The sequence below is a fragment of the Aneurinibacillus danicus genome, from assembly GCF_007991215.1.
Lineage (GTDB): Bacteria > Bacillota > Bacilli > Aneurinibacillales > Aneurinibacillaceae > Aneurinibacillus > Aneurinibacillus danicus.
The window spans coordinates 1-57,209 of the sequence record NZ_BJXX01000084.1; the positions used below are offsets into that span (position 1 = coordinate 1).

The 57,209-nt window shown below is 47.6% G+C and carries 57 protein-coding genes and 1 other annotated feature; of the genes, 2 read left to right on the forward strand and 55 right to left on the reverse strand.

What is annotated here, in order from left to right; translation table 11 throughout:
- Window positions 1–506: 506 nt before the first annotated feature.
- The 45 genes from lysS to metG form a co-directional block, all read right to left on the reverse strand.
- Window positions 507–2,048 (reverse strand): lysine--tRNA ligase, encoded by a 1,542-nt coding sequence (lysS, locus tag ADA01nite_RS09960; protein ID WP_146809812.1) that lies wholly within the window; start codon window positions 2,046–2,048, stop codon window positions 507–509.
- 90 nt (window positions 2,049–2,138) lie between these two features.
- Window positions 2,139–2,618, reverse strand: coding sequence for a transcription elongation factor GreA (greA, locus tag ADA01nite_RS09965; RefSeq protein ID WP_146809864.1), 480 nt, complete (start codon window positions 2,616–2,618; stop codon window positions 2,139–2,141).
- Window positions 2,619–2,805: 187 nt separating this feature from the next.
- The gene (gene dusB / locus ADA01nite_RS09970) at window positions 2,806–3,831 is read right to left on the reverse strand and encodes a tRNA dihydrouridine synthase DusB (RefSeq protein WP_146809865.1); all 1,026 of its coding nucleotides are present in this window, start codon (window positions 3,829–3,831) and stop codon (window positions 2,806–2,808) included.
- An 81-nt stretch (window positions 3,832–3,912) separates the two neighbouring features.
- Window positions 3,913–4,467, reverse strand: a complete 555-nt coding sequence (gene folK, locus ADA01nite_RS09975) for a 2-amino-4-hydroxy-6-hydroxymethyldihydropteridine diphosphokinase (protein ID WP_146809813.1) — start codon at window positions 4,465–4,467, stop codon at window positions 3,913–3,915.
- Window positions 4,460–4,834, reverse strand: coding sequence for a dihydroneopterin aldolase (folB, locus tag ADA01nite_RS09980; protein WP_146809814.1), 375 nt, complete (start codon window positions 4,832–4,834; stop codon window positions 4,460–4,462). The genes folK and folB overlap by 8 nt, the downstream gene beginning before the upstream one ends.
- A gap of 7 nt (window positions 4,835–4,841) precedes the next feature.
- Complete coding sequence (folP, locus tag ADA01nite_RS09985) at window positions 4,842–5,681, reverse strand: dihydropteroate synthase (protein WP_146809815.1); 840 nt, start codon at window positions 5,679–5,681, stop codon at window positions 4,842–4,844.
- A gap of 37 nt (window positions 5,682–5,718) precedes the next feature.
- Window positions 5,719–6,564, reverse strand: a complete 846-nt coding sequence (gene pabC / locus ADA01nite_RS09990; protein ID WP_246147288.1) for an aminodeoxychorismate lyase — start codon at window positions 6,562–6,564, stop codon at window positions 5,719–5,721.
- A 19-nt stretch (window positions 6,565–6,583) separates the two neighbouring features.
- Window positions 6,584–7,168 carry an aminodeoxychorismate/anthranilate synthase component II gene (pabA, locus tag ADA01nite_RS09995; protein WP_146809817.1) on the reverse strand — a complete coding sequence of 195 codons (585 nt, stop codon included), beginning with the start codon at window positions 7,166–7,168 and terminating at the stop codon, window positions 6,584–6,586.
- Window positions 7,165–8,685, reverse strand: a complete 1,521-nt coding sequence (locus ADA01nite_RS10000; RefSeq protein WP_246147289.1) for an anthranilate synthase component I family protein — start codon at window positions 8,683–8,685, stop codon at window positions 7,165–7,167. The genes pabA and ADA01nite_RS10000 overlap by 4 nt, the downstream gene beginning before the upstream one ends.
- 83 nt (window positions 8,686–8,768) lie before the next feature.
- A complete protein-coding gene (gene cysK / locus ADA01nite_RS10005; RefSeq protein ID WP_146809818.1) occupies window positions 8,769–9,704 on the reverse strand; it encodes a cysteine synthase A in 936 nt (311 codons plus the stop codon).
- A gap of 85 nt (window positions 9,705–9,789) precedes the next feature.
- A complete protein-coding gene (hslO, locus tag ADA01nite_RS10010) occupies window positions 9,790–10,665 on the reverse strand; it encodes an Hsp33 family molecular chaperone HslO (protein WP_146809819.1) in 876 nt (291 codons plus the stop codon).
- A gap of 115 nt (window positions 10,666–10,780) precedes the next feature.
- Window positions 10,781–11,548, reverse strand: a complete 768-nt coding sequence (locus ADA01nite_RS10015) for a type III pantothenate kinase (protein WP_146809820.1) — start codon at window positions 11,546–11,548, stop codon at window positions 10,781–10,783.
- Between the two features lie 11 nt (window positions 11,549–11,559).
- Complete coding sequence (nadC, locus tag ADA01nite_RS10020; protein WP_146809821.1) at window positions 11,560–12,414, reverse strand: carboxylating nicotinate-nucleotide diphosphorylase; 855 nt, start codon at window positions 12,412–12,414, stop codon at window positions 11,560–11,562.
- Window positions 12,401–14,026 (reverse strand): L-aspartate oxidase, encoded by a 1,626-nt coding sequence (gene nadB, locus ADA01nite_RS10025; RefSeq protein ID WP_146809822.1) that lies wholly within the window; start codon window positions 14,024–14,026, stop codon window positions 12,401–12,403. The genes nadC and nadB overlap by 14 nt, the downstream gene beginning before the upstream one ends.
- Window positions 14,027–14,061: 35 nt before the next feature.
- Window positions 14,062–15,009 (reverse strand): quinolinate synthase NadA, encoded by a 948-nt coding sequence (gene nadA / locus ADA01nite_RS10030; protein ID WP_146809823.1) that lies wholly within the window; start codon window positions 15,007–15,009, stop codon window positions 14,062–14,064.
- Window positions 15,010–15,286: 277 nt separating this feature from the next.
- Entirely contained in the window at window positions 15,287–17,227 is a 1,941-nt protein-coding gene (gene ftsH / locus ADA01nite_RS10035; protein ID WP_146809824.1) for an ATP-dependent zinc metalloprotease FtsH, read from the reverse strand.
- 75 nt (window positions 17,228–17,302) lie between these two features.
- Window positions 17,303–17,839 (reverse strand): hypoxanthine phosphoribosyltransferase, encoded by a 537-nt coding sequence (gene hpt / locus ADA01nite_RS10040; RefSeq protein ID WP_146809825.1) that lies wholly within the window; start codon window positions 17,837–17,839, stop codon window positions 17,303–17,305.
- A gap of 106 nt (window positions 17,840–17,945) precedes the next feature.
- On the reverse strand, window positions 17,946–19,349 hold the full coding sequence (gene tilS, locus ADA01nite_RS10045; RefSeq protein ID WP_146809826.1) for a tRNA lysidine(34) synthetase TilS: 1,404 nt from the start codon (window positions 19,347–19,349) through the stop codon (window positions 17,946–17,948).
- A 161-nt stretch (window positions 19,350–19,510) separates the two neighbouring features.
- Window positions 19,511–21,985, reverse strand: coding sequence for a stage II sporulation protein E (gene spoIIE, locus ADA01nite_RS10050; protein ID WP_146809827.1), 2,475 nt, complete (start codon window positions 21,983–21,985; stop codon window positions 19,511–19,513).
- 205 nt (window positions 21,986–22,190) lie between these two features.
- Window positions 22,191–22,514 (reverse strand): FtsB family cell division protein, encoded by a 324-nt coding sequence (locus ADA01nite_RS10055; RefSeq protein WP_146809828.1) that lies wholly within the window; start codon window positions 22,512–22,514, stop codon window positions 22,191–22,193.
- 27 nt (window positions 22,515–22,541) lie between these two features.
- Window positions 22,542–23,123, reverse strand: coding sequence for a spore cortex biosynthesis protein YabQ (yabQ, locus tag ADA01nite_RS10060; RefSeq protein ID WP_146809829.1), 582 nt, complete (start codon window positions 23,121–23,123; stop codon window positions 22,542–22,544).
- On the reverse strand, window positions 23,120–23,410 hold the full coding sequence (gene yabP, locus ADA01nite_RS10065; protein ID WP_371863551.1) for a sporulation protein YabP: 291 nt from the start codon (window positions 23,408–23,410) through the stop codon (window positions 23,120–23,122). The genes yabQ and yabP overlap by 4 nt, the downstream gene beginning before the upstream one ends.
- A gap of 238 nt (window positions 23,411–23,648) precedes the next feature.
- Window positions 23,649–23,942 carry an RNA-binding S4 domain-containing protein gene (locus tag ADA01nite_RS10070; protein WP_146809830.1) on the reverse strand — a complete coding sequence of 98 codons (294 nt, stop codon included), beginning with the start codon at window positions 23,940–23,942 and terminating at the stop codon, window positions 23,649–23,651.
- A 2-nt stretch (window positions 23,943–23,944) separates the two neighbouring features.
- Window positions 23,945–25,432, reverse strand: a complete 1,488-nt coding sequence (gene yabN, locus ADA01nite_RS10075; protein WP_146809831.1) for a bifunctional methyltransferase/pyrophosphohydrolase YabN — start codon at window positions 25,430–25,432, stop codon at window positions 23,945–23,947.
- Window positions 25,433–25,445: 13 nt separating this feature from the next.
- Complete coding sequence (locus tag ADA01nite_RS10080; RefSeq protein ID WP_146809832.1) at window positions 25,446–27,080, reverse strand: putative polysaccharide biosynthesis protein; 1,635 nt, start codon at window positions 27,078–27,080, stop codon at window positions 25,446–25,448.
- A gap of 176 nt (window positions 27,081–27,256) precedes the next feature.
- Complete coding sequence (gene spoVT / locus ADA01nite_RS10085) at window positions 27,257–27,799, reverse strand: stage V sporulation protein T (RefSeq protein WP_146809833.1); 543 nt, start codon at window positions 27,797–27,799, stop codon at window positions 27,257–27,259.
- A gap of 498 nt (window positions 27,800–28,297) precedes the next feature.
- The gene (locus ADA01nite_RS10090; protein ID WP_146809834.1) at window positions 28,298–29,344 is read right to left on the reverse strand and encodes a peptidylprolyl isomerase; all 1,047 of its coding nucleotides are present in this window, start codon (window positions 29,342–29,344) and stop codon (window positions 28,298–28,300) included.
- Entirely contained in the window at window positions 29,331–32,888 is a 3,558-nt protein-coding gene (mfd, locus tag ADA01nite_RS10095) for a transcription-repair coupling factor (RefSeq protein WP_146809835.1), read from the reverse strand. The genes ADA01nite_RS10090 and mfd overlap by 14 nt, the downstream gene beginning before the upstream one ends.
- 80 nt (window positions 32,889–32,968) lie before the next feature.
- A complete protein-coding gene (locus tag ADA01nite_RS10100; protein ID WP_146809836.1) occupies window positions 32,969–33,190 on the reverse strand; it encodes an anti-sigma-F factor Fin in 222 nt (73 codons plus the stop codon).
- Window positions 33,191–33,261: 71 nt separating this feature from the next.
- On the reverse strand, window positions 33,262–33,822 hold the full coding sequence (gene pth, locus ADA01nite_RS10105; protein ID WP_146809837.1) for an aminoacyl-tRNA hydrolase: 561 nt from the start codon (window positions 33,820–33,822) through the stop codon (window positions 33,262–33,264).
- Between the two features lie 80 nt (window positions 33,823–33,902).
- Window positions 33,903–34,562, reverse strand: a complete 660-nt coding sequence (locus ADA01nite_RS10110; RefSeq protein ID WP_146809838.1) for a 50S ribosomal protein L25/general stress protein Ctc — start codon at window positions 34,560–34,562, stop codon at window positions 33,903–33,905.
- 92 nt (window positions 34,563–34,654) lie between these two features.
- On the reverse strand, window positions 34,655–35,605 hold the full coding sequence (locus ADA01nite_RS10115) for a ribose-phosphate diphosphokinase (RefSeq protein WP_146809839.1): 951 nt from the start codon (window positions 35,603–35,605) through the stop codon (window positions 34,655–34,657).
- 35 nt (window positions 35,606–35,640) lie between these two features.
- A complete protein-coding gene (glmU, locus tag ADA01nite_RS10120) occupies window positions 35,641–37,005 on the reverse strand; it encodes a bifunctional UDP-N-acetylglucosamine diphosphorylase/glucosamine-1-phosphate N-acetyltransferase GlmU (RefSeq protein WP_146809840.1) in 1,365 nt (454 codons plus the stop codon).
- A 239-nt stretch (window positions 37,006–37,244) separates the two neighbouring features.
- Entirely contained in the window at window positions 37,245–37,541 is a 297-nt protein-coding gene (gene spoVG, locus ADA01nite_RS10125; RefSeq protein ID WP_146809841.1) for a septation regulator SpoVG, read from the reverse strand.
- A gap of 142 nt (window positions 37,542–37,683) precedes the next feature.
- Complete coding sequence (locus ADA01nite_RS10130) at window positions 37,684–38,055, reverse strand: RidA family protein (RefSeq protein ID WP_146809842.1); 372 nt, start codon at window positions 38,053–38,055, stop codon at window positions 37,684–37,686.
- Window positions 38,056–38,071: 16 nt separating this feature from the next.
- The gene (purR, locus tag ADA01nite_RS10135) at window positions 38,072–38,899 is read right to left on the reverse strand and encodes a pur operon repressor (protein ID WP_146809843.1); all 828 of its coding nucleotides are present in this window, start codon (window positions 38,897–38,899) and stop codon (window positions 38,072–38,074) included.
- A 74-nt stretch (window positions 38,900–38,973) separates the two neighbouring features.
- The gene (gene ispE / locus ADA01nite_RS10140) at window positions 38,974–39,849 is read right to left on the reverse strand and encodes a 4-(cytidine 5'-diphospho)-2-C-methyl-D-erythritol kinase (RefSeq protein WP_443092715.1); all 876 of its coding nucleotides are present in this window, start codon (window positions 39,847–39,849) and stop codon (window positions 38,974–38,976) included.
- A 165-nt stretch (window positions 39,850–40,014) separates the two neighbouring features.
- On the reverse strand, window positions 40,015–40,200 hold the full coding sequence (locus ADA01nite_RS10145) for a small, acid-soluble spore protein, alpha/beta type (protein WP_146809845.1): 186 nt from the start codon (window positions 40,198–40,200) through the stop codon (window positions 40,015–40,017).
- Window positions 40,201–40,284: 84 nt separating this feature from the next.
- Window positions 40,285–40,554 carry a biofilm formation stimulator Veg gene (gene veg, locus ADA01nite_RS10150; protein WP_146809846.1) on the reverse strand — a complete coding sequence of 90 codons (270 nt, stop codon included), beginning with the start codon at window positions 40,552–40,554 and terminating at the stop codon, window positions 40,285–40,287.
- A 260-nt stretch (window positions 40,555–40,814) separates the two neighbouring features.
- On the reverse strand, window positions 40,815–41,684 hold the full coding sequence (yabG, locus tag ADA01nite_RS10155) for a sporulation peptidase YabG (RefSeq protein WP_246147290.1): 870 nt from the start codon (window positions 41,682–41,684) through the stop codon (window positions 40,815–40,817).
- A 145-nt stretch (window positions 41,685–41,829) separates the two neighbouring features.
- Window positions 41,830–42,708, reverse strand: coding sequence for a 16S rRNA (adenine(1518)-N(6)/adenine(1519)-N(6))-dimethyltransferase RsmA (gene rsmA / locus ADA01nite_RS10160; protein WP_146809848.1), 879 nt, complete (start codon window positions 42,706–42,708; stop codon window positions 41,830–41,832).
- On the reverse strand, window positions 42,705–43,256 hold the full coding sequence (rnmV, locus tag ADA01nite_RS10165) for a ribonuclease M5 (RefSeq protein WP_174760603.1): 552 nt from the start codon (window positions 43,254–43,256) through the stop codon (window positions 42,705–42,707). The genes rsmA and rnmV overlap by 4 nt, the downstream gene beginning before the upstream one ends.
- Before the next feature lie 65 nt (window positions 43,257–43,321).
- Window positions 43,322–44,410, reverse strand: a complete 1,089-nt coding sequence (locus ADA01nite_RS10170) for a resuscitation-promoting factor (RefSeq protein WP_146809850.1) — start codon at window positions 44,408–44,410, stop codon at window positions 43,322–43,324.
- Window positions 44,411–44,588: 178 nt separating this feature from the next.
- Window positions 44,589–45,362 carry a TatD family hydrolase gene (locus tag ADA01nite_RS10175; protein WP_146809851.1) on the reverse strand — a complete coding sequence of 258 codons (774 nt, stop codon included), beginning with the start codon at window positions 45,360–45,362 and terminating at the stop codon, window positions 44,589–44,591.
- Between the two features lie 32 nt (window positions 45,363–45,394).
- Window positions 45,395–47,383 (reverse strand): methionine--tRNA ligase, encoded by a 1,989-nt coding sequence (metG, locus tag ADA01nite_RS10180; RefSeq protein WP_146809868.1) that lies wholly within the window; start codon window positions 47,381–47,383, stop codon window positions 45,395–45,397.
- 53 nt (window positions 47,384–47,436) lie between these two features.
- Window positions 47,437–47,682: a binding site (T-box leader), on the reverse strand.
- A gap of 452 nt (window positions 47,683–48,134) precedes the next feature.
- Here metG and ADA01nite_RS10185 point away from each other — a divergent pair.
- Complete coding sequence (locus ADA01nite_RS10185; protein ID WP_146809852.1) at window positions 48,135–48,386, forward strand: AbrB/MazE/SpoVT family DNA-binding domain-containing protein; 252 nt, start codon at window positions 48,135–48,137, stop codon at window positions 48,384–48,386.
- A gap of 47 nt (window positions 48,387–48,433) precedes the next feature.
- Here the strand turns inward: ADA01nite_RS10185 and rsmI are convergent, their stop codons facing one another.
- The 10 genes from rsmI to ADA01nite_RS10235 all read right to left on the reverse strand — a co-directional run bounded on the left by rsmI (window position 48,434) and on the right by ADA01nite_RS10235 (window position 56,526).
- Window positions 48,434–49,315, reverse strand: coding sequence for a 16S rRNA (cytidine(1402)-2'-O)-methyltransferase (gene rsmI / locus ADA01nite_RS10190; RefSeq protein ID WP_146809853.1), 882 nt, complete (start codon window positions 49,313–49,315; stop codon window positions 48,434–48,436).
- Window position 49,316: 1 nt separating this feature from the next.
- Window positions 49,317–50,072, reverse strand: coding sequence for a tRNA1(Val) (adenine(37)-N6)-methyltransferase (locus ADA01nite_RS10195; protein WP_146809854.1), 756 nt, complete (start codon window positions 50,070–50,072; stop codon window positions 49,317–49,319).
- Window positions 50,073–50,129: 57 nt separating this feature from the next.
- The gene (yabA, locus tag ADA01nite_RS10200; RefSeq protein WP_146809855.1) at window positions 50,130–50,504 is read right to left on the reverse strand and encodes a DNA replication initiation control protein YabA; all 375 of its coding nucleotides are present in this window, start codon (window positions 50,502–50,504) and stop codon (window positions 50,130–50,132) included.
- 24 nt (window positions 50,505–50,528) lie between these two features.
- Window positions 50,529–51,338 carry a PSP1 domain-containing protein gene (locus ADA01nite_RS10205; protein WP_146809856.1) on the reverse strand — a complete coding sequence of 270 codons (810 nt, stop codon included), beginning with the start codon at window positions 51,336–51,338 and terminating at the stop codon, window positions 50,529–50,531.
- Between the two features lie 4 nt (window positions 51,339–51,342).
- Window positions 51,343–52,320, reverse strand: a complete 978-nt coding sequence (gene holB, locus ADA01nite_RS10210; RefSeq protein WP_146809857.1) for a DNA polymerase III subunit delta' — start codon at window positions 52,318–52,320, stop codon at window positions 51,343–51,345.
- A gap of 33 nt (window positions 52,321–52,353) precedes the next feature.
- On the reverse strand, window positions 52,354–52,797 hold the full coding sequence (locus ADA01nite_RS10215) for a YaaR family protein (RefSeq protein WP_146809858.1): 444 nt from the start codon (window positions 52,795–52,797) through the stop codon (window positions 52,354–52,356).
- A 104-nt stretch (window positions 52,798–52,901) separates the two neighbouring features.
- Window positions 52,902–53,540 carry a dTMP kinase gene (tmk, locus tag ADA01nite_RS10220; RefSeq protein ID WP_146809859.1) on the reverse strand — a complete coding sequence of 213 codons (639 nt, stop codon included), beginning with the start codon at window positions 53,538–53,540 and terminating at the stop codon, window positions 52,902–52,904.
- A 234-nt stretch (window positions 53,541–53,774) separates the two neighbouring features.
- On the reverse strand, window positions 53,775–55,265 hold the full coding sequence (locus tag ADA01nite_RS10225) for an aminotransferase class I/II-fold pyridoxal phosphate-dependent enzyme (RefSeq protein WP_246147291.1): 1,491 nt from the start codon (window positions 55,263–55,265) through the stop codon (window positions 53,775–53,777).
- A 237-nt stretch (window positions 55,266–55,502) separates the two neighbouring features.
- Complete coding sequence (locus ADA01nite_RS10230; protein ID WP_146809861.1) at window positions 55,503–55,691, reverse strand: sigma factor G inhibitor Gin; 189 nt, start codon at window positions 55,689–55,691, stop codon at window positions 55,503–55,505.
- A gap of 70 nt (window positions 55,692–55,761) precedes the next feature.
- On the reverse strand, window positions 55,762–56,526 hold the full coding sequence (locus ADA01nite_RS10235; protein WP_146809862.1) for a hypothetical protein: 765 nt from the start codon (window positions 56,524–56,526) through the stop codon (window positions 55,762–55,764).
- 100 nt (window positions 56,527–56,626) lie between these two features.
- On the opposite strand from ADA01nite_RS10235, the gene ADA01nite_RS10240 reads away from it, so the two are divergent.
- Complete coding sequence (locus ADA01nite_RS10240; protein WP_146809863.1) at window positions 56,627–57,190, forward strand: hypothetical protein; 564 nt, start codon at window positions 56,627–56,629, stop codon at window positions 57,188–57,190.
- Window positions 57,191–57,209 lie beyond the last annotated feature (19 nt).

The window sequence follows — 57,209 nt, forward strand, 5'->3', positions numbered from 1 at the left end:
GGCGACTTTTATATTTTATTATAAACAATATATCTTGTCAATAACTTTTTTCGTTTTTTATTTGATGATAAAATTTCTTGCCCTTCTCTCAAAAGCGACTTAGTTAATATATCATGTAAACAACTTAGAAAGCAAGCATAAATTTTTATGTTTTAATTTTCCAATTCCTTTCCGGCTTTTAATTTATTCATAATAAGAAAAACTCGCGGGCGGTGCCGCTCGTCCTTTTTCCACACAAAAGACAAACGGCCGCTTTGTGGCCCTTCGGTCGGACCGGCAAAACATCCGGGTACCTCGAGGGGGGAAACCATTGCCGGTCTTTCTCTCCCTTAAGGGCCACACGCTCCACACGGAAAAAGCAATGGTCGGCACACGCCTCGCGAGTTTTTTTTCGCTTGCGAATGGAAGGAAAATACATTTTGCTTTATCACTGTAAAGCGGAATATACTTTCCTATACATAAATAAAAAAGGTGAGCACTACACTCACCTCTCTATGCTTCGCTCCTTATGCTTCTTCCATAATTCCCTCATCGGCTTCTTCGTCCGACTGTTCTGATACAGTACGCTCGCGCATCAGCGGGAACAGCAGGACATCACGGATAGACGGGGAATCCGTCAACAGCATCACCAAACGGTCAATACCGATACCCAGTCCGCCCGTCGGAGGCATGCCGTATTCAAGCGACTCCAGGAAGTCTTCATCCATCATATGCGCTTCGTCGTTACCGGCTTCCCGCTCTAACAATTGTGATTCAAAGCGTTGGCGCTGGTCAATCGGATCATTAAGCTCGGTAAATGCATTGGCATGTTCACGCCCCACAATAAACAGTTCAAAACGATCCGTAAAACGCGGATCTTCTTCATTCTTCTTCGCAAGCGGCGACACCTCAACCGGATGTCCGTAAATAAAGGTAGGTTGAATCAACGTCTCTTCCACAAAATGTTCGAAGAATTCATTGACAATATGCCCGTATTTCGCGCCCGGGGGTACCGGAATGTTATGCTTCTTCGCCAGTTCAACCGCTTCTTCGTCGCTCATCTGCGGCCAGAAATCAACCCCGGTCACTTCTTTAATAGCATCCACCATATGGATTCTCTTCCATTGCGGCTTTAATTCAACCTGATGACCCTGATAGTCAAATAAAGTCGTACCAAATACATCCTGAGCGATATGTGCAATTAACTCTTCCGTTAAGCGCATAATATCTTTATAGTCCGCATATGCCTCATATAGCTCAATCGATGTAAATTCAGGATTGTGACGTGTAGAAATTCCCTCATTACGGAAGATACGGCCAATCTCATATACTTTCTCAAGACCACCGACAATCAACCGCTTCAAGTGCAGCTCCGTTGCGATACGCATATATAAACGCATATCCAATGCATTATGATGCGTAATAAAAGGACGTGCAGCAGCACCACCCGGAATGCTGTGCATGGTCGGAGTCTCTACTTCAAGATAGCCACGCTCATCCAAATAACGGCGCATCGACTGTAGAATCAAGCTACGAGCGATAAACGTATCCTTCACATTCGGATTCATAATTAAATCCAGATAGCGTTTGCGGTATCTGGTCTCCACATCTTTTAAGCCATGAAATTTCTCCGGCAGAGGACGCAGGGATTTGCTCAACAGCGTTATTTCTTTCGCTTTCACGCTTGTCTCCCCTGTTTTCGTCTTGAAAATTACGCCGGTTACACCAAGAATATCGCCGATATCGCAAAGTTTAAACATATCATACGCCTGTTCACCGACCTGATCTTGGCGCACATAAATTTGAATACGGCCGCTTTGGTCCTGCAGATGCGCAAAGCCGGCTTTGCCCTGTCCGCGCTTGGCCATCATCCGACCCGCAATAGATACTTCAATCCCCTGCTCGTCCAACTGTTCCTTTTCTATCTCATCATACTGATCCAGAATTTCTTTAGCTGTGTGAGAGCGCTCAAACCTCTTACCAAACGGATCGATTCCGTTCTCACGCAGCGTATGTAGCTTTTCACGCCGAATTTGTTCCAATTCACTTAACTCTTCTTGTCGAGACATGCTTGCTTTCAACTCCTCAAAATCTTTTACCATAATTGTAGCCTAAAACCGGCTAAAAGCTCCCACGTAACCGAAGGAGCTTAGCCAAAATTAGTCCACTTTAATATCCAAAATTTCGTAACGTACTACACCAGCGGGAACGTTTACATCTACAATAGATCCTTTCGATTTGCCAAGAAGCGCCAATCCTACTGGCGATTCATTCGAGATCTTATTCTGTGTTGGATCAGATTCCGCTGAACCTACAATTTTGAACTCCATTTCTTCGTCAAACTCAAGGTCCTTTACTTTAACAGTAGAGCCAACGCTTACAATACCGGTATTCAGTTCATCGCCCGAAATCACACGCGCGTTACGCAACATTTTTTCGAGTGTAATGATACGACCTTCAATAAAAGCCTGTTCGTTTTTCGCTTCTTCATATTCTGAGTTCTCGGATAAGTCGCCGTAGCTAATCGCTTCTTTAATGCGCTGAGCCACTTCACGGCGTTTGACCGTCTTCAACTGTTCCAGTTCTTCTTCGAGCTTCTGCAAACCTGCAGCGGTCAGAATTACTTCTTTTTCCGTCATTTTCACATTCCCCCATCCTAATACAGTCTTTTCTTTTCCTGCGCCTGATGTATCGTAGAGTGTATGATAAAATTGTATTTATTATGCGAATAGTAGACATATATGAAACTGCCAGTGAAAGCACTGGCAGTTTCCCATGCAGATATGAAGGTATTATATGGTAGCCCTCGACTAATGTCAAATCGCGTTAATGAACCGCTTCTACCTTTTTGGCCTCATGCTTCGCCGCATACTCTGCAGCTTTCGCCTCTATCCGTTCAAGATAGGACAACAGAAGATTCGCCATACCTTCACGCGTTTCCTGCACATTAATTTCGTCACGGATTTGTGCTGATGCTGGCAGACCCTTCAGATACCAGGCAGCATGTTTGCGCATCTCCAGCACACCCACTTTCTCGCCCTTTACCTTGATGAGACGGTCAAGATGAAGCAATGCGATTTGAATCTTCTCACGCGGAGTCGGATCCGCTGGAAGCTCACCTTTGGTCAAATACTCAACCGTACGGTACAGCATCCAGGGGTTACCGAGCGCGGCACGGCCAATCATGACACCGTCGCAGCCCGTTTCCTCAATCATTCGCTTCGCGTCTTCCGGCGTAGCGACGTCTCCGTTGCCGATAACCGGAATGCTGACAGCTTCCTTCGCCTGACGAATGTAATCCCAGTTGGCTTTGCCCTGGTACATCTGCACACGTGTTCTGCCGTGTACCGCAATCGCCTGGCCGCCTGCTCTCTCTACCGCTTTGGCGTTATCGACGACATAAATATGATCGTCATCCCAGCCAATGCGCATCTTTACTGTAACCGGCTTCGATACGTTCTCGACCACCGCGGACACTATCTCTTCGATCTTGTTGGGCTCTAAAAGCAAGCGTGCGCCCGCATCGCAGCTAACGATCTTAGGCACCGGACAGCCCATATTGATATCGATAATATCGGCATTTGTATGCTGATCCACATATTTCGCCGCCTGCACCAGCGTTTCTTTATCCCCGCCGAAAATCTGCAGGCTTAACGGCTTCTCACGCTCATCGACATACAACATCTCGATCGTTTTCTTGTTCCCGTGAACAATGCCTTTATCGCTAACCATCTCCGCACAAACAAGCCCCGCCCCAAACTCCTTGGCAATCAAACGAAACGCCGGATTACATACACCGGCCATCGGAGCAAGCACTACGTTATTTTTCAACTCGATGTTTCCTATTTTCAGGTTAGCCATGCTTCCACCTTCCACATATACTTTGTGTAAAAAGTACGGGCCATTCCTTGTATGTTCAAAAAAAGCCGCTAATTATTTCCCTATTTTATCATAGGATTGCTCCCAGTCAAGCGTATTCCATTTCCTTACACCTTCCTTCCCGTCCACTTTCGCAAGCGCATCCGATATGTGCAAAAACTCCACTTCTCCTCCTGCCTTATAAGGAATCTGAACTTCAGGTGCAATTTCTGCAAGTGGTACGAGGACAAAAGCCCGCTCTGTCATTCTGGGGTGCGGAATTTGCAAATCGCCATCATCCAACCATTCATTCCCATATAAAAGAATATCGATGTCCAGCGTTCGCGGTCCCCAGCGAATTGTGCGTACTCTTCCTAATTCGGCTTCAACTTCCTGGGTACGGGAAAGCAGCTCTGCAGCGCAAAGGCTGGTTTCGATTTTAATAACAATATTGAGAAATGCGTCTTGCTCCGTATAACCGACTGGATCGGTTTCATAGATAAAAGAGCTTTGCAGCACGCGGATTCCAGGTGTTTGATTGATCAAATTCACTGCCTGCACCAATAATTTTTCCCGCTCTCCCATGTTTGAACCCAATCCGAGGAAGGCCTTTGTGCGTTGTTTATCCATTAGCTCTTTCCCGACTGCGCTTAATCTCTACCGCCACAGATTGGTAATGCCCGGGAATTGGTGGATCCGGCTTGGTCACACGAACAAGAATCTCGTCAATAAGCAGGTAACTATCCAGAATTTTAGCTGCCAGACGTTCCGCGATCGCTTCTACGAGTTCATACTTTTCATTTTCTACAACCTGCTGAGTCGTTTTATAAATGTCGGCGTAGTTTACGGTATCTTTCAAATTATCACTGTGCCCCGCTTTTGAAAGATCAAAATAAATCTCCAGATCGACATAGAAACGCTGCCCTAGCGTATTCTCCTCTTTAAATGCGCCATGATAGCCCCAAAATTCCATTTTATTAAACAGAATTTTATCCATCGCTATATCACTCCTTCTCTTGCCGCCAGCCGTACAGCATTGCATCCATCATACGACAGATGCGCACCATCGGCTGTACATCATGCACCCGCACAATTCGGCAGCCCCGCTCTATGCCGAACGCCACTGTCGCCGCCGTTCCTTCCATCCGTTCCGTTACCGGTACATTACCTAATGCTTTGCCGATGAACGACTTACGAGACGTGCCCAACAACACCGGAAACCCCAGCGCGACCAGTTTATCCATATGGTACATCATTTCGAGATTATGCTCATACGTTTTGGCAAATCCAATTCCCGGATCCAGAATAATGTGATTGTCCTTTACCCCGGCTTCCCGCACCAGGTTAATACACTCCCTCATATCCTGTAGCACGTCATCCACGAAAGACGTATAATTTTTGTTATGACGATTATGCGTTAATACGACCGGCACATTCGCTTCAGCCATAACCTTTGGCATCAGCGGGTCGGCTTTGGCTCCCCAGACATCGTTGATAATATGCGCACCCGCCGCCACTGCCTGTCTGGCCACTTCTGCTTTGTATGTATCAATGGACAGCGGAACGTCAATTTCACGGGACAATCTCTCAATTACCGGAATGACCCGTTCCAATTCTTCCTCCATGCTGACCGGTTCATGCCCCGGACGCGTTGATTCGCCTCCGATATCGATAATGTCCGCCCCTTCTTCCACCATCTGACGCGCATGCATCAGAGCTTGCTCTACACTCTGATAATGTCCGCCATCAGAAAAAGAGTCCGGTGTTACATTAAGTATTCCCATGACCAGCGTACGCCGGTGAACGGGTAATTCATATGGACCTGCCTGTATTCCTTGCCGCATGCTCTTCTTCCTCCCTGTTAGTATGTCCGGCCTGGATTTAGACAATATGCTTCCGGTATAGCTCAAGCAATTGTCTGGTGATCGTTCCTATTGTACCCTCGCCGATTCTTTTTTCATTCACCGTATGAATCGGCACGATTTCCTGGATGGCATTCGTTATAAACACCTCATCGGCCACCATGAGACGCTCAATATAATACCAGCCTTCCCGTACGGTGTATCCGTGCGCTTCAGCCAATTCCATCACAAATTCCCGTCTTGTGCCAGGCAGAATTCCCGTTTTTATGTCTGGTGTATAGATTACACCTTCCGAGATAAAGAACAGATTCGATACAATTCCTTCCGCCAGGCACCCGTTCTCGGTCAAAAATAACCCCTCTACGTCCGGATTCGCTCCGATTTCCATTTTACCGAAACGGTTGTTCATATAATGGTGCGACTTAAACCGCCATTCTCCCTCTGGCGAGTTGCGCGGCCGCTTCAGTACCTGCAGTTTCTTTCCGGTTTCATACAATGCGGGCGGAAATTCCGGTACAGGCTTGGCGAAGATTAGCCAGCTCGGTTCATCATATACACCGGCATAGGGTCCCAGCCCTTTATCTCCCGCCGTCAGGTCAACCCGGACATATGCATCGTGCAGTTGATTGGCGCTCAGCGTTTCAAGAATCGCAAATCGCAGTTCTTCCCGCGTCATTGTAACGTCGATGCCAAGCTCTTCCGCCGCCTGACGAAGGCGGTTGTAATGCCGCTCCAGAAGCGCGATATGTCCGCTGTATACCCGCATTGTCTCAAATAGCCCCAAACCATAAAGAAAGCCGTGATCAAACGGCGAGATCACAGCTTGTTGACTATCCATAATACGTCCATCGAGAAAAACTTTCACGATTTTCTCGCTCCTTTATTTATATATTCGTAAGTGGAGCGTAGCGCACGAGGAAGTTTTGGAGCAATTGTTTGCCGTGTTCCGTCATAATCGACTCCGGATGAAATTGCACGCCCTCTACCGGAAATTCGCGGTGGCGCAGCGCCATAATTTCCCCCTCCGCCGTCTCCGCGGTAATCTCCAGACAATCCGGCAATGTTTCCCGCTCTACGATAAGCGAATGATACCGCGTTGCTCGAAACGGTACAGGCAATCCGGCAAAAATACCTTCTCCATTGTGGAATACTTCCGATGTCTTTCCGTGCATTAAGCGCTCTGCCCGGATCACCCGGCCACCAAATACTTGGGCAATCGACTGATGGCCCAAACATACGCCAAAAATCGGAATCTTGCCCGCAAACCTCTCAATCGCCTCCAGACTGATACCCGCTTCGTTCGGGGTACACGGTCCCGGTGAAATCATCAGATAAGAAGGGGCCAGTTCTGCAATCTCGTCGCATGTAATCTGGTCGTTGCGCACAACGCGCAATTCTTCTCCCAATTCTCCCAGGTACTGGACCAAGTTGTACGTAAATGAATCATAGTTGTCAATCATCAGAATCATACTCGACTCTCCTCTCTCGAACTCTTCTCAACTCTTCGCTTAGCTTCCGTTAAAGAAAGCGCCCTCCATAGAGCTTCTGCCTTCTTTAATGATTCATAATACTCTGCTTTGGGCACAGAGTCAATCACAATTCCTGCACCGGCCTGCACATGGGCTTCTCCGTCTTTCAAAACAATCGTCCGGATGATAATGTTGCAGACAGCGTTTCCGTCGAATCCCAGAATGCACATTCCTCCGGTATACGGCCCTCTCGTTACCGGCTCTAACTCTTCAATAATTTCCATCGTCCGTACTTTCGGTGCGCCGGTAATCGTTCCTCCCGGAAAAGCGGCGATGATTGCATCGTACATATCTTTATCATCGGCCAACTCCCCCACTACATTTGAGACGATATGCATCACATGCGAGTACTTCTCCACGACCATCAACTCGTTGACATGCACGGAACCGAAGCGGCTGACCCGTCCTAAATCATTGCGCTCTAGATCAACAAGCATAATATGCTCGGCCACTTCTTTTTCGTTATCAAGCAGCTCACGGACCAGCGCCGCATCCTCTTCATCCGTCTGTCCCCGCCGGCGCGTTCCGGCAATCGGACGTGTACTGAGCCGCTTGCCTTTTACTTGAATCAATAGCTCGGGAGATGCGGATACAAGCTGAAATTCCGGAAACCGCAAGAGTCCCATGTACGGTGAAGGATTGATCATTCTCAGCACTTCATAAATTTCTTCAGCTTCACATTCCGTTCTCCTGGTCTGCCTGACGGAAAGATTGACCTGGAAGACGTCGCCTGCGGCGATATATTCCTGCGCTCGTGTAACGGCCTGCTCAAATTCTCCCTGGTTAAAAGAAGTTTTTATCTCGTCCAAATACTCTTCTCGCTGTCCTTCCATTTCAGGCAGGGTAGGATGTTCGAATCCTTCCGAAGCCGCCTCAAGCATAAGGGACATTGTTGCAAGCCGTCCTTCCGCCTCCTCAATTCCACGCAATTCGGCCCGTTCTCCAACATGCACAATCATAAATATCTCTTTATTCTGATGGTCAAAAGCATAGAACTGTTCCACTTGCATGAGATAGATGTCAGGAAGTTGTAAATCATCTTTTGCCAGGCGCGGCAACGCTTCGTAATACCGACCCGTATCGTAACTTAGGTAACCGACCGCTCCGCCTATCCAATCCGGCAAACCGGCTTTTGCAGTTTCATCTGCACCGGGTGAGAATTCGTGTCCCATCCAGTGCCGTACCACTGTCATCGGATCTGACATGACGGGTGATAAAGGCTGCCCGTTCTCGCTAATCTGCCCGTTTTTATATACCAGAGAAGCGGCCGGTTTCGCCCCTACATAGGTATAACGTCCATTTCGTCCGCTTTCCAGAATAAAGGCGTATTCGCTTTCTGTCCGCAGCTTTTTGTACAACTGCCATGGGTTTTGAGCTACCCATTTGATTGTTTGCCATAGCGGTGCACGTTCGTAGTCTGTAAGCCATTTCGCTGTCCATTCTCTCGGTTGTCTCACTTGCTTCCCTCCATCCATTGCTTCCTGCATGAAACGAGCCCTTGCCTCCACACAGGACAAGGGCTCTCATTCTTTTATTATACTTATTCTTCGTCAAATTGATAAAGAGGGGTACTTAAATATCTTTCACCATTGCTTGGAATAATAGCGATGACATTCTTGCCGGGCCCTAATTTCTTGGCCACCTTCTTGGCGGCATGTATGGCCGCACCGGAGGAAATACCGCCGAGAATACCTTCTTTCCGTGCCACCTGGCGGGCCATGCTAAATGCTTCTTCGTTCTCTACTTTGATGACTTCATCATAAATTTCTGTATCAAGCGTATCTGGAATGAATCCTGCGCCGATCCCCTGGATTTTGTGCGGTCCAGGCTTTCCACCGGAAAGTACGGGCGATGCTGCCGGCTCGACAGCGACAATGTGGATGTTCGGGTACTTTTCCTTTAACACCTGTCCGGCGCCTGTAATCGTTCCTCCCGTACCAATCCCGGAGATAAAGGCATCAACTCCGCCAATTTGCTCTGCCTGTTCCAGTAACTCCTTACCGGTTGTCTCCCGGTGAATCTTCGGATTGGCCGGATTCTTAAACTGCTGCGGCATGAAGTAATCTTTATTCTCACGAACCAACTCTTCCGCTTTCCGGATAGCGCCTCCCATGCCTTCTGCTCCTGGTGTAAGCAAAAGCTCTGCCCCATAAGCACGCAGCAGGTTACGGCGTTCCATGCTCATCGTGTCCGGCATCACCAACAGGGCTTTGTATCCTTTAGCCGCCGCTACCATGGCCAGACCGATTCCTGTGTTTCCACTTGTCGGCTCTACAATTGTCATGCCTTCTTTCAAAGTGCCTTCCCGCTCTGCCGCCTCAATCATGGAAAGAGCAATCCGGTCTTTTACGCTGCTGCCGGGATTAAAAAACTCCAGTTTCAAATAAATATTTGCTTCATCTGCTTCCGTCACCCGATTTAACTTTACTAATGGCGTGTATCCAATTAAATCGGTAATGGATTGAGCTACCCGCATCAGAAATCCTCCTCATCAATCCCTACTATTTGAATAGGTTTTGTACATATTATACCAATCGACCTATATAAACGTCAATTGCCCATTACAAATTTGCGCGAAGATTCTCTAAATCCTCTCTATTCAAATGATATGTCTCATTACAGAAATGGCAGGTAATCTCGGCCTCTCCCTGCTCTTCGATCATAGCATCAAGTTCCTCTTTGCCAAGGCTGATTAGGGCCCGATTCACACGGTCCAGCGAACAATGACAGCTAAATACGACTTCATGCTTATCGAGTAGAGTAAAGTCGGCACCTAAAATTTCGTACAGTATCTCTTCAGGAGACATACCTTCATCAATCATAGTGGATACCGGACGGATAGAAGCGAGCGTTTTTTCCAGTTTCTCAATCACGTCCTCAGGCGTGTTTGGCATTAATTGAATGATAAAACCTCCAGATGCTTTTACCGTGTTATCCGGATTTACTAGTACGCCTACACCGACTGCAGAAGGCACCTGTTCAGAGACAGTAAGATAGTAGGTCAAGTCTTCCCCAATCTCGCCGGAAACGATTGGGCTTGTGCCTTGATACGGCTCTTTTAGCCCTAAATCCTTTGTGACGGTGATACTGCCTTCCGTCCCGACTACACGTCGTACATCAAGCTTTCCTTTTTCGTTCTTCTCACTATAATGGACATGCGGATTATGTACGTAACCGCGCACTTCTCCTTTCGCATTGGCATCGGCTACAATCTGGCCGACAGGTCCATTGCCGCGCACTACGACTGTCAGACGTTCATCGCCTTTCAGCATAGCACCCATCATCACCGCGCCGGAGACCGTACGGCCAAGCGCCGCGCTTACAATCGGCCAAGTATCCAGGCGACGCTGAATTTCCCGCATTGTATCTGTAGTACATACCGCGAACGCGCGTACAAAGCCATCATGCGCAATTCCGCGAATTAAATGATCCTTCATTTGTTCTTCCTCTTTCTTCTTTGAAGTATCGGGGACATTCCCCCATATCTTTAAAATTAGTTTACCACAACCTGTGTATGAAGCAAAAAGACGGGAACATTCCCGCCTTTCTTCGTTACTTCTTATTACGGTTGTAAATCAATCGAAGTCCCTTCACCGTTAACCACGGATCTACAATATCAATTTCGTTGGACTCGCTTCCGATAAGCTCGGCCAGCCCGCCTGTGGCAATGACCCTCAGCTCTTTGGCAACTTCCGCTTTCATACGACGGACCAGTTCATCTACTTGACCCACAAACCCATAAATGATACCTGACTGCATAGCATGAATGGTATTACGTCCGATAACACTCGGCGGCTTTACCAACTCAATGCGGGGAAGCTTAGCCGCCCGACTGTACAGAGCCTCAGTGGAAATTCCGATACCTGGCGCAATGGCCCCGCCATGATAGCCACCTTCTTCATCAATGAAACAAAACGTCGTCGCCGTACCGAAGTCCACGACAATTAACGGCGTTCCATAATAATGAATGGCAGCCACCGCATTCACAATCCGGTCCGCCCCGACTTCGCGCGGGTTTTCCGCTTTGATGTTCAGTCCGGTTTTAAGTCCCGGTCCAATGACCATCGGTTTAATATCAAAATACTTATGGCACATTTTTTCTAGTGGAAACATCAGCGGCGGAACGACGGAAGATATGATAATACCTTCAATATCACTAAATGTGAGTCCTTTATCGGCAAGCAGACTTTTAATCAGCATGCCAAACTCGTCGGCCGTCTTGCCCCGGTCCGTGCTGATGCGCCAGTTATGCTTTAATTCGTCACCTTCATATACACCAAGCACAATATTTGTGTTCCCTACGTCAATGACAAATAACATTGTATCCCTGCCTATCGTTTTCTTTCGTTTAAATCAAGACTAATATCCAGTGCAGAAACGGAGTGCGTCAAACTTCCCACTGAAATGACATCAACGCCGGTGGCTGCAATCCTTTCTATTGTATCCAGATTAATACCGCCTGAGGCTTCCAGAATTATGCGCCCATTCACACGCTTTACCGCCTCTTTCATCGTTTCCGGCTCCATATTATCCAGCATAATAATATCCGGCGCGCAAGCGATGGCCTGTTCAAGCTGTTCAAGCGTTTCTACTTCTACTTCAATGCGCATTGTATGGGGAATTGCCGCCCTTGCACGCGATACAGCTTCACTTATGCCACCTGCCGCTTTAATATGGTTATCTTTAATCATCACAGCATCAAACAGGCCTAGACGGTGATTATGACCGCCGCCCACAGTGACCGCATATTTTTCGAGCATTCTTAGTCCCGGCGTGGTCTTACGCGTATCCACTATGCGAACTTTTTCACTTACGGCACGCGCTTTTTCAACATATTTACGCGTCATAGTAGCAATACCGGATAGTCGCTGCAGCAGGTTTAAAGCGAGACGTTCACCGGCTAAAACGCTTTGCACACGTCCGTCCACCTGCGCAATGACCGTGCCTTTTTCAACAAAAGCTCCCTCCTCTACTTTTGGTGAAAAGACAAGTCCGGAATCAACAAACGAAAATACCCTCTTCGCCACATCAAGACCTGCAATTACGCCGTCCTGCTTGGCGTACAAAATACCGGTTCCTTCTAATTCCTCCGGTACTGTCGAAAGGCCGGTTACATCACCAAACCCGATGTCTTCCTGAAGCCACATCTCAATCTGTTGGTCCAGTAAACGTTCATTCATCTTCATTCGCGCTTCTCTCCTCTAAAACCCCGTCTTCAATCGACTGGACGATATGCTTGCGCCAAACAAGCTCGTCCCGCTTCGGAAAGTCATCACGGTAATGTCCGCCGCGGCTTTCTTCCCGAAGCAATGCCGCATTCGCAACCAGGCATGCGCATGTCAGCAGATTCAGGTATTCCAGCTCTTCAGGCTTCTCCATTTTCATGCGGAATGCTTTTGCATAACGCTCCAACTCGCGAACCGCTTTGGTCAACCCTTTTTCACTTCGCTTTAAGCCGACATGCGTAAGCATTAGCTTCTGCATACGCAGCTTACGCTCCATCACCGTCTCGCTTTTCATCGTTTGCTGGCGCATCAACGAGAAAGAAACAGCCGGTATATCATTACCGATGTCTGTAAGCTCATTGATTCGCTCAGAAATGCGGCGCCCGAAGACGAGCGCTTCTGCCAGTGAGTTGCTGGCCAACCGGTTTGCACCGTGCACCCCGGTACATGAGACCTCACCACAGGCAAATAGCCGTCTGGTCGCCGTCTCACCGTACAGGTCGGTTTTAATTCCTCCCATAATATAATGGGCAGCCGGAGCAACTGGAATCCAATCCGTTACCATGTCCAATCCGTAGCGAAGACAAACTTTGTAAATATTCGGGAAACGGCGTTTGATTAACTCTTCTGATTCATGGGTAATATCCAGGTAAACAAACGTGGAACCCGTTGACTCCATTTCAGACACCATCGCGCGCGCAACCACGTCGCGGGGAGCCAGTTCCTTCAGTGGATGATACTTCTCCATAAAACGCTCTCCGTTGATATTACGCAGGACCGCTCCTTCACCACGTACCGCTTCGGAAATCAGGAACCGTGGAGCACCTGGGTAGCATAACGAAGTTGGATGAAACTGGATGAATTCCACGTCTTTAATATAGGCCCCAGCCCGGTACGCCATGGCCATCCCGTCGCCGGTGGCAATTTCCGGGTTGGTGGTATAGCGATATAACTGTCCGGCTCCGCCGGTAGCCAATACAGTCGCATTGGCCCGTACATAGACCACCTGCCCGTCAGGCTTGCGCACAAGTGCACCGATGCATTCGCCCTGATGGGTCACCAAATCGAGCGTAAAATGATTCTCGAGAATCGTAATCCGCTCGTTAGCCAGCGCACGTTCCGAAAGCGCGCGCACAATTTCCGCTCCCGTAGCATCCCCCTGGGCATGAAGAATGCGGCGCTGGCTGTGAGCCCCTTCTTTTGTTAAAGCCAAAACCCCGTCTTCCTCATCAAATTTGGTTCCATAATGAATTAAATCGGTAATACAGGATGGACCTTCGTTAACCAATACCTCAACCGCTTCATTGGAACAGATGCCCGCACCGGCGATTAAAGTATCCTGTCTGTGCAGTTCAGGGGAATCCGTCTCTGCCGTAACAGCGGCAATGCCACCCTGCGCATAACGGGTATTGCTCTGCGTCAAATCGGTCTTGCTTAGCAGAATGACATCACGACTTTCGCTTATTTTCAGTGCAGTATAAAGGCCGGCAATTCCTGAACCGATGACTAGCACATCGGTTGTATACATTTCAAGTTCCGTCAACTTAAAGTCGATGACATAGCGTGGTACCATCTGTTTTATCCTTCTTTCTTACGCCCTTCACTTTATTATTGAACTGCCTCTACAGCCAACATGCGCTCAAGGGAAGCGCGGGCTTTATCCGCGATGTCTTCCGGCACATAGATTTGCGGCTGCATCGTTTCCAGACAATCAGCGATTTTCTTCAGGTTATTGACCTTCATATTCGGACAAACCAGGTATTTTGAAGCAAAGATAAACTCTTTATCCGGGCTGTCTAAACGCAGTTTATACCCTACTCCGTCCTCTGTTCCAACGATAAACTTCTTGTGATTTGATTCACGACAATACTTAAGAATACCGGTTGTACTGCCGACGAAGTCCCCCATGGCTACAACTTCCGGACGACATTCCGGATGGACAACGAACTGGGCGTCCGGATGCTCTTCCTTCAGTTTCATTACATCTTCCACGGTTAACTGGTCATGCGTATTGCAATAACCTTCCCAGATAATCATGTTTTTGTCGGTGAATTGGGAAACCCAGTGTCCCAGATTTTTGTCCGGCACCCAAATGATTTCTTCCGCTTCAATGGATTCAATCACGTTTTTGGCGTTTGACGATGTACAGCAAATGTCTGTTTCCGCTTTCACATCGGCAGACGTATTGATATACGCAACCACCTTTGCGTTTGGATGCTGGGCTTTCAGTTTCTTCAGCCCGCTTACATTTACCATGTCTGCCATCGGACAACCGGCGCGCTCATCCGGAATAAGGACCGTTTTATTCATATTCAGGATTTTAGCGCTTTCACCCATGAAGTGAACTCCGCAAAATACGATGACATCAGCATCCGTAGTCGCCGCTTTCTGTGCAAGTCCAAAAGAGTCTCCGAGAAAATCCGCGATTTCCTGGATTTCCGGGCGCTGATAGTAGTGGGCCAGGATAATGGCGTTTCTCTCTTTTTTCAGACGCATAATCTTCTCCCGCAATTCCTGGTTCCGCTGTTCCTTCTTCGCTAAAGCTAACGCTTCCATATAAGCAACCTCCATTGTAAATCCTAAAAAATTGCAGTGCCTCCCCGGCAACTAACAGAATACCTGTATCATACCGTTAATCCGCAGAATTGTACACACCCAAAAGAAAGGGAAATGCAGGCTATCATACAGATATGGGCAATAGGTTTCTTGTTTTTTCACTCCGTTGAATTTCAGCAAAACAGAGCCGGAAGGAATGGGGTATGGTCCATATTTACAACTTCATCTGTAAACGCAAAAAAGCCCCCCTTTTTTAAGGGAGGCTGTGCTTGCTTTCTTACGCATCGCTTTTGCCGCGCTCTTCGCTGTCGATGCCCGGATTCGGTGCGGAATCTTCCGATTTGCCGGTGATTTGCACTTTCACATCGCCGGTAGTAACTTCTTTAACATCGTCAGCGTTGCCTTTGAGCGAACCAGTCTCGATGATGCTCTTGATCTGTTCGGCATCAAGCGTTTCGACTTCAAGAAGCGCTTGAGCGATCGCTTCCAGTTTATCCATATGCTCGGTGAGCAGGTCGGTACAACGTTGATGACAATCGCGAATGATTGTCTGGATTTCCTGGTCGATTTGACGAGCAGTCTCATCACTGTAGTTCTGCTCATGGCCAAAATCACGCCCCAGGAACACCTGGCCCTGGCTCTGGCCGAACTGCATCGGCCCAAGGTTCGTACTCATACCAAACTCCATAACCATGCGGCGGGCGATGCCCGTAGCACGTTCAAAGTCATTGTGTGCGCCCGTACTTATTTCTTTCAGCACAAGCTCTTCCGCTACCCGTCCGCCTAAGAGACCTACAATTTTATCCAACAGATCCGACTTCGTAGCGAAGAACTTGTCTTCCTTCGGCAGCATGACAGTATATCCGCCTGCGCTGCCGCGCGGAATGATGGTTACCTTGTGAACCATATCAGCATTCTTTAAGAAATAACCACAAATCGTATGCCCCGCTTCATGATATGCCACCAGCTTCTTCTCATCGTCACTAATGACACGGGACTTCTTGGCCGGACCGGCGATAACACGGTCAATAGCTTCATCCACTTCATTCATCTCAATCTTGCGCTTGTTGCGTCGTGCTGCAAGCAGCGCCGCTTCATTCAACAAGTTCTCAAGATCCGCACCCGTAAAGCCCGGTGTACGGCGAGCAATAATATCAAGGTCGACCTCTTCTGCGAGCGGTTTGTTGCGTGCATGCACTTTCAGCACTGCTTCGCGTCCCTTCACATCAGGTCGATCTACTGTAATCTGACGGTCAAAACGTCCCGGACGCAGCAGAGCAGGGTCCAGAATGTCCGGACGGTTGGTTGCCGCGATAATGATAATCCCTTCATTCGCGCCGAAACCGTCCATCTCAACAAGCAACTGGTTGAGCGTTTGTTCGCGCTCGTCATGCCCGCCGCCGAGTCCTGCACCACGTTGACGGCCAACCGCATCAATCTCATCAATAAAAATAATACATGGAGCGTTCTTCTTCGCATTTTCGAACAGATCGCGAACACGGGAGGCACCGACACCCACAAACATCTCAACGAAATCGGAACCGCTGATGCTGAAGAACGGCACGCCTGCTTCCCCTGCAACCGCACGGGCTAGAAGCGTCTTACCGGTACCCGGAGGGCCGACAAGCAATACCCCTTTCGGAATGCGTGCACCCAATGCCGCGAATTTGCGCGGGTCTTTCAAAAATTCCACGACTTCGACCAGTTCGGCTTTCTCTTCGTCCGCCCCGGCTACGTCATTAAAGGTAACCTTCTTCTTCTCATCGTTATATAACTTCGCTTTGCTTTTACCGAAGTTCATAACTCTGCTGCCGCCACCCTGGGCCTGGTTCAGCAGAAAGAAGAATAAGATAAAGATAATAACAAAAGGAATAATCGAGGTAAGAAAAGTAAGCCAGACAGAATCACCTTTCTGTTCCTGGTACTCTTCTTTCGCCAGATTCGCTTCTTCTATCTGCTGCAGCAGCTTCTCGTTGTCATAAAGCGGCCCATTCGTATAGAAGATGGTCTGGTCCTTCAACTTACCCTGGATATAATATGTACCTCGGTCAGGACGAATCTGCAGTTCGGCAACTTTGCCCTGGTTAAGGTACTGACGGAACTCGTTGTAAGGGATTTTCGATGTGTCCGTACCCTGGTTGGTAATGAAGTTCACAATCCCAACCGTTACTAAAATGATTAGCAGATAAAATCCTGTATTGCGGAAGAACCGATTCATTCCTTACCTCCTCTCGCGCTCAAAAACACCTACATTATTTTACCACATGAAACCCGGCGTTCACAACTTAAAGGCTTAGCTGTATACTTCAGGTTTCAATATGCCAATGTAAGGTAAATTCCGGTATTTCTCCGCGTAGTCCAGTCCGTATCCAACGACGAAAGCGTCCGGGATCTGGAATCCGCAATAATCAGGTTTAAAGTCGACGGTGCGGCGCGCCGGCTTGTCAAGCAATGTTACCACTTTAACGGAAGCGGCATTGCGGCGCTCAATAATATCAATCAAATAGCTGAGTGTAAGCCCGCTGTCGATAATATCTTCCACGATGATGACATGACGGTCTTCCACAGAAGTATCCAGGTCTTTCACAATCCGCACAACTCCGGAAGATTGCGTGGAAGCGCCATAACTGGATACGGCCATGAAATCCATCTCAAGCGGGATATCCATGCGACGCACCAAATCTGTCATGAAAGGGGCACCTCCCCGTAAAACACAAATAACGAGCGGGTTTTTTCCTTCATATTCTTTAGAGAGAATACGTCCCAACTCGCGAACTTTTTCTTCAATTTCTTTTTCTGTAATCAGTACTTTCTCAATGTCTTTTTCCATGATGAGCCTCCTGGTATTAACACGGTCACAAATTGATATTCCGCTGTCAATCATACCCTTTCCGCCGCACTGTATATAGATGTACCCGGAAAAGAAAATGAAATTGTCAAAAAAGCGACGGTTGAAGCACTACATACAATACGGTATCCGCTTCCGCAAGCGGCATATACCAACTCGAACGCTTCACGCCGGGAATCCAGAGAATATGTTCATCGTCTGTCAGAATAGGAATTTGGTCACGCTTGTGCCGGGGAATCTTCATATCAATTAAGATATCCTTCACTTTCTTGCTTCCACTCATGCCAAGAGGTACCATGCGGTCTCCGGCATGCCGTTGCCTTACGTATAGTTTACCCTTAACGATCGCCGGATCAAACATGGCAAATGTGCCGTCCTCAAGCTGTTTCCCTTCGTCTTTGCTCCCGTAATAACAGTAAATCGTTCGATCTATTTCCGGAATATACGTCTGTCCGGGAATGTTCAAAGAATATATGTAGGGGGGTATCAGGATCGTGTCTGAAATAGATGAAAAAATCACCCGCTCATACTCCCTGCGTACCTGCAAATTTCCAGGTAAATGAGTGCAGGCTGCCGGGTGGGCACTTTCGATGATTTGCCGTATATTTTCAATATGCGTATACCCTGTTTCTTTTATGTCGCTTTTCAGCAGATAACTTAATATTAGTTTAATCATCCTCCTTTGTAAAGCAAGGTGATGCGCCAGAAAATCATTTTGTCTTACGACTATTGTATTCGCATTCCGCCTTTCTATGATGGCTGTAAGACTCTCCTCCGCCTCCTGCCGTAAATAGTCGTTTTCTTCCCGTAGCACCTCCGCAAGATGCGCAGCCGCTCCCGCAAGATGTGGATTTTCTTCTCGCATAAGCGGAATCCAATGATGGCGAATTCGGTTACGTAAATACGTATCACTGAAATTGCTCTGATCATGGCGAGGCTCAAGCTTATGCTTTTCACAATAACGCTCCACTTGCTCTCTGGTGACATCAAGCATCGGACGGATGATATCGATACCTTCTTCTCTGCGGCATACCGGAATGCCGGCCAGGCCTTCCACCCCGGTTCCCCGGACCAAACGCATCAATATTGTTTCCAATTGATCGTCCGCATGATGGGCCGTCGCCACCTTCGTCCCTCCCATTCTCTCTGCCACCTGCCGGAAAAAACGGTAGCGAACCTGTCTGGCCGCGTCCTGGGGATTCAATCCCGTCTCTCTGATAAGACGGGGAACATCGATCGACTCGACGAAACAGGGGACTTCAAGTTTATCACACAGACGCTCTACATACCTGCTATCCTCTTCTGACTCCCTGCCGCGGAACTGGTGATTGACATGCGCGGCCACCAGCGTAAGCTCATACTCTCTACGCATTTCGGTAAGAGCATGCAACAACGCCGCCGAATCTGGTCCGCCCGAAACGGCCACAATAATGGTCTCACCCATCCCGAACAGACGATGCGCCTGTATCGTTTTCTTCATTTGTCCAAGCAATCGTTCCACCTTCAATTCATTTGGTCAACGCTTGACCTACTTACTATACGCATCATGCCTAGCGTTGGTTTCAAAAAATTTTGTTTGTCCTTAACTATAACAAAAAAATAGCCTCGTCCCAACCATTCCTTATAGTTGGACGAGGCGAAATCATTTATATACTAGCTGACGTACCGAGGTCGATCGATTTTCGGAGCGTTCGGCACCGGGATCGTCGCCCACGGAAGCATATAATGCTCGATACGGGCGACCATTACCGTCATATCGTCATGGATTTCGCCGTAATGCTGGCGAATCACAAGTTCAAGCAGGCAATCCGCCACCTCCTGCGGATCGTTCGTTTTCAATTCGGAAATTTTCCGTTTCATCCAGAGATTTTTATTCTCTACGCGCGGCGCTTCGTAGATACCGTCCGTCACCATAATTAACAAATCGCCCGGCTTGAGTTGATAGCTCACCACATCAACCTCAATATCATCGATAATGCCGATCGGCAGATTATTTGCCGAAATCGGGATAACCTCCTTTCCTCGCTTAATAAAACTTGGTGTCGATCCCGTCTTGATAAATTTCGCCTGCCCTGTATGCTGATCAATTAGCGCCAGATCTACTGTTGCAAACACTTCATCCGGTGAACGGAGAGAAAGCACCGTATTCACCGATTTAATACTCAACGTCTCTTCCATACCCGATTCGAGAAGTTGCTGCAGCAACTCCAACGTCGAAGAACTCTCCAGGTATGCCCTCTCTCCGTTGCCCATTCCGTCACTCATCGCGAGCGCCATTTTTCCGCTGCCGAATTCCATAATTTTAAAACAATCGCCCGATAATAATTGCCCCCCTTTGGCGGCTCCGGCTACTCCCGTTTCAATTTCAAACGCCTGTGCGGAACCCAGGCACATGCGGCATGTACCTTCTTCAAGCGCCTGGCAATTTTTATTCTTCACCATAATCTTCTCGCCTAGAATGTCTGTCAGCAGCGGAGCAATAATCTTTGAACACTCATCCCGTCCCTGGCAAGATAGCTGCGTAATCTCAATATCCACCTTCCCTTCTTCCAAATTCAAAATATCTACATTTTGCACAGATAATCCCACACCTTCTAAAGCCCCGAGAATCTGCTCTTCCTGCACATGGAGATGAATACCCTCTTTTTGTATTTCACTGGCAAAGTTTTTCATCACGCGCGAGACACCCGCTAACTGATCGGCCACAAGCCGTCGGCTTTCAGCAATCTGCTGCTTTAGATTCAGTTGGGTCTGCCAGCGCACATACTCCTGTTCCATGTATGCCAGCATGCGATCTTGCTTGACGCATTTACGAACCCAGTCTTTCGGCATTTCGTTTACATTGATGTCTCCGTCCCTCTGCATAATGTGCATCATGTCAGTGAGCGCTTCATAGGTATTATCAAAGTCACGGTTCCAGCACTGATCTTTCTTCCAGCAGCGCTGACACGTGTTTTTCGTCACCTCGCTCAAAAAATAATCTTTCTGCCGCTCTTCATCCGGCGCTTCCGTTAAATGTTGATAGGCGAATGTCTCAGATAACTTTGTGAAAAGCTGGGCGAATTGATTCATCTTTCCTGCCGTTATATCACGCACCTTTCGCAAATACTGCTGCTGAGAAGAAGCATTCTCTTCCGTGCCCGGAATGAACTTTGCAATTTCCTCCTGTACGAATTTCGGAGTCAACAAGAAGAGCAGAACAGCTGCGAACGTTTCCAGCGAAGATTGCAGAATCTCCCGCTGCTCGCCCACATAGATGGTCAGAATGGATGAACCGATGAGAAGCCCAAGAGCGACTGTCCATTTCTTCCCTTCACGCAGCAGCCCGGCCAGTAAACCGGAAAACGCCAGCAAACTAATCTGATGAATTGCATCTATGTTAGCCAGACTCAGTACAAGTCCGGTTACAACGCCCACTGCAGCCCCAACCGTCCCTCCGCCCACGGCGGCAAATAACAGGACCAGATAACGCGAAAGGACATTATCCACCGATATATCCTGCATAATCCAGCCAACCGTTCCCGTCATAATCGACGCCAGAAGAATAATTAAGCAAATGATTTCTTCCGTCCTCAAATGTTGGTGGCTTCGCTTCGAAGTCAAGATCGGAACCGCCTGCACGAAAATCAACGTAAGAATTAGGCTAAGCAGCGCCGCTACGCCGTTCATGAATACAGCATGCCAGCTCAGCTTGTTCATAATATAATCGACCGCCGTGCTGCTGAGGAGGACCGCGAGAGAAGAGAGCAGCGGGGTATAATTCAACTCTATCCTCCTGCGCTTCTCCATCCCGCTTAGCAAGACCAGCACGATCGCCATCCCGATAAAATTTGCAGAAGCGATCTCTATCGACTGCATCGCGCTTCCGGCCATAATTGAGAACATGATAAGAAGCAGCCGATTTCTCTTTAGAAAGTACATCACCGCGAAAAAAGGGATGGCAAACGGGGAGAGCTCCTGAAGAATAATCGCCCGGCCCAACAAGAACCCCATGACTAGATGCAATACACTCCATTGATGCGAGACTGCGTATAACCAATTCCTTCCTTTTTTGTTGGCTCCTTCAAGTGTGACTCCCATTCTACCCGTCATCTTTGCTGTTGCTGACATGGACTGATTACGAATCATGCCTTAACACCACCTCATCTGAATTTTGTGATTCCCATTATAAGCACACAGCAAAAACAAATTTTGTCAAAACAAGAAGGGTATCATTAAAAATTTTCCGACAATTACTTCTTTATTTTTTCACGGGATGTCGATATTTTTTATAAGTATCTCTAACGGAAAAAAGCAAACAAAAAAAGGAGCTACCGCTCCCTATCCTGCGTCCTTACTGGTTTTTCTTTTCTTCATCCGGAGTCAAAAAGATGATTTCCCCTTCTTTTGAGAGGAAGAAATTCTTTCGTGCCAGCTCCCCGATATACTCTTTGTCATTCATCCGTTTCACCTGTAATTCGAGTTGTTTCTGTTCTTCTTGTACCTTGGTTACCTGACGCTGCAAATCCGTAAGCTCACGCTGTTTATCGGCCAATTGCTGGCTCTGCGAGTAGTACGTGTAGCCCGCCCACGACAAAAACAAAACGACAATAATCTGCAAAAGACGCATCCGGCGCTTTCGACCGTAATTTTGTGGCTTAGATTGCGATTGCTGCATATCGTTCACCTTTCCTGATTGGTTATTTTACATTTTCTTACCTTTTATCCAGCCCGTCAAGGTTTGCCACTTTTTTCTGAACATCCTTTTTATTTTTTGCGTCGGTTTCTGCAGATATCTCGTCCATATCCAATTCCCCGTCTTGCTTCCGAGAAGAAGAAAAGGGCGGAATAGCCATTTTCCTATGGTTAGCAGGACGGAAAACAGAAAGAGCACAACCGTGATCAATGCCCGGTACAGCCAAAGAAGCGGGACGACCAGCAGATAATACGCCGTTTTTATGGTGACCCGGTACAACCACAAAGAAAACGTGATAAGCTTGTTCAAAATTCGGAGATACATACGCTGAAACAAAAGAAAATACAGAATTATGCCCATGCCAAGCCCCAGAAAGATGTAAATCCGCACTACACCTTCATTTACCCGGAGAAGCGTACCAAATACAAGAAAGGTACAGCTTATCCAGAAAAGAAAATCAGATATCCATACAAGCCAGACGGGAAGGCGGCACCTACGCTCCATCGTCCTGTATGTGTCGTACAGCATGCCCATAGTCCATCCGCACAGCAACATCGACAGCATGGTGGCTGCTTGCCCGGTAAGCGTCACTTAAAGATCCGGCCAAAGATTCCCCTGGCTTTTTCTCCCTGGTAGGATTCGTCAATATACTCCATTGCAAAGACCAAGCCCTCGATTGATACCTGTCCCGTCTCAAGGCTTAAGTTTTTCATGTGCAGGTTTTTTCCCTTTATCGTAAGAAAACCCGCCTCCGTTTGAAGCAGGAACTCCTCATGATCGAAACTTTCCACCTTGAGCACACCCGTTATGTCGAGCTTTTTCCGGTTTATCATCATCACATCATGGCGAATGGTCTTCTTCGGATTCGTTTCCATCATCGCGGCCCACCCTCCTTTTTATACCATCCTATTGAAGGGAGGCGCAGAATAGAACAAAAGAAGTTGGGAAGAAGAACAGGATATCACCTATGGATAACCTGGAAGGTAAAAGAAAATAGGAGGGTAAGGCGCCGGGTTTCCCTTTTTTTGCTCAGCGGGATTAAGGGACGGGCTGAAGGAAACCCTATAAAGGAATCGAGTGCGCCGTACCTCCTATTTTCTTTTCTCCTTCTATTTGTTACCAGATAGATGCATCAGGTTCTTCCGGATTATCGCGGGGAATGTATTCCTCCTTGAGCATAGTATAGAGAGTAGCCGCTTCGTCTTTTTTGGTCGTGTCGAGCAATTTCTCAACCTTAACTGTGACGAGCTTATTGCCGTAGCGGACGGTGAGCTCGTCACCTACTTTTACATTCGAGCTGGACTTTGCGGTTTGACCGTTAATGGTAACGCGCCCTTGGTCGCATACCTCTTTCGCCAGCGTACGCCGCTTCACCAACCGGGAAACTTTCAAAAATTTATCGAGTCGCATCGCTATATCCCTTCTTCCTCTTTCTTTTTCTGTTTGGCTTCCTGCCACCAGTTCTCCATCTCGTCAAGCGTGGTATCTTCAAACGTCTTGCCCGCTTCCCGCAACTTTTTCTCAATGTAGGAGAAACGGTAATAGAATTTTTTATTGGTCAAAGCCAGTGCCTCTTCCGGGTCAATCTTCATAAAGCGGGCCACATTTACGATTACGAACAGTAAATCACCAAGCTCTTCCCGGCGGTGCTCCAGCGTCTGTGCTTCCTTCAACTCTTCCCACTCTTCTTTTACTTTATCGAGTACATCGGACAGCTTGTCCCAATCGAAACCGACATCCGCTGCCTTTTTCTGATACTTGTACGCGGTAAGAATAGCGGGCAAATCACGCGGCACCCCGTCAAGCCGGGAAACCGTCTCTTTTCCTTTACCCTCTTTTTCCTTCTTTTTAATAGCTTCCCAGTTCTCCAACGCTTTGTCTGCGTCTTCTGCTTCTGACGTACCGAACACATGCGGATGACGGCGGATAAGCTTCTCGTTTAACCCGGCAATAACATCCTGAACGGTAAAAAAGCCGTCTTCTTCCGCCATCTGGGAATGAAGCATAATCTGTAGCAGCAAATCCCCCATTTCTTCGCACATCGCATCCGGATCGTCATCATCGATCGTTTCGAGCACTTCATACGTTTCTTCAATTAAATTCTTTCGGATGGACTGGTGGGTCTGCTCCCGGTCCCACGGACAACCATTCGGACTCCGCAGAATCGCAACAATCTCCCGCAAACGCCAGAATTGACGGTTCAACACCCGAGCTTCTTCCGTCGGGGAAACATACACCGTAGTCAGGTTGCTATAGCTGGTAAGGCGATCCAGTTCATAGAGGGGTACCGTTTCAATCTGTTCCTCTCCCGCTATACCCGCTGCCGTTACGACCGTGACCGGGTATTCATCCGGATATACTTCCATCAGCGTAAGCTTTACATCCGACGCAACGAATGCGTCATATACCTGACAGATTACGTTGTGCAGGCCCGGCTGAATCTGGTGCCCGCGCAAATCAGTTCCATCCAGCAAGGCAAACCCTTCTACCGGATCGATTTTCAACGAGGCAAATACCGGGTCAAGAAAACTCTGTCCGCCTTTAATCTCAACATCCACACCGCGTTGTCCGGCTTTATCCAACAGCAACTGCACCGTGCGCTCTGCCACCAGCGGATGACCGGGCACGGCATAGATAATTGCTCCTTTTTCCTCCGCCAGGTGAAGCAGGCACTCACTGATTTCCTCGTATACTTCCGGGAATTGGTCATGTGCTTCGTATATAGCATCGAAGCTTTCGTAGGTTACCCCCTCCGCCGCAAGTTCCGCGACCACCGGGTGCTTCTCCGTCCGTAAATAGAGATGATTCGCCTGTTTTACCATGCGATAAATGCCTAGGGGAAGGCCGTCCAGGCTTCCAGCCCCAAGTCCGATAACCGTAATTTTCTTCAATAGTCGCATCCCCTCTCAATAGTTATTCATGCAGAAGCCGGAGCTTCAGAAGCAGAGGAACGAGCTTCCGTCCCGCTTTCGTGCTTTCCAAATCGGTGCGCCCCACTGTTCCGGATAGGAAAAGGGCAACCGTATACATAACGACACCGGCTCCAACCGCTATTAAGCTTACACCGGTGTAATACAGACGGGGCGAAGAGAACCATTCCAAAAGTCCACGCTCGGCGACCTGCCGGGCTACGTACGCGGCCAGTCCCATCATCGTCACCGCTACAAATGGCTTTATGAAGAAAGACCGCAATCCGAACCGTGCCCTGGTCAAATGGACTACCGCATACAAATTAAGCAAAGTAGAAACCATATAAGCACAGACCGTAGACAGGGCCGCACCGTTAATGCCAAGGACCGGAATAAGCAGTATATTTAATAGAAGCTTTACAACGACACCAACCAATAAATTACGCACCGGAAGGTTAACTTCCCCCATACCTTGCAGAATGCCTGCCGACGTAATGCCAAGCGTAGAAAAAATGGTCGTAAATGCAAGCACAGTCAGAGCAGTCGTTCCATTTCCGTTTTCATACAACATGACATTTACCGGACCGGCAACGATCGAAAGACCGATAGAAGCGGGCAAACCGAACAAAAATGTAAGGCGCAGAGCTAATTCCGTCCGTGCGGCAATCAAACGATGTTGATTAAGCGCTCTTGCCTCGGCAATGGCCGGGACAAGCGACAAAGAAAGCGCCGTCGCAAAAAACGCCGCAAACTGCACCAGCGGTTGCCCCCGATCAAAAATCCCCTTTAACTGATATGCGGCTTCGGCCGTGCTTCCTCCTCGAATCAGCATGCTGACAACAGTAAAAGAATCGGATATTTGCATCAGCGGAAGCACCAGCGAACCCAAACAAATCGGGATAGCGTAATAAAACAGTTTCCGAGCGATTTCCCCGACAGTCTCCTGCTTGTATGTACGTTCCACTGCTGTACTATCCCATAACTGCTGCTGCACTTTTTGGTTACGCCGCCAGAAGAACAGCATGACGATAAAGGCAAAGGAAGCTCCGGTCACTGCGCCAAATACGGCCCCTGACCCGGCAAGGTATACGTCTCCTGTCGTTTTCATAAACCAGTACGAGAGGACGATAATGGTCGCTACCCGAACAAACTGTTCGCCAATCTGAGATACAGCGGTCGGCACCATATCATGATGTCCCTGGAAGTAGCCGCGCATAGCTGCCATTATTGGCACCACCAGCAGAGCAAACGATACGCTGCGAATCGGCATAACCAACCTTTCATCTTTCATAAATCCGGCAAGGGCGGGCGCACTAAACCAGAGCAAAATAAAGAAGAAGAAGCCGGTGAGCGCCAGCACGCCCGCGGATACACGGAAAATTTTACGTGCACCGTATACGTCGCCAATCGCCAGCTTCTCTGCCACGAATTTTGAAATCGCAATCGGGAATCCGGCTGTTGCCAGAATGAGGAGGGCACTGTACAGCGGATACACCTGGGTGTAGACATAATACCCGAGATCGCCCGTAATATTTTGATACGGGATACGGTATACAACTCCCAGCATTTTGGACAGCAGTGCGCCCGCTCCCAGTATGGCGGCCCCTTTCAGGAAAGAAGCTCCCTGATTCTTAGACATAGATTCCCCTCTCTTTTCCCGGTAAATTCCTGCCTCATTATATCACAAAACGAGCGCAGGGCGGAAAGCCAAAAGGCTTGCCCCTTGAACTAGCTTATGCCAAGAAAAGAGTGAATTTGACTATAATAAAAAAGCTTCCTGGCAAGCATTCTTACCGGAAGCTTCTTCATTCCTTTCTATTGCTCCATTTGCTTCGCCAGAAAACCGGCGGCGGTTTCGACAAGCTTGACTTCGAGCTCGCCCATCTTAGCCTGGTCGCTCTTCGTCAGAAGAATGACAGATCCGATCGGATCTCCTCCTGCGATAATCGGAGCAATTACATAAGAGGAATAATCGTCTTCGTTATCGCGGATGATTTCATACTGTCCAGCATTCGTCTGAAGCGATGTCCGGCGCTCTTCCATCGTGTTTTCTACAATTTCACCAATGGCCTTATCCATAAACTCTTTTTTAGAAGCTCCAGATACGGCAATAATGGTGTCGCGGTCGCTAATCAACGTAATGTGGTTGGTGCTTTCGTACAGCGAATCAGCGTATTCTTTAGCGAAGTCGCCCAGCTCGCCAATCGGGGAGTACTTCTTCAGAATAACCTCCCCGTCACGGTCCACAAAAATCTCCAGCGGGTCACCTTCGCGAATGCGGAGCGTACGGCGAATTTCCTTCGGAATCACCACACGCCCTAAGTCGTCAATCCGGCGCACAATTCCAGTTGCTTTCATAATCTTGATGCCTCACTTTCCTGAAGTAATGAAATGACTGCAACTTATCATTAGCTTGTTTGTAGTATTTATCTCCTGCATGGAGAATATTCACCATCCCTCTTTCCACCAATGCAAACTTTTTGACGGGTAAAAATTCTTGTGTGTATAATCTTTGCATGTTTTATATGGCTATTCACAAATCAAATAAGAAAAACTCGCGGGCGTTGCTGCTCGTCCTTTTTCCACACAGAAGACAAGCGGCCGCTTTGTGGCCCTTCGGTCGGACCGGCAAAACATCCGGGTACCTCGAAGAGGGAGACAATTGCCGGTCTTTCCCTCCCTTCAGGCCACACGCTCCACACGGAAAAAGCAACGGTCGGCACACGCCTCGCGAGTTTTTCCTCGATTACAATGGAGGGAAAGTATATGTCGCTTTAGCACTGTAAAGCGACATATACTTTCCTATACCATAAAAAAGAGTCCCACACTTTGAAAGCGGGGAACTCCTTTTTATTGTTATTGGCCGCTTGGCTGCTGTCCGCCGCCAGAATGACCAGGTGCAGGATTTGTCGGAGCCTGAGTACCCGGTGCAGGTTGCTGCGGCTGCTCTTTAATCATGTCGGCCGGAATCTTTTCTTCCTTAATAATGCCTTTTACTTTGCTTGTGAAAAACTCTTGTTCCTTCTGCTGTGCCAGCATATTCGTGATGTCTTTTTTTACTTCATCATACGATTGTTCTTTACGCTTCTCGACACGCATAATGTGGTAGCCAAACTCGGTTTCAACCGGGTCGCTGATTTTGTTTAGAGGAAGCGTCAACGCCGCCTTCTTAAACGGCTCTACCATCCCTCCGATAGTCAGGCCATCCGAAGAAGGAAGCTGATACAATCCGCCTGTTTCTTTGGTGCCTGGATCGTCCGTATTTTCTTTTGCCAGCTTAGCGAAATCCGCACCGTTCCGCAGTTGTTTTACCAACTCGTCGGCTTTCTTTTTCGCTTCCTGTTTCGAACGCTTCTCTGTGCCAATCAGGATATGGCGCACATCGATCTGTGTCAGATAACCTTCCTTCTTGGCCTGTTCATATTCTTTCTTCTTGTCTTCTTCCTTAACATCTTTGGAGAAATACGAAATCATTTTCACTTGATCAAGGAAGAAATCCTTCATCTCGCCTTCCGTTACTTTACGATCCGCATAAAACTGGGTGAGCTTCTCGTCCTGACCCAGCTGCTGCTTGGTAAAATCCTCAAATTGCTTGAAGTTTTTCTCCGCTTCTTTCTTCATCTCATCTGTTTCTTCTACCTGCGCGGTCACATGCTTGGTCATCACCATGTAATGAAGCACCGATGTCAATGCTTCCTTGTCTCCCGAGTCAACCGCCTGGGCCATGCTCGGCTCGATCGCTTTTATAACTTCCGTATAATTCTTGAATTCCGGCTCCGTAATTTCCTTGCCGTCGTCATATTTAGCTACTATCGGCTCGTTCTTTCCGCATCCCGCAAGCAGGACGACAAAGATAAGAACACAGAGCAGCGCAAACCGCCCGTATTTCTTAATTTGCCACATCAGTTGCTTCCTCGCCTTCTTTGTTCTTTTTCAGTTCATCGAATTGAGTGAGGAAACTCTCGACAAGCTCAATGCTCTCCTCAGGTTTCAATCCTTTTATCTTAATCCCGACAACTACCTGCTGCCCCTGCCGTGAAGGTGTAATGCGCCGCAGAAGAGGCCCTTTGATTTCATACAAATCGCCCCAATCGACTTTAGCGCTCTGGTCTTCGTGGAAGACCAACTGAATCATATCCGGTTTCTGCACAATTTCTACGATCCTGTGTTTACTTGCATACACACGCAGACGGGAAACAAGCAACAAGTTGCTTACGCTCTGCGGAATCTCACCGAAGCGGTCTAACAACTCTTCCGTTAAATCTTCAATCTCTTCAAAAGAGGACACAGCAGCAAACTTCTTGTACATCTCAATCTTTTGTTTTCCATCCTGAATATAATCAGATGGAATAAACGCATCGATAGTCAAATTGATTTCCGGATGCACTTCTTCTTCCTTCTGCGGCTCGCCCTTCAGCTCTTCGATCGCATCTTTCAGCATCTGGCTGTAGAGGTCAAAGCCGACCGATGCAATAAAACCGTGCTGCTCTGCACCAAGCAGGTTTCCTGCGCCGCGGATCGATAGATCGCGCATTGCAATTTTGAATCCAGAGCCGAGTTCGGTGAACTCTTTAATCGCCTGCAGGCGCTTCTCTGCGACTTCAGTCAGCACTTTATCCCGCTGATACGTAAAGTAAGCATACGCAATCCGATTCGACCTTCCGACCCGACCGCGCAGCTGATACAACTGGGATAGACCCATCCGATCGGCATTCGTAACAATTAAAGTATTCACGTTCGGAATGTCTACACCTGTCTCGATAATCGTCGTGCTGACCAGCACATCCGCTTCTCCTTCCAGGAAGCTGAGCATGACGGATTCAAGCTCGGTTTCATTCATCTGACCATGCGCCACCACCACGCGGGCATCCGGTACAAGCATACGGATCTGATCAGCCATCTGATCAATTCCCTGTACCTGATTGTACAGAAAGTATACCTGACCTTCTCTCGCTAATTCGCGCTCGATCGCTTCCCGCACCAGTCCGGCACTGTACTCCATAACATAGGTCTGGACAGGGAAACGGTTCTCCGGCGGTGTCTCGATAACGGAAAGATCGCGCACGCCAAGCATCGACATGTGCAGTGTACGCGGAATCGGCGTCGCTGTCAATGTTAGAACGTCCACGTTTGTCTTCAATCGCTTTAGCTTTTCTTTATGCGTTACACCGAAACGCTGCTCTTCATCGACAATAAGCAACCCCAAATCTTTAAAAACAACATCTTTAGAAAGCAAGCGATGCGTTCCAATGATAATATCGATTGTACCGTCTTTAATTCCTTTGATCGTCTGGGTTTGCTCTTTTCGACTCCGGAATCGGCTGATGACCGAGATATTGACCGGGTAATCCGCAAACCGTTCACGGAATGTCTCGTAGTGCTGCTGCGCCAGAATCGTCGTCGGCACAAGAACCGCTACCTGTTTGCTATCCATTACCGCCTTGAATGCGGCTCGAATGGCCACTTCGGTTTTCCCGTAACCAACATCGCCGCATAATAGGCGATCCATCGGTCGGGATTTCTCCATGTCTTCCTTGATTTCTCTGATAGCTCGCAGTTGATCGTCTGTCTCTTCGTACGGGAACATCGCCTCGAACTCCCGCATTTCTTCACTGTCTTTGCTGAACGCATACCCTCTGGTCTGCTGGCGTTCCGCATACAGGCGAATCAAATCCTGTGCAATATCCTGGACGGAAGCCCGTACCTTATTCTTGACCTTCTTCCAGTCCGTTCCACCCAGCTTATATACTTTCGGCTCTTTCTCCTCGCTTCCAACGTATTTCTGTACCTGATCGATCTGCTCGATCGGCACATATAATTTGTCATTTCCCGCGTATTTGACATGCAAATAATCTTTATGGATACCGTTAATCTCGAGCGTTTCTATACCCAGATATTTACCGATACCATGGTTTACGTGCACGACATAATCGCCCACTTGCAAATCGGTGTAGCTCTTAATGCGCTCTGCGTTGCTGAGGTTTTTCCTTGTCTTGGTCGCTTTCCGCTGTTTCTGTGTAAATACTTCGCTTTCAGTTATAACGACAAGATGCTGCAGCGGCATCTCGAAGCCGCTTTGCAGATTGCCAATCGTAATAACCGGACGCTTGCTCCCCAGCGCCTTATCAGGCGAGAGAATGATATCGGCTTCGATATTGTAATCATGGAAAACCCGTTCCAGACGCCGCGCCCGCTCTTCGTCCGCCGCACAGAACACCACCGTTGCGTTCGATTTTCTCCAACGCTCCATCTCTGTTTTAAGCACGTTCATCTGTCCGTGAAAATTCTGCATCGTTTTACAGTTAAAGTTCACGATGTTCTGCGGATTGGTTTTCGGTACCTGGCGCAGGAATAAAGAACTGTGCAGCACCGGCCATTTTTTCGGTGCAATAATATCCTCCAATGGATGGGACAATGCGATATCCGGAAGAAACTCCCCTTCCTGCATCAATGCCGTTTGCCATTCTGCCTCATCTTTCTCCAACTGCGCCGCCGCTTCCACGATACGGGACGGTTCATCGATAACAACAAGCGGTGTTTGCCCCATATAATCTATTAACGTCTGCCGTGTATCATATAAGAAAGAAATATATTTATAGATTCCGGTAAACGAATGGCCCTGACGCAGCTGTTCAATCTCCCAACCGACTTTCTCAACAATCAATTCCTTGACCTGTGTCATTTTGACTTTCGGAAGGGTCGCGTTCATATGTTGTTCCAGCCTCTCCGCGGCCTGGACAAAGACTTCTTTGCTTCCGAATACTTCCCTTGTAGGACCAATTATAATCCCTTGCAAATTCTCGATAGACCGCTGATTGGAAATATCGAATGTCCGGATAGAATCAACCTCGGTGTCGAACAATTCAATCCGTACGGGATGCGTCATGTAAACAGGAAAAATATCAATGATACCACCGCGTACACTAATTTCACCGCGTGTTTCTACCATTTCAACACGCTCGTAGCCAAGGGCTATCATTTTTTCGAGGAAGTCTTCCAATTGAATTTCGCCGCCCACAGAAATCGGATATTGTACCCTCTTCCACTCTTCTACCGGCACGACAGAACGGCGGACACCGGCATAAGGCACAATAAGCACTCCTTTTTTACCTTCAGAAAGCGCGTTCAATACCTCGATGCGCTGACTAAGCGTCTCAGGGCTGGAAATGGATATTTCCGAAATGACCATCTCATTGGCGGGATACAGCCAAACTTCATCCGCCGGCAACAGTTGATTCATGTCGTCATATACCTTCTGGGCCTGGAACATGTTATGCGTCACAATAACAAGAGGACGCTCCATCGTCTGATACAACGCAGCATAGAATAGCTGCCGGGCGGAATTGCTTAATCCGGATGCCAGTTGCTCGCGCAGGCCCCGTCTATAACTGTCAACGATCGCTTCAAACTCGCCGTCGCGTTTAAACCTCTCTACCAAACCCTGCAATCACTCTTCCTCCTCTCTTGCGATTGCGTCCACAAATGCAAAAATAAGCCTTAGCAAAAAGCCAAGGCCTGTATGCTACCTTATTGTAAAGGATACGTAAGCTCAGGATAACGGTGAATGGCTTCACTACAATATTCACATGTTATGTTTGCCACCATGTCCCCGTTTGCTTCATAGCTAATTATATGTTTCCTCTCTTCCTGGGTCAAGAAATGAAACCCCAGCTTCTCTTCCGTCGCTTCGGGATGGTCAATCGCCGCATGCAGCGTTCCGCAATGCGGACAGATATATCGTATCGCCATATTTATGCCTCCCGGTAATATGTTATTCTCATACCTTATTCTTCCCAGAAGGCGGACGTGACATACGAAAGCTAGTTAAATTGATTCATAACACGCAAAAAAGAAATTTCCATCCACGCTTTGGCGGCTTCTACTGAACGCTTGACAGCTTCCTGTACATCGGCTAATTCCTCAGGCGGGAACGTCGAAAGCACATGATCGACTACTTTTCGACCCGGCGCAGGGCGCCCAATACCGACTTTAATCCGCTTGAATTCTTCCGTGCCCAGATGGGCAATTAAAGATTTCATGCCGTTATGACCGCCGGAACTTCCTTTCATCCGCAGACGAATTTTCCCGCACGGTAAATCAAGATCGTCATAGATTACCAACAAATCTTCTTCCGGATCTAGCTTATAGAAATGAAGCAAAGGCCCGACGCATTCACCGGACAGATTCATATACGTCATCGGCTTCACAAGCAGTACTTTCTCCGTGCCAGCCCTTCCTTCACCGATAAGCCCCTTAAATTTCCCCTGGGTCAACGCAATATTCCATTCATCCGCAAGGCGGTCGATGGCCCAAAATCCGACATTATGCCGTGTCATTTCATATTGCTTGCCCGGATTACCCAACCCCACAATTACTTTCATAGTTGTCTCTCCTTATTGTATACACTGAAAAAGCGCAACCGTGCGGTTACGCTTTTTGAACGATAGACTCGTTCAACACATTATTCCTGACCTTTATTCGGCACTGCATCACCGGAACCGTTCTCTTCATCGCCCGCTTCTGCATCCGTTTCCTCAGCTTCCCCCACAGTCGTTTCTTCTTCTACCGGCTCAGCTTGCGGCGGTACAATAGTCAAGACAACTGATTCAGGTGCATCCAATATTTCGACGCCATTTGGCACCGTTAAGTCGGCAACCGTTACCGTATCACCAACCGTCAGTTTCTCAATGTTGTACGTAACATTGTCCGGGATTTCGCCCGGCAGACATCTGATGTTCAGCTCACGCATCGTATGCTGAAGCACACCACCATCCTTCACGCCTTCCGCTTCCCCTTCCAGTACGATGGACACGCTGGTATCGGTTTTTTCATTCATATTGATCTTGCTGAAGTCCAGGTGCAGCACCTTATTCCTAATCGGGTCGCTCTGCACATCCTTAATCATGACATTCAGAGATTTCCCGTCTACGTTCAGTTTAACTACACGGTTCAAACCTTGCTGATTCACAAGCTGGTGAAATTGACTTTCTTCAATCGCAATCGGTTCACTTTCTACATCGGTTCCGTATACAACGGCGGGAATTTTTCCTTTGTTTCGCAGCTCCGTTAGCGCCGAACGCGGCCCCACCTGTCGTTTTTGCGCTTGTAATTCCATTGCCATAATAAAATTCCCCTCCTGCTATAAGGTTCGTAAGAAAATCATTATTTACTTTACCCAATCTAGCGGAGAGTCAATCACAAACCAAGCGAAATTTAGTCAAACAGCTTACTTACAGACAATTCTTCATGTACGCGAATAATCGCTTCCCCGATAATCGGCGCTACAGACAACGCCTTAATTTTGCTGCTTTGCTTCTCAGGTCCAAGCGGAATGGTATTTGTTACAATCAGTTCTTTGATGCTCGAATTCTCGATACGCTCGATGGCCGGGCCGGACAGTACCGGATGTGTACAGCAAGCATACACCGCTTTAGCGCCCGCTTCCATCAGCGCGTTCGCCGCCAGCGTAATCGTACCTGCCGTATCGATAATGTCGTCGATAATGATAGCGGTACGCCCTTCAATGTTACCGACAATGTTCATGACTTCCGCTACATTTGGCTCCGGACGACGTTTATCAATGATCGCAATCGGCGCTTCTAAACGTTCAGCCAGCTTTCTTGCACGCGTTACCCCGCCATGATCCGGAGAAACGACGACAACATCTTCGAGCTCTTTCTCAGCGAAATGCTTGCCGAGAATCGGTACACCGAGCAGGTGATCCACCGGAATATCGAAAAATCCTTGAATTTGCGTAGCATGGAGGTCCATGGTAATGACGCGATGCGCCCCGGCTGTTTCAATCAAATTGGCAACCAGCTTCGCCGTAATCGGATCACGGGCCCGTGCTTTACGGTCCTGGCGAGCGTAGCCGTAATAAGGAATCACTACATTAATGCTCTTCGCGGAAGCGCGCTTCAGCGCATCCACCATAACCAGCAGTTCCATCAGATGTTCGTTTACAGGTGCGCTGGTGGATTGAATAACGAACACATCGGCACCACGTACGCTTTCGTTTAATTTAATCTGAACTTCCCCATCGCTGAAATGTACAACTTGTGCATTTCCCATCGGAAGACCGATGTGATCTACAATTTCTTTCGCTAAAGCCGGGTTTGCATTACAAGTAAAGACTTTCAATTTCGGGTCGCGATAATTCGCCATGACTGATGTTAAACCTCCATACCTTTGAATACTTATTATTTCTTTATAATTTTTTTCGCGTAATCTTCTTTATTTGTCTGACGCTCGCGGGCGATTGCCAGCGCTCCATCCGGCACATCGTCCGTTATCGTAGATCCTGCGGCTACATAAGCGCCTTCCCCTACGGTTACCGGAGCTACAAGATTCGCGTTGCAGCCTATGAAAGAATGATCTTTAATTACCGTTTTGTGCTTATTCACACCATCATAGTTTACTGTCACCGTACCGCAGCCGACATTCACATCCGCGCCCACTTCCGCGTCGCCAAGATACGTCAGGTGCGATACTTTGCTTCCTTTGCCCAGTGAAGTATTCTTAATCTCGACAAAATCGCCCACTTTCACACCTTCTCCGATATGAGAATTCGGGCGAATGTACGCAAACGGTCCCACGGTGGCATCGCTGTCGATTCGGCTATCCATCAGTACCGACTGTTTAATCTCCACTCGGTCGCCCACCCGGCAATTTTTCAGTTGAGTGTGCGGACCGATAATGCAGTCTTCGCCAATCGTGGTTCCTGCACCAATCAACGTACCCGGGTAAATAATCGAATCCCGGCCAATGACCACATCGGCTTCGATGTACGTATTGGACGGATCGATAATGGTAACGCCTTCTTTCATATGTTTGGTAAGAATGCGCTCTCTCATCATCGCTTCAGCTTTGGCCAGCGCTACTCGATCATTAACACCAATGGTAATTTCTTCTGTTATGGATGCCTCGATTCGTTCTCCCTGGCTTTTAAAAATCTCAATTACATCCGGGAGATAATACTCACCCTGCGCATTATTATTATCCACTTTCTCCAATGCAGCGAACAGCTTTTCATTATCGAAACAGTATGTACCTGTGTTGATCTCTTGGACACGCTGTTCTTCTTCGGTTGCGTCTTTCTGTTCGACAATGCGCTCTACTCCGCCATCTTCGCCTCGGATAATCCGGCCGTATCCGGTCGGGTTGTCCATGATGCGGGTCAGAATGGTTGCTGCCGCCTGATTGGCCTCATGATGCGCCATCAGCGCTTTCAACGTTTCAGAACTAATTAGTGGCTCATCGCCTGACAGAACGAGTGTCGTTCCTTTTTTCCCTTTCAAAATCGGAGCTACCTGCATGACCGCGTGTGCAGTTCCCAATTGTTCTTCCTGCATTGCATACTCGACACCGCTGCCCAGTTGCTCTTTCACCTTGTCCGCTCCATGGCCGACAACAACAACGATGCCATCCATCTGCAATTCTTTCAGGCTGTCGACGACATGTTGAACCATCGGTTTACCGCAAACGGGATGCAGTACTTTGTATAACTTCGATTTCATTCGTGTTCCCTGGCCTGCAGCCAATACAACCGCAAATTTATCTGACATGGTATCCTCCCACTTCGATAAGTTCCACAATGACTATATCTTAATTGTCTTGCTATTTCAAGATACGTCGCGAAAGAGATGCAAAAAGACCGCATCCTTTTTCTGCAAATCAACGAAAAGAGTATATCTAGAAAACTATATCTTTTTTCTTCGTTACTTCTTGTCCCCATTCTCTCAAACTTCCAAAAGAAAAGAGGCCCCCCTCTACTAAAGGCCCCTTTGATTGATGCAACTGAGAATTAAGCTCCCTCTTCCACCAGTTCTTCTTCGGTTGTTTCTGTTTCTCCTACACGTTCGTATTCAGCCAGAACAGCGGCTTGAATCTTCTCGCGAGTAGACGAAGAGATAGGATGTGCGATGTCGCGGAATTCTCCTTCTGGAGTACGCTTGCTCGGCATTGCAACAAACATACCGTTGTTGCCGTCGATGACACGAATGTCATGCACTACGAATTCGTTATCAATCGTAATCGAGCAAATCGCTTTCATGCGGCCATCAGTGTTTACACGGCGGAGTCTTACGTCCGTTACTTCCATGTCTGCTCACCACCTTTTTCCAATTATCAGAAGCTTGATAACTGTAATTCAACAAAGGCGGAAAAAATCCTTCCTCTCTTCGAAAAAAATTTTTTGCTTTTTCTCAATTTTGGCATTTTACCCTATTGACATATTATTAATATTACAGCACAGCAACTAATTCGATTTCCAAAGAGACATCTTTCGGCAGCCGCGCCACTTCCACCAGGGAACGGGCCGGACGATGTTCGCCGAAATGTTCTCCATAGATTTCATTAATCACAGCAAAATCGTTGATGTCTTTTACAAATACCGTTACTTTTACCACGTTATTCAGCGTTGCACCCGCCGCGGCCAGAACGGCTTTCAGGTTGGCGAATACTTGATTCGTCTGTGCCACAATATCGCCTGTCACAAGCTCCCCTTCAGGCGTCAATGGAATTTGACCGGATGTATAGAGAAAGTTGCCGACTTTGATGGCTTGCGAATAAGGGCCGATGGCAGCCGGAGCCTGATTGGTAGAAATCTGTTCCATACAAAATCCCTCCATGTTATTCATTTTCTTTGAAATAATTGCCTAGTTCAAGGCGGATTTCTTTATCACGCATATCCACTTCTGTTACACGGAGCAGAGAAACATATTCGTCCACAAGACGCTCTTCTATATTAGCCGTCTCCATAAATACGCCAACGCCGACTACCTCCGCTTTAAATTCCTCCAGTAAATCGATCATGCCTCGCACAGTACCGCCGGCTTTCATAAAGTCATCGATAATCAATACCTTGGAATTCTCAGGTAAACTGCGGCGCGCCAGCGACATAGTCTGGATACGTTTACTTGAGCCGGATACATAGTTAATGCTTACGACAGAGCCGTCCGTTACTTTGCTGTAGCGGCGCACAATCACGACCGGAACATTCAAATAGTGCGCCGTTGCATAGGCAAGCGGAATGCCTTTCGTCTCTACCGTCATTACATAATCCGCTTCCGCCTCGGCAAATACCGTGGCGAATATTTTTCCAATTTCAGATAGCGCTTCCGGGTCTCCAAGCAAATCGGCCATATAAAGATAGCCCCCTGGAAGCAATCGGCTAGAGCTTTCCAGCGTCTGGCACAGACGCTTAAGGCCCGTCCGTGCCTCTTCATGATTCGTCAACGGAATATATTTCACACCGCCAGCCGCGCCTGCTACCGTCTTAAGCAGGCCAACCCCTTCAGATTCAAACAATTCCTTAATAATGGATAAGTCTTCACTAATCGAGGACTTCGCCGCGCCATATTGATCAGCAAAAAAAGTGAGCGGCATGAGCTTGTGAGGACGCGCAAGCAGATGCTGCGTCATATCTACAAGACGGGCACTTCTCCGTAACTTTTTCATCTATGTTCCTCCATAATTAAAAAACCGAATATTATGAAGTGAATATACCACTTATGTACGGATTTACGCAAGTGCTACCGATTATTTTCCCCAAGGATACGTACGGCGTATACTTCCTTGCAGAAACCGCGTAAGCCATTATAAATTCTGTTCATTCTCGATTCACGTTCTGTCAGCGCGAAAACAGTCGGTCCACTGCCTGACATTAAAACACCATCAGCGCCAAATCGCAGCATTCTTTCCTTAATCTGACGTACCTGCGGGTGCATATCCAGTGTCACTGACTCCAGATGATTTCCTAGCGCACGGCATACACCGGCAAAATCACCCTGACGAATAGCTTCTACCATTTCAGCCGATTTTCGCCCTTCGTTCAGATCATCAATACGCAACGCACCATACACCTCGCTCGTCGATACGCCGATAGGGGGCTTCGCCAGAATTACCCAGCACGGCGGAGGAGTGGGAATACGTTCAATTTTCTCGCCGCGTCCGCGCGCCAGCGCCGTTCCACCATACACGCAAAAAGAGACGTCTGAGCCAACCTGCGAACCTAATTCAGCCATCTCCTCCACACTCATACCCAGATTCCACAACCGGTTTAACCCTTTAATTGTCGCCGCCGCATCACTGCTTCCTCCCGCCAGACCGGCCGCAATAGGAATCTGTTTATCGATGTGGATGTGTACACCTTCTGTAACGCCGTAACGCTCTTTAACAAGACGGGCCGCCTGGTATACGTGGTTTCTCTGATCAAGCGGAAGATAGCTCACCGTACAATCCAGCGTGATCTTATCTTCTGACCGCCGATATATGGTTAGTCTATCCGCCAGATCAATTGTTGTCATTACCATTTCAATTTCATGATAGCCATCTGGCCGTTTCGCCAAAACATCTAGCGTCAAGTTAATTTTTGCCGGAGCCTTGACCATAAGGCAAGCGTCGTTCACCAATTCCTTCTTCCCTTCCATTTTATGCTTTGCTTATTTTAGCATTAATTCATAAGAAAATGAAGGAAAAGGGATATAAGACTCAGACGTCCTCCCTGCCCTTCAGCATAGAAACTGAAAAAACACAAAGGCCAGGCGGATTGCCTGGCCCTTACCGGGAAAAGGTTACTTTGCGGGATTCTGTTTTGCAAGTGCTTCTTCAGCTAGCTGGATAGCGCGCTTCACCATGTTCCCTGCATCGCGGGTAGTGATGCCTCCCCAGCCTTCACGCTGCACAGTTTCGTAAAATCCAAGGTCTTTCGCCAGTTCATATTTGAACTTGTCCGACATAACGCCTCGTCTGCGTGCCATATATACAGCCCCCTTTATCATTCCCGTACGCATAGTATATGTAAAAAAGTCAAATAAAAAACAGCAGGATATGGTATCCTACTGCTATTCAAAGGCAATGCGAATATATTCATCATCGCGGCAAATTGTGAGTTCTACTGTCTCTGTAAGTACATCTGCATAGCTGTACGACACTCGCTCGAAGGAATGCTTGTCCTCATCGAGCTTTACAATAAATACAGACGGGTAAGTTTCTTCCAGAACTCCCGTCCTCTCTATGGTCTTGCGCCGGCCACCGTTCGCCCGGAGTAAAATCCGCTCGCCGATATGCCCATCCAAATTACGTTTTATATCGTGTAACGTATTTCTCGCCATTCAGACCACCTCACTATATGTAAATATATCACCATTTTTATAGTATGTCAAACAAATCGATTATTATAGCAATAATTAACGAAAAATGTCAACACATTTTTGCCGGGAAAACGCTAATAAATCTGAAAAATCGAAAATTAAGAAAAAAGTTGTATTCTATGCTTCTGATTATTATAAGCCAGCCCTTTCGGCATTATGTCATAAAGGCTGGCCCTATCTATCCTTCCCGGTCACTTCCTGGTTATATGCCTGAGTAAAATTTACGGTTTCGGAATCCCGAAGCGAAAGCATCCTTTTGTTTCCAGCCCTCCCAAACCGTCGATGCCGGTAATCGTGTTCTTCATCATATCCAATATATTAACGGACTGCTGGATCGAGGTATACGCCACTTTCTGGGCTATGTATACCGGGTCCAGCGTGTGAATGTTAATCCGTTTAGGTGAACTGGCAAAATTGGCGCCTGCACCCAAAATCGCTTCAAAATGAGACTGGCAGGCTCCCGCGAAAATAATCAAGCTGTCTTTACTCTGTTGAAACGCGCGCGCTTTCTCCACCGCCTGGACAAAATACTTGGAGTGACGGTAACTATTCAAATCGTCTGCCGGCCCCCGTTTGCTTTGCAAGGCATCATGCCCGGTCAACACAAGAATATCCGGATTGTGTTTTTCCAGAAGAGGTATGAGCTGTTCCGGAAATTCTTTCTCAGGAAAATGATAACCGATAGTCGGCACTTTCAACTCCTGATAAACAGCAAGACATTTCTTCAGATAATTCCGATCCCCGTCCATATGCAGCACTTTGCCCGGCCAATCGAAAGAACCTCCTACCTCTTCCGTATGGTTAATCTGATACCATGCATTTTTTTCCCGGGCTGATCGTCGTTCCTGCTGAATGAGCCGCATAGCTTCTATATGTTTTTGCTCGCAGACGCTTCGCATCTTCTTCATCTCATCCTCGTTAACTTTAACCAAATCACTGAGCGGCGCATCAGCTATCAACCGGTAGTCCAGCCCAATAAGTGCCGCTGTTTTGTGTTCTTCATCAATCTCAATAATTTGAAACAGCATATCATAGCCGTGTGACTTCCGGGTTACGATATCACCCAACTTGAATTTCGGGTTTGTAAACACAAAAATCCCCCCTTCCCCTGACATGATATGCTTGCCGGGAAAAAGGGGTTCAGCCTGGCGGAAATAAGAAGGAAGAAGAAAAAATCTTGCAATTAAATTATCAAAGGGACGACCACTCTTCTCTCCAACTTCTTATCCCCATTTTTCATCCAAAAATCTGGGATATGCGATTGCTTAGCCGGGCAAATTCCTCAAGCGATAGGGTCTCCCCGCGTCTTGCCGGGTCAATGCCCGCTTTCGCGAAAATTTGCAGCATCTCTTCTTTTCGCTCTTTGCCGAACAAATTATTCAACAGATTATTGGACAACGTCTTGCGGCGCTGTGCGAAGCTGGCTTTCACTACCCGATAAAATATTTCTTCACTGTCTACGTCGACAGCCGGCTTGTTTCGAATACGAAGACGAAGCACCGCGGAATCGACGTTCGGCTGCGGAATAAATACGCTGTGCGGCACGATTGTAACGACTTCCGCTTCCGCATAAAATTGCGCAAGTACGCTTAACGCTCCATATTCTTTGCCTCCCGGACCGGAAGCGATACGCTCGGCCACTTCCTTCTGAATCATGACCACAATGTTTTCAAGCGGCAGGCGTTCCTCCAACAGCTTCATCAGAATCGCGCTGGTCACGTAGTAGGGAAGGTTTGCCACAACGCTGATCTTTTCCTGATCGTTGAACCTATCCCGGATCAGTGTATGCAAATCCATCTCCAGCACATCACCATGAACGACTTCCGTGTGCGGATAAGAAGACAGCGTATCTGCCAGAATCGGAAGCAGACGCTGGTCGATTTCAATGGCGACCACCTTGCCTGCTCTTCGCGATAGCTGTTCGGTCAGCGCCCCGATGCCGGGTCCGATTTCAATAACGCCTTTCTCTTTCGTCAGTTCGGCGGCATCCACGATTTTGCCCAGGATATTTAAATCAATCAAGAAGTTTTGTCCCAGGCTTTTCTTAAACGAAAATCCGTATTTCTTAAGAATTTCCTTTGTCCTTGTCGGTGTTGCAATATCGCGCATCGTCATCTTTCTTCCTCCTGCGCCAGAACCCAGGCAAGCGCCTCGGCGAATTCCTCCCGCGTAATCTGAAGTATCATCATTCGCTTATGCAACTGCTTGGCGTTAGCATAGCCGATGCCAAGCTTCCCGCCCAGCAGTGTCCGCCGTTCTTTGGCCTGCGCGCCGCCGACGAGGCCGGCGTCAATCATATCATCCATCGTAATTTGCTCATCCGGCGATTCCGACTCGGTGCGAACCTCCGCGAGCGCTTTGCGGATCGCTTCCGGCGATGCGTATTCTACGCCCAGATTGCGTTTCCCCTGGCTATCCTCTTTCTTTATAAACGCATGCTTGCAGCCGGGAACAGCCCGGCTAATAATCTTCCGGATGCGCTCCCCCTGGAAATCGGGATCAGTAAATACAATGACGCCACGTTTTTCCTGCGCCCGCCGGATGCGGTCAATCACCCATTTCGGAATGGCCGAGCCGCCGGTTTCAATCGTATCCGCATCTACCGCCCGCTTAATCGCGACTGTATCTGACTTTCCTTCTACAACAATGACTTCTTTAATCATCACGCTTGCTTCCTCATTTCAAAGAAAAAAGACAGGGAAATAGTTTCCCTGCTTGTATCATACCATTAATTTGGTTTATTTGGGCCGATAACATGCACCGTTTTAGTCTGAACGCCAAAGTTCTGTGCTTCCCGCTCCGATGCAAAGAATAAATCCATCCGGTTGCCCTTAATGGCGCCGCCGGTATCTTCGGCCTTACGAAAACCGTACCCTTCAATATAAACCCACCAGCCGAGGGGTACGACACTCGGGTCTACTGCAATGGTTCTTCCCTCTTTCGCAGTAGCTCCTGACGCTGTAACCGCATACCCTTCATCTCCCGGATTCTTCCCGGTCGATGCCGCGTGAGGCGAGTAAGCCGTCATTTTTACACGAAGCGTCTTGCGGGCATTTATATCCCCTTCCACTTTCGCGACTCTCGATGCGCGCCCGGTAGAGTCTGCGCTCCGCGATACAGCCGTCATTCGCGCCGTTCCAACCGCTACGATGTGATCTTTCCAATCCCGTAGCTTCTTGGTGTCGACGAGCTTCTTTGATGCAGGCTTGCCATTGATATAGACAACCTCATACCGTTCCAGAACTTTTCCTTTCTGGCCCTGCTGGATAACCTTCTGCTGCCCTTGCAGCATCGTGCTGTCTTTGCGCTCTTTTGTATTGAAGGCTACCGTTTTCTCTTTGTTCACTGTTTTCTTAGCGATTCTTGTGACCGTCACCGTTTGATTTTCTTTTACGGTCTGATTGAGCGCTGGATCAACTTTGTCCATCGGTCCAAGCACAATATTTTGCTCTGCCAGGATATCTTTCACCTGACGTTTTGCCGTCATAATCTGCTTTTTCTGACCGGCTATGTTTATGTTTACCTTTCTCCCCGGTATGTAGTTCACCTTCATACCATCTGCCAATGCTGTCTCTAATCCGAAATTCAATTCGTCGAATTTCCCCAGCTTTATCCCTTTCTCGGCCAAGAATTCTCCCAGCGTTTCCGCTTTTGTGGTTACGGCCATTGCTCTGCCGTCATTTATGAAAGTAATCTTCTTTGTTTGCAATGAATTAACCAAAAGCGCAAGACTTAAGAGAACAAGGATCGCAACAGCGGTTAGAAGAATCCAGCTACGACCCTTCCAAAAACCCGACTGAATATGATTTTGTTTCAAAGTCTATCTGCCTCCTTCAACGGTTGAAAGTCATTGTAGACGATTCCTTCAAAACTTGTCAAACCAGTTTTTTACAAGCACTTCTACAAGTTTCGCACATTTGCAATAGGAATATAGTCTCGGCAATACCCTTCAACCGTTGGTACGACTGAGGCAGAAAATCTCTACAATAGTCGTTTTATTCCTTTATTTGGAATATTTTTTTAGCGTTTTCCGTCGTAATTTGGGCTAATTCTTCGAAAGAAATATTTTTTATTTCGGCAATTTTTTCGGCAACATAACGAACATATCCGCTCTCGTTTCGCTTTCCACGGTACGGTTCCGGGGTCAGGTACGGACAATCCGTTTCAATTAAAAGCCGATCAAGTGGAACCATCTCAGCCACTTCCTTCGGCTTCCTGGCATTTTTGAATGTTACCGGACCGCCCAGTGAGATATAGAAGTTCATGTCGATGCATTGCCGGGCCATTTCCGGGCTGCCGGAGAAGCAATGCATAATACCCCCGACTTCTTGGGCTTTTTCCTCGCGGAGAATATCAATGATATCCTGATGCGCTTCCCGGTCGTGAATAATGATGGGAAGTGCAAGCTTTTTCGCCAGCCGAATCTGCTTGCGGAATACCTCCTGCTGCACATCCTTCGGCGATGTATCCCAGTAGTAATCCAGCCCAATTTCCCCGATGGCGACCACTTTTTCTTCTTCCATGGCCAGCCTCTCGATCCATTCCAGATCTTCATCGGTCATTGTCCTGGCATCCTGCGGATGCCAGCCAATGGCCGTGTAGATGAAATCGTATTTCCGGGTCAACTCAAGCGACGTTTCGATCGTCTCCCGATTGTATCCGATGTTGCAAATATAAGAAATGCCGTTTTCCTGTGCCCGGGCGATTGTCGCTTCCCTATCTTCGTCGAATTTCTCGTCGTTTAGATGGGCATGTGTATCAAAAAGCATGATAAACTCCTTTCTTAATACAAATCCGGCGCTTACTTTACAATCGCGCCGTTTGGCATGTGATCAGGTACGGTCGCGAGCGTGAGCGTATCTCCTTCGGACGCGGCCAGGATCATACCGTTCGACAGCTCACCGCGCAGTTTCACCGGTTTCAGATTGGTAACACAGATCACTTTCTTGCCAACGAGCTCTTCCGGGCTATAATGCTTGGCGATGCCGGATACGACCTGGCGCTTTTCGAATCCCAGGTCAAGCTGCAGCTTCAACAGCTTGTCAGCCTTCGGAATCTTCTCTGCTTCGATGACCTGCGCCACGCGCAATTCTACTTTCATAAAATCATCGATGGCAATCTCCGCTGTATCCTGCTTTTCTTCCACTTTTGCCTCCGCCTGCTCTTTCTTCTTTTTGTTCTCTTCCGCCTGTTTGCGGGCCGCCGCGGTCGTTTCGTCAATTACCGCGATCTCCTTTTCCAGTTCAAGGCGCGGGAACAGCGCATCACCGCGGTTCACTTTTGTTCCGGCCGGGAGTTTCCCCCACTCTTTTGCCGCATCCCAGCTTGTCAGGTCTTCACTTTCCGTAATACCTAACTGTGTCCAAATTTTGCGCGGCGTATGCGTCATGAACGGTTGAAGTCCGATCGAGACGATACGAATACTTTCCGCCAGATTGTATATAACTGTACCAAGACGTTCTTTGTTAGCCTCGTCTTTCGCCAGTACCCACGGCATTGTCTCGTCGATATATTTATTCGTGCGGCTGACCAGTTCCCACAGGCTGTTCAGCGCGCCGCCGAATCGCATTTCGTCCATATTTTCTTCGAGACCGGCCACAGCTTTACGGGCCAGATCCCGCAGTGTTTCGTCCAGCGCATCAGGGGCAGTAGGTGCCGGAATGACTCCGTCAAAATACTTCTCGATCATGGCAACCGTACGGCTGACCAGGTTGCCGAGGTCATTAGCCAGATCGAAATTCAAGCGCTGGATAAACGCTTCCGGCGTAAAGACCCCGTCTTGTCCAAAGGCAATTTCACGCAGCAGGAAATAACGGATAGAATCGGATCCGTAACGCTCAATTAAGAATTTTGGATCGATGACGTTTCCTTTTGATTTCGACATTTTTCCATCCGGCATCAACAGCCAACCGTGGCCGAATACTTTCTTCGGCAGCGGCAGATCAAGCGCCATCAGGATAATCGGCCAGTAAATCGTATGGAAACGCAGAATGTCTTTACCGATCATATGCACATCGGCCGGCCAGTAGCGGTTGAATTTCGACTCGTCATCACTCATATAACCAAGCGCTGTGATATAATTCGCCAGCGCGTCAAGCCAGACATAAATAACGTGCTCCGGATCATTCGGTAGCTTGATACCCCAGTCGAACGATGTTCTGGAGACGCTCAAATCTTCCAGACCCGGCTTCAGAAAGTTGTTCACCATCTCATTGCGGCGTGACGCCGGCTGAATGAATTCCGGATTCTCTTCAATATGCTTCATAAGACGATCCTGGTATTTGGACATGCGGAAGAAATAGCTCTTCTCCTTAACGAGAGACACGGGGCGCCCACAATCCGGGCAGATATGTTCGCCGTCTTTTTTCGACTGGTATTCTGTCCAGAACGCTTCACAAGGGACACAATAGTAGCCCTCATATTCCCCAAGGTAGATGTCGCCCTTGTCGACAAGTTTTTGAAAGATTTTTTGTACCGCATCTTTGTGCCGCTGCTGTGTCGTACGAATGAAATCATCATATGAGATATCAAGGCGCGTCCACAGGTCTTTAATCCAATCGACGACCGGATCAATGAATTCAAGAGGTTGCTTGCCTTCTTCCGCTGCTCTCTGCTGAAGCTTCTGGCCATGCTCGTCCGTTCCCGTCAGATAGAACACATCGTATCCGCGCAGACGCTTATAGCGAGCCAGCGCGTCACAGGCAATGGTTGTGTACGCATTTCCAATATGGAGCGCATTGCTCGGATAATAAATGGGCGATGTAATGTAATAGGTTGGCTTGCTCAACATACTCATCCTTTCACCAAAAAATGTCATAAAAATAAAAAAAGCTCTCCATCCCAAAATGGGACGAGAAGCTCCCGTGGTACCACCCAAATTCCCTGCCGTTCTTCCTTCGCTTAAAAAAGGCCGCAAACAGACAGGCTCTACTCCCGTAACGAGGGAAACGCCGCTCTCTAACGCGCAAGAAGCCCGCTCAAAAGCAGAAACTCCGGGGCCATCTTCGTCCCGCTCCTTTTACCGGTTTCCACCCACTCCGGCTCTCTGCGAAAAGCGCACGTGACTACTCTTCCCTTCATCGTTCCTATCTTCATTTATTTACAATCATAACCTTTTCCTTCTTATTCTATACCTTACTTATGCGATTCCGTCAAGTCGGCATTTTTTCACGTTTTTAATCCCTTTATTTTACTATTTTGTCGAATAAACTGCGTTATCATCCGTGTTTTTGTCGAAAAAATCGAGGAAGAAAAGAGAAAGAGTATGATATTTTTGAACGAATATAAGAAAAAAGTTCAATTTTGTAGTAAGTAAAAAATTTTATATTGTTATATGTTTTTGATATATATTACATATAGAACATTTTTTTACCTTTTTTAGTATTTTTCTTACAGATAATGAGATTTTTTTATGATATAATCCCAGTAAATGGTTGACCTCTAGATAAAATCCTGCTAGGATAGTGTTAAAGAAAGATTTGTCGAATTTTGGCGATAAGATATATTGAATTTGATCAAATACGAGAGGAGACATTATACACATGAAATCAACCGGCATCGTAAGAAAAGTAGATGAATTAGGTCGCGTCGTTATTCCAATTGAACTCCGTCGCACATTAGGAATCGGGGAAAAAGACGCGTTGGAAATTTACGTTGATGGCGAGCGCATCATGCTGAAGAAATACGAACCTGCATGCATCTTCTGCGGCAGCACAGAAGATACTGTAACATACAAAGGTAAAATTATCTGTGGACCTTGCCTGTCCGAAATGCCTGTTACGCAAAAAGCGTAATAGCACTATATACAAACAAATAAGTTTCCCCGGGGGACCGGGGAAACTTATTTGTCGTGCTGATGATATTCGTTGTACACTTCCCGCTTTGGAAGCCCGCGCTCTTCCGCAGTTTGTTTTAGCGCTTCTTTTTTGTTTAATCCCTTCTCTATATGAACATTTACGTGAGCAGTAATGTCCAGACCCTGCCACCAGCTCTCCGCTTCGGTTTCTCCTTCCCCTGTATTTCCTTCGACAATCAGGGTAAATTCACCCCGTATTTCTGCCTGCCCTTCTAAGAAATCCCGTACATCGCTGATATTTCCTCGAATGAATTCTTCGTAGCGCTTGGTCAACTCTCTTCCCAATGCCACTTTCCTGTCACCCAACACTTCCTGTATTTCCTGTAGCGTCCTGGCAATTCGGTGTGGAGATTCGTAAAAAATAAGCGTTTCAGGATACGGACGCAGGCGGTCAAGCTCTTCACGCCTCTCTTTTTTGTCACGGGGCAGGAACCCGCGAAAAACGAACCGATCCGTTGGCAGACCGGAAACAATCAAAGCCGAAAGCCCTGCGTTAGCGCCGGGTATCGGGATGATTGGTATAGATTCTTCAGCAGCATCACGCACCAGTTCCTGTCCGGGGTCCGAGATGGCAGGAAGACCCGCATCGCTAACCAGCGCCACCGACTTTCCTTCCTTTAATAACCGAATAATCTCCGGTCCACTCGCGGTTTTATTATGCTCATGGTAGCTGATTAGCCTTGTCTCAATCTGAAAGTGGGTCAGCAGCTTACGCGTCTGCCGTGTATCCTCGGCGGCAATGATATCTACTTCCTGCAGCGTACGAATGGCCCGGACTGTCATATCGTCCAGATTGCCAATCGGCGTTGCAACAAGATACAGCTTGCCCCCCTCTTCCCCGGAAACAAAGCTTTTCTGAATAAACATACTACTCCTCCGTCCTGTCACCATAATAAATCGAATAAATCTCGTCACAGTATGTCCCGTCTTCTTTATACACAATCAACGGCGGAAGCACACGCAAATCCGGTTTTCCATCCCGAATCCCTTCAATTAATACCATGTTCGCTTCCGCCTCCGCTTTCGGATAGACAAGGCGCATACGCTTCGGTTCAATTCTGTACTTGCGCATAATCGCAATCAAGTCTCCCAGACGGCCTGAGCGATGCACGTACGCTACCTTTCCCCCGGTACGGACGAGGCGGCTGCTCGCCTGAATCACCTCTTCAAGCGTGAGCAGGATTTCATGCCTTGCAATAGCGACATGACTACTTTTGTTTTTTTCACCGCCGATCACCGGCATGTACGGCGGATTGCACGTCAGTGCATCGTATCCACCGTTGCCCAGGAATTTATACGCTTCCTTTACATCACCATGATATATTGAAATCCGATTTTTCAGCCCATTCAATTCGACATTGCGCTTCGCCATATCGTACAAACGCTCTTGAATCTCCACTGCATCAATCGGACATTCCGTCCTTGCGCTCAGCAGGAGGGGAATCACACCGTTCCCTGTACACAAATCGACGATGCGCCCACGTTTTAACGGTAAAGAAGCGAAGCGGGCCAGGAGCACCGCATCAAGGGAAAAGCAGAACACCTCTTTGCTTTGGATAATCTTCATCTCATTCGTTAGTAAATCGTCAATCCGCTCATCCGGATACAGCTTGACGTTCTCCATTCCTTTTTCTCGTTCCTTTCGCAAAAAACGACCCGTACGAGACACGGGTCGTTGTTGTTATCCCTGTTTATTTAGAAATGCGAGGCAAAACAAGCAATCTCCGTCCGTGCGCAGACTGCCGTAATGCACGTTGCAAATATGGAAACCTTCCTGGTATAACCGGGCGAGATTATCATATCCTTCCCCGACAACCGTCCGTTTCTGCTTGTCTTTCTTTGTTTTTATGACGCTGCTCTGACGCTTTTCCTTCTTTTCTAATTCCGTTTCGCGCTGCTGCAGCCGTTCCCTAAGGTGTTGATTCTCAATGAAGAGATTTTTATTTTCTTCCATAAGCGTAAGCATCGCGTTCTTCAGATGGCCGATTTCTTCATATAATACACCGACCTTCTCTTCAATTAAAGCGAGCTGGTGAAACATGCTTTGCTTGTTCACTATCCCCACCTCAGTTATTCACTACTACACTTTCTCCACTACGCTGATCTCATCAAGAGGCAGCTCCATAATTCTCTCTGCTTCATACAGGTTCACCTGGACTTTGCGCTCTAAAATGTTAAGCCCCACGACTCGTCCGTATCCCATTACCGTCGCCACTTCTTTGCCAACATTCGGCAGCTCGTCCTTAGCGCTCTCATAGTTATCGTTTTCATATTTCAAACAGCACATCAGACGGCCGCACAAACCGGAAATTTTGGCCGGGTTAAGCGACAAGTTCTGGTCTTTTGCCATTTTAATGGATACGGGTTCAAAATCGCCGAGAAAGGTAGAGCAGCAGAGAATACGGCCGCAGGGACCGATGCCGCCAAGCATCTTTGCCTCATCTCGAACACCAATCTGACGCAGCTCGATACGCGTACGGAAGATTGCTGCCAAATCTTTGACCAATTCACGGAAGTCCACACGTCCATCCGCCGTGAAGTAGAAAATAATTTTATTTTTATCGAAAGTGTATTCCACATCAACCAGCTTCATATCCAACTTATGAGCCGCAACCTTCTCCTGGCAAATTCCAAAAGCCTCTTCGGCCAATCTCCGGTTCTCTTCCACCTGAAGGCGATCCTGCTCATCAGCGATGCGCAGCACCTTCTTCAGCGGCAGTACGACATCATTCTCGTCCACCTGCTTACGGCCAATGACAACCTGTCCGTATTCCACACCACGCGCAGTTTCTACAATAACGTGGTCGTGATTTTCAATCGGAAGTTCATCCGGATCAAAGTAATATATCTTTCCCGCTTTTTTAAAACGGACACCTACAACATCAAACAAAGTGTTATCCCTCCTGCAGACGAAGCACCATATCTTCCAAGGATAACTGCAGGTTCGCATAATGCGTGAGCCTGTTTTTCGTTACCAGGATTGTTCCCATTCCTTCCACAAGTCTGCGCTGACTGATACGCAATGCCTGTTTCTGAATGGGCTCCATCTGATCATTATTCGTAATCTGGGATTCTTGTCCCAGCAAAAAAAGCAATAAATCACGGAACCAGAGCAGCAACAAGTCAAGAAACAGGTCGATTTTGTCAGGGTCCTTCTCCTGCTTGAGAAGTTTATCATGAATGGTAACGAGGGCATATGTGCCCCGCTCCATGATATCTTCACTTAATTGTATCACTAGGCTTCTCATCTGCGCAAACGATTCTGTCTGGCATAATGTACGCGCCTCTTCCAGGTCATGGGCAATCTGAGCCGCCGCTCTGGCCAACCCCGGTCTTACTCCTTCCTGCTCAAGCTGCTTCGTGATCGCTTCGGGTGAGGGCGCATTGAACGAAATAATTTGGCAACGGGAAAGAATGGTGGGAAGAAGGCCATGAATGTTGCTGGTGAGCAGAATGGCAACGACTCCTGCAGGAGGCTCTTCCAAGAATTTCAGCAGTGCGTTGGTCGCTTCCTGGTTCATCTTGTCGGCTTCTTCCATAATATATACCTTATGGTTGGACTCTGCCGCACGGTAAGAGAATTTCTTCTGCAAATCCTTAATCTGTTCCTTACGAATTATGTTCCTTTCCGGCTGAACCCAATGTACATCCAGATGGTTCCCTTCTTCAATCAGTCGACAGTTCTTGCATTCTCCGCAGCTATCACCGTCCTGCCGCAGACAGAAGATAGCCTCGGTCAAATGCTTCGCCATTTTCTTTTTTCCGGCTCCCTTTGGACCAGAAAATAAGTATGCATGCGATAGACGGTTGTGCTTTATGCTGCGGTGCAACAGTTCGGCGGCCTGCTTCTGTGCCGAGAACTCACTCCACATAGTATTAATCCACACTTCTTTCGCTTCGATTTCCTACATGTACATATTAATCAACAAGCCCCGGATTTCACCGACTGCATCAAGAATGTTAATGCCCTTCTGCTCTTTCTTAAGTACGGCATCCGTGACTTCCGTAAGCTTTTTGTCCACTTCCGTAATGATTTTGTATATTTTGCTGCGTCCACGGCGGCTAAAGCCGTGCCGTTCTTCCAGGGCAACGCCGTTCTTGACGGCTTCTTCCATGAAGTTCTTTACAAGCGCCTTATATTCTTTTAAATCTTTAATCGTGCGGGATTTGGCAAGCCTTTCACCCTGCATATCAATTCGCTCAATGAGCTTGTTGAACTTCTCAACATCGAGCTGCTGACTACGATTTTGCATGATCTCGTCAAAATCAACATAATACTGGGGGAGCACCTTCTGCTTTGGCTCTATTCCCAGCGTTTTATCGATCGGCATATTTTCTCCAATTCGCATGGAAACCACCCTTTCCACTTTATTCCCCGTCCTCGTTCGCACGTTTACTACAAAAGTCGGCATTTTCCGGCTTCATTGTTATAAAAAGATAAGGATGGCTTCTATCATCTGTTTGCGAGATAATTTAAAAAGTGTCCGCGTATCTCTTCTTGTATGCTTTCTATATCGCGCGCCGCATCGATTTTGACAATCCGTTCTTCATATTCACGGCAAATGGCAGCGAATCCTTGCTTAACTTTCTCATGATATTCAGCCGGCTTGCTCTCAATACGGTCCGGTCCTTCATATACAGAAAAACGCTTTTCAAGCCGCTCCCGGCTAACTTCGGACGGCAAATCCAGAAAGTATGTTAAATCCGGTTGCAATCCGCCTGTGGCAAAGCGGTTAATATTTACGATTTCATCAAGCGGGAGTTCCAGTCCATAACCCTGATACGCAATACTGGCGTCCACGAATCGATCGCATAGAACGATTTTGCCCTGAGCAAGCGCCGGAATGATCTTCTCACGAACATGCTGGGCACGCGAAGCAGCATACAGCAACACTTCGGTCTCCGGTTTCATCTTGCTGTTCTTCGGGTCAAGGAGAAGCTCCCGAATGCTGTCACTGATACTCGTACCGCCGGGTTCCCGGGTTAACAGGACAACATACCCCTTCTCCTGCAAAAACTCATATAACATTTTAATTTGGGTGGTCTTACCCGACCCGTCAGTTCCTTCGAATGTGACAAAACAACCCCTCAACGATGGAATCCTCCCTTATTTTCTGTGAAAATCACGAAGAAATAAGGAGAGAAAGAGGAAATGAGATCCAGGGAAGAAAAAGGCGTTCGCCTTTTTCCCCTTGAAATCACCCCCTCGTTCGCTTCTCTCTTTTCCTTCGTACCTCAAAAGTCAACGCCCTTCCCTCAATTTTCATATCGGGGTTGCGGCTGAGAAGCCTTGGTGGTTCTATATGATGTTATCATAATCGAAAAACTACGGACTGACCAGTACAAACATTTTATCCATCGTCTCATCGGAAGCGCCTTGAAAGTACCCACCCGCCCTTTGGATGCGTCGTATAGTTTCAATATGCTCATCCGTAATCTCTTCGCCCGGTGTAAGCAGCGGGATGCCGGGCGGATAAGGAATGACCATCTCAGCGCTATACCTGCCGACCGCATCTTTAAGCAGTACCTCCTCTTTGTCCCGATGAAATGCCTCCTGAAGTGGAATCACAGGAATAATAAAAGAAGCCTGTCTGGAAAATAACTCTGTAGATTGGGGACTGTAAGTCCGTGCTTCCCCCGTTCTTTTCTTCAGCTTTTGCATTTTTTCATCTGTTTCCTTAAGTATAGTCGCCACCTTCTTAATATGCGCCTCCTCAGTATTAATGGAAAACGCAAGCACTACGTTTTGCGTATCAGCCATTTCTGCCACACAGCCTTTTTCCTCAAGCCACTCCAATAATTGGTAGCCTGTTACAGAAGTGATTGAAGACGTTAGCACCCATTTTAACGGATCCCGGCTGTAAACCGGGCTGTTCTGAGGCTCGGATTCTTCATCCCATATGGAAAGCAGCTTTAACTCTTTCTTGAGTTTTGTTCTGTATCGCTCCAGACAACGAATCGTCTCATGTAATTGTTCCCGTCCCCGCATAACAAGGTAGCGGCGCGCCACATCGAGGGAAGCCATTAATGGATAAGAAGGGCTGCTTGACTGTACCATGGCAAGCACCCTGGCAAGCTTGTCCCGTGGAATGAGCGGACCCTGTATATGTAGCATAGACGCCATCGTCATAGCGGTCAGCATTTTATGCGTAGATTGTATAACAAGATCCGCACCTGCCTGTAAAGCAGAAGGCGGTACACCGTCTGTCTGGCCAAAATGCGCACCATGTGCTTCATCTACTACAAGCGGAAGGCCTGCCTGGTGACACATCTCAGCCAGCGTCACGACATCCTGCCCCATACCATAATAGTTTGGATTCGTAATCCAGACCGCTTTCGCTTCCGGATGCCGGTCTATAGCTGCCCGCAACCATTCCGGATTTATTCCGGCAGCAACCCGTGTCGCAGGCTCAATTTCGGGCAGTATATACACAGGACATGCTCCAGCCAGAAGCAAGCCGTTAAATATTGATTTATGGGCGTTGCGCTGCACAAGAATGGTATCGCCCGGGCTGCATAATGTAAGCGCAGCAGCGAGATTGCCCGCCGTGGAACCGTTCACTAAAAAAAACGTATGTTCCGCTCCAAATGCATCAGCCGCCAGTGCCTGTGCCCTCGCAATCACACCTGTAGGATGATGCAAATCATCCAATCCGTTTATTTCTGTTGCGTCTATTTTCAACACATTATAAAAGTGTGTACCTGCCTCCGCATCAAACACGCTTCCATCTTTATGTCCTGGTACATGAAGGGATAGCTTGTTATTTTGCTCATAAGTGCAGAGTGCTTCATAAAGCGGTGCTTCTCTATGATTCAATGCAATGTCCCCCTCTGTTATTTCTCCTTCCCAACCATAAGAAAAACTCACGGGCGTTGCTAGTCTTTCCCTTCCTTCAGGCCACACGCTCCACACGAAAAAAGCAACGGTCGGCACGCCCCTTGCAAGTTTTTCCTAAATTACTAATGAAGGGAAAGTATATTTCGCTTTACAGTAGTAAAGCAAAATGCACTTTCCTATACCATAAAAGAAACCCTTCTTGAAATCAAGAAGGGCTCAGGCGTTTTGCCTCAACCAGATACGTCGCATCTGGCGAATGAAAAAACGATATTTATCCTCTGAAGCATCTGTGGCTACAATTTCTTGTTCACACTGCTGGCAAACAAACGAATCGAAAATGAAAATGCCCCTTGCTTCCTTGTTGCCGCATACGATGCAACTGCAGTTTTCCGGCTCCGTTTCCATGGTATCACCTTCATTTTTTGATCCCATTCTTCCCTGTTTTTTTTATTTTATACATGGCGAAGGCAAAATGTTAGAAAACACAACCATATCTTATATAACGATAACCAATTGCCTCCATTTCTTCCGATTCATACAAATTATACGGATCGACAAGTACGCTTCTTCTCATTTTTGTCTTATGCACAGCCCATTCTTTTACCGGGATTCGCGAAAGTATTGGTTCAGAATCAAGAATGAGCAAGCCATACGTCCCTTCAAGCGCTTTCCATCTATCCTTGCATATTATTGTAGAGTTCCAGGGAACGAACGAAGCACCCGAAAATGGGACAAAAAGCTGAACATAACAATTACGGCTTTCCGCCTCCTCTATAACGTATCTGGTCAACCTGGACATTGTGTTTCCCCACACCCCAAGCGATACAGGCTTACCTGATGCCGTTAGGTCGTTTGCCTGTAATAAAAAACCAGAGAAAATGTTTTGCTTTAGCCATTCCATTATCTCTTTTTCTTCCACCACTTGTTTCTGTTGTCCAATTTTCGGCTCTAATCCAAGAGCTCGCCTTACTGTAATATAATCGACCCCGTCTTCTTGACATTGACGGTACCATTCTTTTTCATTATAAGATCCTGTCAAAAGATATCTGTTGTAAAGTTTGCTTATTGTTTCCGCTTCCTTCACGGGCAGAGTAAGAATCGGCGCTCCCCATCCCTCCAATGAATGGCGCAGCCATCTTGCCTCCTTTTTCATCGGTTGATTTGTTCCCAGAATGACTCCCTTTTTCTCTTTTTCACCTATAAAAAAGACAAGAAAATTTCCTTCTACTGCATTATACAAAATTCTCCCTCCGATTCCGATAAAGGCAATAATGGACCATCTTATTTTTAAAAAATAATAAATTGGGCTTGATAAAATTTCCTTAAAAGAGGTTCGAAAGATGAAAGCGGAAAGAACACGTAGAGAAAAACTCCGTACCCAGAATTCCACTATTTATAGTCATACACTTCACTACCGCTATCGTTGGAATTCTTCCATGATCCTTATTCAATCTGTAATTATGTTTGTTTTTTTCTTCCTGGCAAAGAAATATCTGCAGACCACTAATCAAAACGTTATACAATCACTGGGCTATCTCATCATTCTATGGCTTTTACAAGGGATTTCTTTCTTCTTATATTGCTTTGTGTCTTCACTCTCCATGCGGTGGCATATTGACTCTTTTCTTTCTCCCTGGGGAGGTTGGCGCACGAAGCTTCCTTTATCGATTTCTGATTATCAGCAAATTGAATGGATGTTTTTCTTCTTTGGTACGGCTGTCGGGCTTATAGCAACAGCGTGGTGGGGACTCCAGCATGGCATCTTGATGTTGGGCTTTCATATTACACTTAGTATCCCCCGCCTGTTTACGGTTTTGCGTGTCCAAAAGTGGAAGAAAAAGAACGAAGACTATGTAATAAAGCATGAGCGGCAGGGCATCGGTCTGTACTCAACCACAGGTTAACAAAATATAATTCCAAAAA

What these genes read in the sequence shown, in the direction of transcription:
- ADA01nite_RS10145 (WP_146809845.1), bottom strand. Translation starts at nt 40,200, where the DNA reads ATGGCACGCAGACGAGGCGTTATGTCGGACAAGTTCAAATATGAACTG.
- ADA01nite_RS10215 (WP_146809858.1), bottom strand. Translation starts at nt 52,797, where the DNA reads ATGCGAATTGGAGAAAATATGCCGATCGATAAAACGCTGGGAATAGAG.
- ADA01nite_RS10080 (WP_146809832.1), bottom strand. Translation starts at nt 27,080, where the DNA reads ATGTCTAAGAATCAGGGAGCTTCTTTCCTGAAAGGGGCCGCCATACTG.
- ADA01nite_RS10175 (WP_146809851.1), bottom strand. Translation starts at nt 45,362, where the DNA reads ATGCTTTTTGATACACATGCCCATCTAAACGACGAGAAATTCGACGAA.
- greA (WP_146809864.1), bottom strand. Translation starts at nt 2,618, where the DNA reads ATGACGGAAAAAGAAGTAATTCTGACCGCTGCAGGTTTGCAGAAGCTC.
- ADA01nite_RS10115 (WP_146809839.1), bottom strand. Translation starts at nt 35,605, where the DNA reads ATGGCGAATTATCGCGACCCGAAATTGAAAGTCTTTACTTGTAATGCA.
- nadA (WP_146809823.1), bottom strand. Translation starts at nt 15,009, where the DNA reads ATGGAAGCGTTAGCTTTAGCGAAGAAGGAACAGCGGAACCAGGAATTG.
- glmU (WP_146809840.1), bottom strand. Translation starts at nt 37,005, where the DNA reads ATGTCAGATAAATTTGCGGTTGTATTGGCTGCAGGCCAGGGAACACGA.
- ADA01nite_RS10130 (WP_146809842.1), bottom strand. Translation starts at nt 38,055, where the DNA reads ATGGAACAGATTTCTACCAATCAGGCTCCGGCTGCCATCGGCCCTTAT.
- hslO (WP_146809819.1), bottom strand. Translation starts at nt 10,665, where the DNA reads ATGAAGGATCATTTAATTCGCGGAATTGCGCATGATGGCTTTGTACGC.
- ADA01nite_RS10100 (WP_146809836.1), bottom strand. Translation starts at nt 33,190, where the DNA reads ATGGCGATACGATATATCTGTCCGCATTGCGGAACGCTGCATGCGGCG.
- ADA01nite_RS10055 (WP_146809828.1), bottom strand. Translation starts at nt 22,514, where the DNA reads ATGCAGCAATCGCAATCTAAGCCACAAAATTACGGTCGAAAGCGCCGG.
- spoVT (WP_146809833.1), bottom strand. Translation starts at nt 27,799, where the DNA reads ATGAAAGCAACTGGAATTGTGCGCCGGATTGACGACTTAGGGCGTGTG.
- rnmV (WP_174760603.1), bottom strand. Translation starts at nt 43,256, where the DNA reads ATGATTAAAGAAGTCATTGTTGTAGAAGGAAAGTCAGATACAGTCGCG.
- yabP (WP_371863551.1), bottom strand. Translation starts at nt 23,410, where the DNA reads ATGATGGAAACGAATCCGAAGAAGACCATTCGCCATGATGTGATGATG.
- hpt (WP_146809825.1), bottom strand. Translation starts at nt 17,839, where the DNA reads ATGGAAAAAGACATTGAGAAAGTACTGATTACAGAAAAAGAAATTGAA.
- ADA01nite_RS10070 (WP_146809830.1), bottom strand. Translation starts at nt 23,942, where the DNA reads ATGCGACTCGATAAATTTTTGAAAGTTTCCCGGTTGGTGAAGCGGCGT.
- folB (WP_146809814.1), bottom strand. Translation starts at nt 4,834, where the DNA reads ATGGATAAAATTCTGTTTAATAAAATGGAATTTTGGGGCTATCATGGC.
- nadB (WP_146809822.1), bottom strand. Translation starts at nt 14,026, where the DNA reads ATGGTACCACGCTATGTCATCGACTTTAAGTTGACGGAACTTGAAATG.
- spoVG (WP_146809841.1), bottom strand. Translation starts at nt 37,541, where the DNA reads ATGGAAGTAACGGACGTAAGACTCCGCCGTGTAAACACTGATGGCCGC.
- folK (WP_146809813.1), bottom strand. Translation starts at nt 4,467, where the DNA reads ATGGATAAACAACGCACAAAGGCCTTCCTCGGATTGGGTTCAAACATG.
- folP (WP_146809815.1), bottom strand. Translation starts at nt 5,681, where the DNA reads ATGCGGCAAGGAATACAGGCAGGTCCATATGAATTACCCGTTCACCGG.
- rsmI (WP_146809853.1), bottom strand. Translation starts at nt 49,315, where the DNA reads ATGTTTATTCAGAAAAGCTTTGTTTCCGGGGAAGAGGGGGGCAAGCTG.
- nadC (WP_146809821.1), bottom strand. Translation starts at nt 12,414, where the DNA reads ATGAAGATGAATGAACGTTTACTGGACCAACAGATTGAGATGTGGCTT.
- ADA01nite_RS10015 (WP_146809820.1), bottom strand. Translation starts at nt 11,548, where the DNA reads ATGTTATTTGTCATTGACGTAGGGAACACAAATATTGTGCTTGGTGTA.
- metG (WP_146809868.1), bottom strand. Translation starts at nt 47,383, where the DNA reads ATGTTGAGCAAGCCAACCTATTACATTACATCGCCCATTTATTATCCG.
- ftsH (WP_146809824.1), bottom strand. Translation starts at nt 17,227, where the DNA reads ATGAATCGGTTCTTCCGCAATACAGGATTTTATCTGCTAATCATTTTA.
- ADA01nite_RS10240 (WP_146809863.1), top strand. Translation starts at nt 56,627, where the DNA reads ATGAAAGCGGAAAGAACACGTAGAGAAAAACTCCGTACCCAGAATTCC.
- yabN (WP_146809831.1), bottom strand. Translation starts at nt 25,432, where the DNA reads ATGCGACTATTGAAGAAAATTACGGTTATCGGACTTGGGGCTGGAAGC.
- pabA (WP_146809817.1), bottom strand. Translation starts at nt 7,168, where the DNA reads ATGATTCTGATGATTGACAACTATGATTCATTTACGTACAACTTGGTC.
- ADA01nite_RS10110 (WP_146809838.1), bottom strand. Translation starts at nt 34,562, where the DNA reads ATGGCAATGGAATTACAAGCGCAAAAACGACAGGTGGGGCCGCGTTCG.
- purR (WP_146809843.1), bottom strand. Translation starts at nt 38,899, where the DNA reads ATGAAAAAGTTACGGAGAAGTGCCCGTCTTGTAGATATGACGCAGCAT.
- veg (WP_146809846.1), bottom strand. Translation starts at nt 40,554, where the DNA reads ATGGCGAGAAATACGTTACACGATATAAAACGTAATTTGGATGGGCAT.
- lysS (WP_146809812.1), bottom strand. Translation starts at nt 2,048, where the DNA reads ATGTCTCGACAAGAAGAGTTAAGTGAATTGGAACAAATTCGGCGTGAA.
- ADA01nite_RS10195 (WP_146809854.1), bottom strand. Translation starts at nt 50,072, where the DNA reads ATGGAGAACGTCAAGCTGTATCCGGATGAGCGGATTGACGATTTACTA.
- ADA01nite_RS10185 (WP_146809852.1), top strand. Translation starts at nt 48,135, where the DNA reads ATGAAATCAACCGGCATCGTAAGAAAAGTAGATGAATTAGGTCGCGTC.
- rsmA (WP_146809848.1), bottom strand. Translation starts at nt 42,708, where the DNA reads ATGACGATGCGCGATATTGCAACACCGACAAGGACAAAGGAAATTCTT.
- spoIIE (WP_146809827.1), bottom strand. Translation starts at nt 21,985, where the DNA reads ATGATTCGTAATCAGTCCATGTCAGCAACAGCAAAGATGACGGGTAGA.
- ADA01nite_RS10090 (WP_146809834.1), bottom strand. Translation starts at nt 29,344, where the DNA reads ATGTGGCAAATTAAGAAATACGGGCGGTTTGCGCTGCTCTGTGTTCTT.
- pth (WP_146809837.1), bottom strand. Translation starts at nt 33,822, where the DNA reads ATGAAAGTAATTGTGGGGTTGGGTAATCCGGGCAAGCAATATGAAATG.
- cysK (WP_146809818.1), bottom strand. Translation starts at nt 9,704, where the DNA reads ATGCGGGTAGCTCAATCCATTACCGATTTAATTGGATACACGCCATTA.
- holB (WP_146809857.1), bottom strand. Translation starts at nt 52,320, where the DNA reads ATGTGGAGTGAGTTCTCGGCACAGAAGCAGGCCGCCGAACTGTTGCAC.
- ADA01nite_RS10230 (WP_146809861.1), bottom strand. Translation starts at nt 55,691, where the DNA reads ATGGAAACGGAGCCGGAAAACTGCAGTTGCATCGTATGCGGCAACAAG.